49 protein-coding genes, 3 tRNA genes and 1 pseudogene (1 of these 53 running past the window's edge) are annotated in these 57671 nt (G+C 54.7%); 35 read left to right on the top strand and 18 right to left on the bottom strand.

Going from position 1 to position 57671, the window contains the following annotated elements; translation table 11 throughout:
• The 6 genes from GXP52_03670 to galU all read right to left on the bottom strand — a co-directional run.
• Positions 1 to 1460, bottom strand: partial view of an HD domain-containing protein gene (locus GXP52_03670; GenBank protein ID NOY86382.1) — the 5' portion only. 121 nt of this gene lie to the left of the window's left edge; only the first 1460 of its 1581 coding nucleotides appear in the window; its start codon is at positions 1458 to 1460; the stop codon falls past the left edge of the window.
• A gap of 111 nt (positions 1461 to 1571) precedes the next feature.
• Positions 1572 to 3635, bottom strand: coding sequence for a response regulator (locus GXP52_03665; GenBank protein ID NOY86381.1), 2064 nt, complete (start codon positions 3633 to 3635; stop codon positions 1572 to 1574).
• A complete protein-coding gene (locus tag GXP52_03660) occupies positions 3635 to 5149 on the bottom strand; it encodes a response regulator (GenBank protein NOY86380.1) in 1515 nt (504 codons plus the stop codon). Before GXP52_03660 ends, GXP52_03665 begins: the two co-directional genes overlap by 1 nt.
• On the bottom strand, positions 5146 to 7584 hold the full coding sequence (gene lon / locus GXP52_03655) for an endopeptidase La (protein ID NOY86379.1): 2439 nt from the start codon (positions 7582 to 7584) through the stop codon (positions 5146 to 5148). Before lon ends, GXP52_03660 begins: the two co-directional genes overlap by 4 nt.
• A gap of 25 nt (positions 7585 to 7609) precedes the next feature.
• Positions 7610 to 8056, bottom strand: coding sequence for an Hsp20/alpha crystallin family protein (locus GXP52_03650; GenBank protein NOY86378.1), 447 nt, complete (start codon positions 8054 to 8056; stop codon positions 7610 to 7612).
• Positions 8053 to 8979 carry a UTP--glucose-1-phosphate uridylyltransferase GalU gene (galU, locus tag GXP52_03645; GenBank protein ID NOY86377.1) on the bottom strand — a complete coding sequence of 309 codons (927 nt, stop codon included), beginning with the start codon at positions 8977 to 8979 and terminating at the stop codon, positions 8053 to 8055. The genes GXP52_03650 and galU overlap by 4 nt, the downstream gene beginning before the upstream one ends.
• Positions 8980 to 9292: 313 nt before the next feature.
• Here galU and GXP52_03640 point away from each other — a divergent pair.
• The 7 genes from GXP52_03640 to GXP52_03610 all read left to right on the top strand — a co-directional run bounded on the left by GXP52_03640 (position 9293) and on the right by GXP52_03610 (position 14571).
• Positions 9293 to 9379 (top strand) — tRNA-Leu (locus GXP52_03640).
• Positions 9380 to 10111: 732 nt separating this feature from the next.
• Positions 10112 to 10342, top strand: a complete 231-nt coding sequence (locus tag GXP52_03635) for a hypothetical protein (protein ID NOY86376.1) — start codon at positions 10112 to 10114, stop codon at positions 10340 to 10342.
• A 363-nt stretch (positions 10343 to 10705) separates the two neighbouring features.
• Positions 10706 to 11128, top strand: a complete 423-nt coding sequence (locus GXP52_03630; GenBank protein ID NOY86375.1) for a transcriptional repressor — start codon at positions 10706 to 10708, stop codon at positions 11126 to 11128.
• A gap of 241 nt (positions 11129 to 11369) precedes the next feature.
• Positions 11370 to 11477, top strand: a complete 108-nt coding sequence (locus GXP52_03625; GenBank protein NOY86374.1) for a rubredoxin — start codon at positions 11370 to 11372, stop codon at positions 11475 to 11477.
• Between the two features lie 49 nt (positions 11478 to 11526).
• Complete coding sequence (gene bamD, locus GXP52_03620) at positions 11527 to 12210, top strand: outer membrane protein assembly factor BamD (protein NOY86373.1); 684 nt, start codon at positions 11527 to 11529, stop codon at positions 12208 to 12210.
• 137 nt (positions 12211 to 12347) lie between these two features.
• Positions 12348 to 13079 carry a tetratricopeptide repeat protein gene (locus tag GXP52_03615; GenBank protein NOY86372.1) on the top strand — a complete coding sequence of 244 codons (732 nt, stop codon included), beginning with the start codon at positions 12348 to 12350 and terminating at the stop codon, positions 13077 to 13079.
• A gap of 382 nt (positions 13080 to 13461) precedes the next feature.
• Positions 13462 to 14571, top strand: coding sequence for a LysM peptidoglycan-binding domain-containing protein (locus tag GXP52_03610; GenBank protein ID NOY86371.1), 1110 nt, complete (start codon positions 13462 to 13464; stop codon positions 14569 to 14571).
• A gap of 266 nt (positions 14572 to 14837) precedes the next feature.
• Here GXP52_03610 and secG read toward each other — a convergent pair whose 3' ends face one another.
• From secG to gap, 4 genes are all read right to left on the bottom strand, one after another.
• Positions 14838 to 15242 carry a preprotein translocase subunit SecG gene (gene secG / locus GXP52_03605; protein NOY86370.1) on the bottom strand — a complete coding sequence of 135 codons (405 nt, stop codon included), beginning with the start codon at positions 15240 to 15242 and terminating at the stop codon, positions 14838 to 14840.
• 33 nt (positions 15243 to 15275) lie between these two features.
• The gene (locus GXP52_03600; protein ID NOY86369.1) at positions 15276 to 16037 is read right to left on the bottom strand and encodes a triose-phosphate isomerase; all 762 of its coding nucleotides are present in this window, start codon (positions 16035 to 16037) and stop codon (positions 15276 to 15278) included.
• Between the two features lie 82 nt (positions 16038 to 16119).
• The gene (locus GXP52_03595) at positions 16120 to 17307 is read right to left on the bottom strand and encodes a phosphoglycerate kinase (GenBank protein NOY86368.1); all 1188 of its coding nucleotides are present in this window, start codon (positions 17305 to 17307) and stop codon (positions 16120 to 16122) included.
• 5 nt (positions 17308 to 17312) lie between these two features.
• Positions 17313 to 18317, bottom strand: a complete 1005-nt coding sequence (gene gap, locus GXP52_03590) for a type I glyceraldehyde-3-phosphate dehydrogenase (protein ID NOY86367.1) — start codon at positions 18315 to 18317, stop codon at positions 17313 to 17315.
• Positions 18318 to 18733: 416 nt separating this feature from the next.
• Between gap and GXP52_03585 the strand changes: the two genes are divergently transcribed.
• A complete protein-coding gene (locus GXP52_03585; protein NOY86366.1) occupies positions 18734 to 20449 on the top strand; it encodes a response regulator in 1716 nt (571 codons plus the stop codon).
• Between the two features lie 23 nt (positions 20450 to 20472).
• Here GXP52_03585 and clpB read toward each other — a convergent pair whose 3' ends face one another.
• Complete coding sequence (gene clpB / locus GXP52_03580; GenBank protein ID NOY86365.1) at positions 20473 to 23067, bottom strand: ATP-dependent chaperone ClpB; 2595 nt, start codon at positions 23065 to 23067, stop codon at positions 20473 to 20475.
• Between the two features lie 287 nt (positions 23068 to 23354).
• Here clpB and GXP52_03575 point away from each other — a divergent pair, with 287 nt between their 5' ends.
• Positions 23355 to 23756, top strand: a complete 402-nt coding sequence (locus GXP52_03575) for a DUF1178 family protein (protein ID NOY86364.1) — start codon at positions 23355 to 23357, stop codon at positions 23754 to 23756.
• Between the two features lie 101 nt (positions 23757 to 23857).
• Here GXP52_03575 and GXP52_03570 read toward each other — a convergent pair.
• From GXP52_03570 to GXP52_03550, 5 genes and pseudogenes are all read right to left on the bottom strand, one after another.
• A tRNA-Val gene (locus GXP52_03570) sits at positions 23858 to 23932 on the bottom strand.
• 194 nt (positions 23933 to 24126) lie between these two features.
• Positions 24127 to 24546 (bottom strand): nickel-responsive transcriptional regulator NikR, encoded by a 420-nt coding sequence (nikR, locus tag GXP52_03565; protein NOY86363.1) that lies wholly within the window; start codon positions 24544 to 24546, stop codon positions 24127 to 24129.
• 12 nt (positions 24547 to 24558) lie between these two features.
• A pseudogene (locus GXP52_03560) lies at positions 24559 to 24762 on the bottom strand (transcriptional regulator).
• Between the two features lie 1237 nt (positions 24763 to 25999).
• On the bottom strand, positions 26000 to 26635 hold the full coding sequence (locus GXP52_03555; GenBank protein ID NOY86362.1) for a LysE family transporter: 636 nt from the start codon (positions 26633 to 26635) through the stop codon (positions 26000 to 26002).
• Positions 26632 to 27492: a deoxyribonuclease IV gene (locus GXP52_03550; protein NOY86361.1), complete on the bottom strand. Its 861-nt coding sequence runs from the start codon at positions 27490 to 27492 to the stop codon at positions 26632 to 26634. Before GXP52_03550 ends, GXP52_03555 begins: the two co-directional genes overlap by 4 nt.
• Positions 27493 to 27661: 169 nt before the next feature.
• On the opposite strand from GXP52_03550, the gene GXP52_03545 reads away from it, so the two are divergent.
• On the top strand, positions 27662 to 28273 hold the full coding sequence (locus GXP52_03545; GenBank protein NOY86360.1) for an HAD-IA family hydrolase: 612 nt from the start codon (positions 27662 to 27664) through the stop codon (positions 28271 to 28273).
• 78 nt (positions 28274 to 28351) lie between these two features.
• On the opposite strand, the gene GXP52_03540 is transcribed toward GXP52_03545, so the two are convergent.
• Positions 28352 to 28438 (bottom strand) — tRNA-Leu (locus GXP52_03540).
• 112 nt (positions 28439 to 28550) lie between these two features.
• Between GXP52_03540 and rnr the strand changes: the two genes are divergently transcribed.
• From rnr to GXP52_03415, 25 genes are all read left to right on the top strand, one after another.
• Positions 28551 to 30695 carry a ribonuclease R gene (gene rnr / locus GXP52_03535; protein NOY86359.1) on the top strand — a complete coding sequence of 715 codons (2145 nt, stop codon included), beginning with the start codon at positions 28551 to 28553 and terminating at the stop codon, positions 30693 to 30695.
• A 6-nt stretch (positions 30696 to 30701) separates the two neighbouring features.
• The gene (gene dprA, locus GXP52_03530) at positions 30702 to 31571 is read left to right on the top strand and encodes a DNA-protecting protein DprA (GenBank protein ID NOY86358.1); all 870 of its coding nucleotides are present in this window, start codon (positions 30702 to 30704) and stop codon (positions 31569 to 31571) included.
• Positions 31572 to 32039: 468 nt separating this feature from the next.
• A complete protein-coding gene (topA, locus tag GXP52_03525; GenBank protein NOY86357.1) occupies positions 32040 to 34295 on the top strand; it encodes a type I DNA topoisomerase in 2256 nt (751 codons plus the stop codon).
• Positions 34282 to 35598, top strand: coding sequence for a methylenetetrahydrofolate--tRNA-(uracil(54)-C(5))-methyltransferase (FADH(2)-oxidizing) TrmFO (locus GXP52_03520; GenBank protein ID NOY86356.1), 1317 nt, complete (start codon positions 34282 to 34284; stop codon positions 35596 to 35598). Before topA ends, GXP52_03520 begins: the two co-directional genes overlap by 14 nt.
• Positions 35599 to 35759: 161 nt before the next feature.
• Positions 35760 to 36662 carry a tyrosine recombinase XerC gene (locus GXP52_03515; GenBank protein ID NOY86355.1) on the top strand — a complete coding sequence of 301 codons (903 nt, stop codon included), beginning with the start codon at positions 35760 to 35762 and terminating at the stop codon, positions 36660 to 36662.
• On the top strand, positions 36659 to 37186 hold the full coding sequence (gene hslV / locus GXP52_03510; protein NOY86354.1) for an ATP-dependent protease subunit HslV: 528 nt from the start codon (positions 36659 to 36661) through the stop codon (positions 37184 to 37186). Before GXP52_03515 ends, hslV begins: the two co-directional genes overlap by 4 nt.
• Positions 37187 to 37199: 13 nt before the next feature.
• The gene (gene hslU, locus GXP52_03505; GenBank protein NOY86353.1) at positions 37200 to 38543 is read left to right on the top strand and encodes an ATP-dependent protease ATPase subunit HslU; all 1344 of its coding nucleotides are present in this window, start codon (positions 37200 to 37202) and stop codon (positions 38541 to 38543) included.
• Between the two features lie 183 nt (positions 38544 to 38726).
• Entirely contained in the window at positions 38727 to 40268 is a 1542-nt protein-coding gene (locus GXP52_03500; protein NOY86352.1) for a GAF domain-containing protein, read from the top strand.
• 435 nt (positions 40269 to 40703) lie between these two features.
• On the top strand, positions 40704 to 41585 hold the full coding sequence (argB, locus tag GXP52_03495) for an acetylglutamate kinase (GenBank protein NOY86351.1): 882 nt from the start codon (positions 40704 to 40706) through the stop codon (positions 41583 to 41585).
• Between the two features lie 26 nt (positions 41586 to 41611).
• Complete coding sequence (locus GXP52_03490) at positions 41612 to 42814, top strand: acetylornithine/succinylornithine family transaminase (GenBank protein ID NOY86350.1); 1203 nt, start codon at positions 41612 to 41614, stop codon at positions 42812 to 42814.
• Between the two features lie 89 nt (positions 42815 to 42903).
• Positions 42904 to 43833, top strand: a complete 930-nt coding sequence (gene argF, locus GXP52_03485; protein ID NOY86349.1) for an ornithine carbamoyltransferase — start codon at positions 42904 to 42906, stop codon at positions 43831 to 43833.
• The gene (locus GXP52_03480; protein ID NOY86348.1) at positions 43833 to 45047 is read left to right on the top strand and encodes an argininosuccinate synthase; all 1215 of its coding nucleotides are present in this window, start codon (positions 43833 to 43835) and stop codon (positions 45045 to 45047) included. Before argF ends, GXP52_03480 begins: the two co-directional genes overlap by 1 nt.
• A 29-nt stretch (positions 45048 to 45076) precedes the next feature.
• Positions 45077 to 46471, top strand: coding sequence for an argininosuccinate lyase (gene argH / locus GXP52_03475; GenBank protein NOY86347.1), 1395 nt, complete (start codon positions 45077 to 45079; stop codon positions 46469 to 46471).
• Positions 46461 to 46631 (top strand): hypothetical protein, encoded by a 171-nt coding sequence (locus GXP52_03470; GenBank protein NOY86346.1) that lies wholly within the window; start codon positions 46461 to 46463, stop codon positions 46629 to 46631. Before argH ends, GXP52_03470 begins: the two co-directional genes overlap by 11 nt.
• Positions 46632 to 46819: 188 nt before the next feature.
• Positions 46820 to 48070: a diaminopimelate decarboxylase gene (lysA, locus tag GXP52_03465; GenBank protein ID NOY86345.1), complete on the top strand. Its 1251-nt coding sequence runs from the start codon at positions 46820 to 46822 to the stop codon at positions 48068 to 48070.
• Position 48071: 1 nt separating this feature from the next.
• Positions 48072 to 48923: a diaminopimelate epimerase gene (locus GXP52_03460; protein ID NOY86344.1), complete on the top strand. Its 852-nt coding sequence runs from the start codon at positions 48072 to 48074 to the stop codon at positions 48921 to 48923.
• Positions 48916 to 49794, top strand: a complete 879-nt coding sequence (locus GXP52_03455; GenBank protein NOY86343.1) for a 4-hydroxy-tetrahydrodipicolinate synthase — start codon at positions 48916 to 48918, stop codon at positions 49792 to 49794. The genes GXP52_03460 and GXP52_03455 overlap by 8 nt, the downstream gene beginning before the upstream one ends.
• Positions 49795 to 49813: 19 nt before the next feature.
• Positions 49814 to 50617: a 4-hydroxy-tetrahydrodipicolinate reductase gene (gene dapB / locus GXP52_03450; protein NOY86342.1), complete on the top strand. Its 804-nt coding sequence runs from the start codon at positions 49814 to 49816 to the stop codon at positions 50615 to 50617.
• A 17-nt stretch (positions 50618 to 50634) separates the two neighbouring features.
• Positions 50635 to 51801, top strand: coding sequence for an LL-diaminopimelate aminotransferase (locus GXP52_03445; GenBank protein ID NOY86341.1), 1167 nt, complete (start codon positions 50635 to 50637; stop codon positions 51799 to 51801).
• A 36-nt stretch (positions 51802 to 51837) separates the two neighbouring features.
• Complete coding sequence (gene folK, locus GXP52_03440) at positions 51838 to 52359, top strand: 2-amino-4-hydroxy-6-hydroxymethyldihydropteridine diphosphokinase (protein NOY86340.1); 522 nt, start codon at positions 51838 to 51840, stop codon at positions 52357 to 52359.
• Entirely contained in the window at positions 52352 to 52993 is a 642-nt protein-coding gene (locus GXP52_03435; protein ID NOY86339.1) for a deoxynucleoside kinase, read from the top strand. The genes folK and GXP52_03435 overlap by 8 nt, the downstream gene beginning before the upstream one ends.
• Before the next feature lie 128 nt (positions 52994 to 53121).
• Entirely contained in the window at positions 53122 to 53922 is an 801-nt protein-coding gene (panB, locus tag GXP52_03430; protein ID NOY86338.1) for a 3-methyl-2-oxobutanoate hydroxymethyltransferase, read from the top strand.
• A gap of 205 nt (positions 53923 to 54127) precedes the next feature.
• Positions 54128 to 55021: a pantoate--beta-alanine ligase gene (locus tag GXP52_03425; GenBank protein NOY86337.1), complete on the top strand. Its 894-nt coding sequence runs from the start codon at positions 54128 to 54130 to the stop codon at positions 55019 to 55021.
• A 69-nt stretch (positions 55022 to 55090) separates the two neighbouring features.
• On the top strand, positions 55091 to 55453 hold the full coding sequence (locus tag GXP52_03420) for an aspartate 1-decarboxylase (protein ID NOY86336.1): 363 nt from the start codon (positions 55091 to 55093) through the stop codon (positions 55451 to 55453).
• A gap of 122 nt (positions 55454 to 55575) precedes the next feature.
• Complete coding sequence (locus GXP52_03415; protein ID NOY86335.1) at positions 55576 to 56964, top strand: RtcB family protein; 1389 nt, start codon at positions 55576 to 55578, stop codon at positions 56962 to 56964.
• Between the two features lie 332 nt (positions 56965 to 57296).
• Here the strand turns inward: GXP52_03415 and GXP52_03410 are convergent.
• Positions 57297 to 57671, bottom strand: a 375-nt coding sequence (locus GXP52_03410) for a hypothetical protein (protein NOY86334.1), incomplete at its 5' end; no start/stop codon positions are given.

Genomic DNA, 57671 nt, shown 5'->3' with positions numbered 1-57671 from the left:
GTGGTCATGGCATCGTAGGCGTCGGCTATGGAGATAAACCTGCCCACCAGGGGAATCGTCTCCCCTGCCAACCCGTTGGGATATCCACTGCCGTCGAATCTCTCGTGATGATGGCGGATCCCCGGTGCGATATCCGCAAACGATTTGAATTTTCCCAGAATTCGCGCACCTATTACAGGATGTTCCTTCATGGCCTGGAGTTCATCATCATTCAGATTCCCTTCCTTGGTCAGAATCTGTTCCGGTATTCCAATTTTGCCGAAATCGTGAAGCATACCGGCTATCTTGAGCATGGTGAGAAACTTGGAGGAATATCCCAACTCCCGGGCTGTCTTAACGGCGTAATCCGCCACCCTCCGGGAGTGGCCGTGGGTGTAGGAATCCCTGACATCGATGGCGGAACTGAGGGCCTCAAGAGTTGAGAAGAGCAGGTCCGCAAGCTCCCTGTAAAGCTGGACCCCGTGGAGGAGGGATGCCGATTGGTTTGCCAGAGCCATGGCGAACTTAAGCTCGTTATCGTCAATATCTTCTACCTTTTCCCAACCAAAGACGAGGTAGCCGTTTCGGAAACTTTTTATGCGGAAAGGACAAACCAGAAGGGCTGACAGTTCGGGGCTCCATGCCTCGTCCCCATCAGAAGGTCTGACGATCACAGCCGGGCCGCCGCAGGATCGCATGAGCCGGGCCAGCGGAGGGGGGACCTCACCGGGGCCTTTGCCCCAAGGTGTATTGCCGCAGACCTCTACGGTCACCAGCGCCTGGGAGTTTTCCTCTCCCGACAGAATCAGAAATCCGGATTGCGCGGAAAGTTTCTGAATCCCACGGTCCAGGATGGTCGCCAGAGCTTTTCCGTACTCCCTGTCGGGCGAAATACTGTCCGTGATGGAGTACAGAAACATGAGTTCCTCGTACTTCTCCAGGAGGAACTCCGTCGTGTCCTGAATCGCCTCGAGGGAAGCGGTCTTTTCCAGGATCTGATCCCGCACGAATTTACCGAGAATTTCCAGCCTGGATCTGGAATATATGGGATTTTCTTCGGCTGCCCGAATGAGGGCAACCGGATCCTCCAATTCCACTTCCGCGGCCAGGTCTCGAAGGTGGTCCTTGTGCTCCTCCGATATCTCCCCGACCAGGTCCTGACATATTATTACAGTTCCAAGATCGGTGCCGTTGATCTCCAGTGGAACGGTTACCCGTCCCATTAATGCATGGCATAGATCAAACACGGGTTCATCTGTGTCGCGGGTTTTACTCAGTATGGAAAGAAACGAATTCCTGCAGCGCTCGTTCCCCATTTTGGTGGTCTGAAGCAGCATACAGAAGTTATTCTCCCCGGTAATCAACGATTGGCTGCTCTCGCCCGGCGGCCACAGGGAAAAACGAAGCCCTGTTATCCTGGCCAAAGGCCGCAAAAATTCCCGGACATCCTCCTTGCGAAGGTTCAGATATCCCTTGTTCATGGATTCATCCTTGATATGGTCGCAAAAAGTCCATTCGTGGCTTTTTGCTCAACGGAAAGCGAAAAACGTCGTTTTCGTTTTCCTCGCAAATCAATGACATTAGGTTGCGAGTCATTGATTTGGACGCCCCAAGCGGGGCGCATTCTCCTCGGCAAGTGGAAGGGTGAAAATGAAGGTGCTCCCGGATTCCCCGGTCGATTCCAGATGAATCCTCCCACCGTTCATTTCGACCAGCTGCCTGCATATGGGCAGTCCAAGCCCAACACCTTCCCGGCGGCTTTCGGTGAAAAGGTGATCGGCAGGGTATTTCTCAAAGATGGAATCCCGCTTGTCCAGGGGGACGCCGGGCCCAGCATCGCGCACGAAGACCTCCACTATTTTCCCGTTGCCGTCATCCCCGCCCAGCCTGGCGCCAATGATGACATCCCTATCGTCGGGGCTGAACTTTATTGCGTTGGACGCCAGGCGGGTTGTTATGTCCACCACACTGTCACGATCCGCAAAAACCTTGGGCAGATCTTCGGATACTTCGGTCTTGAGGGTTATCCCTCTGCCCCGGGCGATGTCCTGTGTACTTACCATGGCGGTGAGCAGGGCGTCCGAAACAGCGAATTTCTCCGCGCGAAACCTGTAATCGGCCAGTTCAATCCTCGAAAGACTCAGGAGATCCTCGACGATCTCGATGAGCTTGGCCGTCTCGGATTCGATGGAATCCATGTATTCTTTCTGCCGGGACGTCGCCGGTTCGTACATCTCCCCACGCATCAGGTCGGTGAACCCTTTCAGTGCGGCCAGGGGATTTCTCAGGTGGTTTGAGACATTCTGAAGAAACTTGTTCTTCATGCGGTCGAGTTCCCTCTCCACGGTAATGTCGCGCAGCAGAATGATAAGTCCCAGGGTCTGTTCTTCTTCCTCATCGACCACAGCGACACTGGCCATAAGGGGCAGTTCTCCCCTGATGGAGCTGAATTTGATATTCCAGGTGGGGTTCTTCTCCCCAATGTGCTGTTTTTCCAGAATGCTGAAGATGTCCTTCGGGACATGATCGAACAGGACATGGCCGACCAACTCACCGTCATCCATATCGAGCAGATGGTGAGCCAGTGGATTGGCGTGAATGATCCTGTATGACCAGTCCGTCACAAGTACACCCTCCCCCATGTTCTGGAGGATCGCCTCCACGCGGTTCTTCTCAAGCTCCAGGGTAGCGAGCTGCCGGTCACGTTCCTGCAGCAGAAAAAGGTTGTCCAGAAGTATGGACAGCTGAACACCAATCATCTCAACCAGGTTGCGGTCATCCTCAATAAAAAAATCCTTTCGGTTGCTGAAGAGCATGACGCTGCCCAGGACATCCATGGAGGATCTCAGAACAACTTCCAGGCTGGAAAGGGAGGGCCTGCGGAAAGTCTTTTCTTCAATTTCACTATCCTCGATCAGTTCCGTAGTCAGGGCGGCGATCTTCGACCTGTTACATCCCCTATGCAGACCTAAATTTTCGCCGCCTCTTCGTAGAAGCTCTTTTTTGGATACCTTCAGGGGGACGTTTCGCGTCCTTATCGCAACGGTCTTGAAGTCGGCTTCCGGGAATGCGAGAAAAACAACACCAAGATCGTAATCAATGACCTTTGAAACAAGCTGGAGACAGCTCTGCAACAGGGTTTTGGGCTTGTCCAGGAGCGAAAACAGCTTGCCGACCTCGTTGATGATGGTTAATTCGAGCAGCTTTCTCTCGAGGATATCGTCCGCGCGTCCCTTGAGGGTTTCGCTTGTCAATTCATCACGACCAACCGGTTTCGCAGGGGTTCTGGCCTCCTTCAGAAGGGAAGAAATGGTTTTAAGAAGATTCTTCTCCTCAATGGGTTTAGTGACGTAGGCATCAGCCCCAACCTCCATTCCCCAGAACCGGTCCTTCTGGGTGTCCTTCGCTGTCATCATAACCACCGGCAGATCCTTCAGGCGGTCATCACTCCGGATAAGCCGGCATACCTGATAGCCGCTCATCTCAGGCATGATGATGTCGAGAAGAACCAGGTCAGGTGGATTCTGCCCGATGGAAACCATGGCCTCATGCCCGTTCATAGCCCTCTCAACCTCACACCCCTCACGGCGGAGGATATCTTTCACCAATTCATGGATAAAAGGGCTGTCATCCACAACGAGTATTCGATGCCCCATCAATAGGCTCCCTTCACTCCGGCCGGTAGTTTAACGATAAAACGGCTACCCTGTTTATCGTCCCTCCCGTCCATCCTAACGCTGCCTCCGTGCATATTCACAATCTTTTTGACAATGGTCAAGCCCAGCCCGCTTCCCTTGGTTCGCTCGTAAAAAGGCTGTCCGACCTGCTTATATTTTTCGAAGATACTCTTCCTTTCCTCCGGTGCAATACCGGGCCCTTCGTCAAGGATCTCCGTAAAAACATATCCGTCCTCCAGATAGGCCACCGTGTCCACGGAACCTCCCCTCGGGGAGAACCGGATGGCATTGGAGTGGAGATTTATGAGAACCTGAAGAATCCTCCGCCTGTCCCCCATAAAAACGAGGGATTCTTCATCTCCCCTGATGGACATCCTCAAGGTCACGTCCCTTTGACGACTCAGGCCCTCCATACTCTTCAGCCCATAAGCCACCAGTTTGGGCATTGATATGGGCTCAAGTTCCATCCTGATCCTATCTGAATTCAGGCGGTCCAGGTCCAGGAGATCGTTTATCAGGGAGATCATCCTGTCGGCCTCCGAGTCGATGATATCAAGATAGTCACCTACAACCCGATCCGCCCCCTTATTCTCATTCACGAGCAGTTCCACAAAACCTTTCAGGGATGTTAAAGGGGTCCTGAGATCGTGGGTTACGATTGCCAGGAATTCATCCCTTCTTCTTTCCATGTCTTTAATTTCAGTCATGTCTCTCATGGCCAGGAGAAATCTCCGGCCGGCGATATCAAGATCCATTGAAAGACCCACAAGCTCAATGTCCTTACGCCCTACGCCGGAATCCTGTGTGAGGGAAACCATGGTCCTGACGGGTCTGCCCTCCGCCTTGTTCACGGACGACATAAAACCGTCCGACAGAGGAAATCCCGAACCGGATAAAGTTTCACCGGCCGGTTGTCCGGTGATCCATTCGAGAAACTGCCGGGCGGCAGGGTTCAGATCAACGATCCTGCCGTCCTCCTCAATAACCACGAGGCCCTCATCGAGAATCCGGAACACTTCATCCTTTTCCCTGCTTAACGTTTTGACCTCAACCAGGTGGGATTGAAGCTCCTTTACCAGGACCTTGTTCCGGGAGCTGAGCTGATGACGCTCGATGGCCCTCTCCACGGATCTCACCAGGTCCTCACGGACGATGGGCTTGCGGATATAGTCGTAGGCCCCCGCTTTCAGGGCATCAATGGCGCTCTCCAGTGAGGCATAGGCCGTAACCATGATCACCGCTATGTCGTCCTCCATCTCCTTCATGCGGCCAATGACCTCGGTACCCATGAGATCGGGGAGGACCAGATCCAATACAACAACCTTGAAGCGCCCACTTTGAAAAGCGCTTATGGCTTCCCGGCCGGAGGCGGCCACTGAAACATCGTATCCCTCTTCACGAAGTATCTTGGTCAGAACCTCCTGAAAGAACTTCTCATCATCTACGACGAGAACAGGCCCGGGATCGCGGGTCGCAGGGCCTTCTATGTTCACGATTTCTCCTTTTTGCCGGAACTCTTCCCGGCCATGGAAGCCCGGCCTTTTATCTTAACCGGCTTGAGGGAAGCGGCTTCCAGGACCTGACCCACATCCCCGACAGGGATTATCTCCATGCTCCGCAGGATGTAGGAGGGGATCTCCTCCAGATCCGGGGAGTTTCCTTCCGGGATAACAACCCGCTTGACCTGCGCCCTTTTGGCAGCGAGAAGCTTTTCCTTGAGGCCCCCTATCGGCAGAACCCTTCCCGTCAGGGTCACCTCTCCGGTCATGGCAAGGTCAGGTCCCGGCGGCACGCCGGACAGAGCGGAAACGATAGCCGTGGTAATTGCGATACCCGCGGACGGCCCGTCCTTGGGAATGGCCCCGGCCGGAACGTGGACGTGAAAATCGAATTTTGCAGCGTTCTCCGGCTCAATTCCCAACTCCCTGCCGTGGGACCGGATAAAGCTTAGGGCGGCCTGGGCGGACTCCTTCATGACATTGCCGAGGGAACCCGTCAGGGTAAGTATCCCCTTCCCCTTGACGGCGGCAACCTCGATATAAAGGATGTCCCCCCCCACCGGGGTCCAGGCAAGTCCCATAACAACCCCGACCTGAGGTTCACCCCTCTCCTTCGTGCCGAAATGCCTTGGGGGACCAAGATAGGCTGAAATATTGCCGGCGGTTATCCTTGTCCGGGCGGTCTTTCCCATGGCGACCTTCTTGGCCGCCTTCCGGCAGAGATTCCCGATCTCCCGCTCCAGGTTACGGACACCTGCTTCTCTGGTGTATTTCAGGATGAGATGGTCCAGCGCTCCATTGGAGATGGAAAGAAAATCCTCGTTAATGCCGTTTCTCTCCATCTGACGGGAAATAAGATACCGTCTCGCAATATGTCTCTTGTCCACCGCGGTGTATCCCGCAAGCCTGATTACTTCCATCCTGTCCAGCAGGGCCGATGGAACCGGATCGGTCATATTGGCGGTGGCGATAAACATGACCGGGGACAGGTCATAGGGAACTGCCAGGTAGTGGTCCCGGAAGGCATGGTTCTGCTCGGGATCCAGGACCTCCAGAAGCGCCGAGGACGGATCACCTCTGAAATCCGAACCAAGTTTATCTATCTCGTCGAGCATGAATACGGGGTTTCGGGATCCTGCTTGTTTGATACCCTGGATGATCCTCCCGGGCAGGGCCCCGACATAAGTCCGCCTGTGGCCCCTGATTTCAGCCTCGTCCCTCATACCGCCAAGGGACATTCTGACGAAATTTCTTCCCATGGCTCTGGCGATGGACCTGCCGAGTGATGTTTTCCCGACGCCGGGGGGGCCCACGAAACAGAGAATCGGCCCCTTCAGTCCCTTCCTAAGCTTGAGGACTCCCAGATACTCAAGAATCCTTTCCTTGACCTTTTCCAGGTCGTAATGGTCATCATCCAATACCTTCTGGGCCTTTTTCAGATCCAGACGGTCTCTTGTGGACCGTTTCCATGGCAGCTCCACCATCCACTCAAGATAGGTCCGGATAATGGCAGCCTCAGCGGAATCGGGATGCATTTTTGAGAGTCTTTCGAGCTGTTTTTCAACCTCCTTCCTGACCTCGGGGGGCATTTGGGCTTTCTCAATCTTGTCCTGGAATTCCTCGCTTTCGGTCTCTCTGTCGCCCTTTTCTCCCAGTTCCGCCTGAATCGTCTTGAGCTGCTGACGGAGAAAATATTCCCTCTGGGTTTTCGTCATCTCCTCCTTGGTCTGGTCCTGGATGCGCTGCTGCATCTCGAGGACCTTGAGTTCTCTCCTCAAAACCTTGTGGACAAAGACGAGGCGTTCGTTGGGGTCCTCCATTTCCAGAGCCATCTGGGCCTCGTTCAGATCCAGCCCGATACTCGATCCAGCCAGATCGGCAAGTCGCCCCGGATCATTGATATTTTCAGCGACAGCCAGGACGTCCGGAGGAATAAGCTTGCCCAATTGGACCATGCGGGCCATCCCTTCCTTCAGGGCCCGGGCAAGCGCCTCAACCTTGACCGGAACGGCATCGAGGCTTATCTCCTTTATTAGATCGAGTCGAACGGAGAAGAAAGGTTCCGTCTTAAGAAACTCCTCGACCCTGCCCCGCTGCAGCCCCTGAACCAGTATCTTTACCTTTTCATCAGGAGTCTTGATCATCCTGACGATTACCGAAACGGTGCCGGTTATGGAGATCTCATCCGGTGACGGATTTTCGTTCTCCCCCTCACGCTGTGACGACAGGAAGATCAGGCGGTCCCTCTTCAATGCCTCATCAAGGGCGTTGATGGATTTTTCCCTACCCACGATCAACGGAACGATCATGCTCGGAAAGACCACCATATCCCTTATGGGAAGGAGGGGCAGGATCTTGGGGATGGCCGGTTCCAGATGTTTTTCGTCCGGTGCCCCCGGTTCCTCCGTATCTCGCAATTCTTCTTTCATTCAAAACCCTTTCCCTTGAGCCAGGTTATTCTGATACCGGAATGCTTACAGCGCCCTTTCTTCTCTCTCCGACCTTCGGAATTCTTATCATCAGGAGCCCATCTTTCAGACTTGCGCTGATATGGGTGGACTGCACACTGGCCGGAAGATCGATAACCCTTCTGAAATAGCCGAATTGCCTTTCCATTCGAAAGAATTTTTTACAACCGCTGTAATGAGGTTCCTTCTTATATCCCTCGATAATCAGCCTCCCCTGATCAAGGGTCAGGCTGAAATCTTCCCTTACGGCTCCGGGAATCTCACCTTCAACAATAATCTCGCTTCCCTTTTCCCACACATCGATGACCGGTTCGGAAGTCTCGGTCCCTTTATCGGAATGGGTAACGGCACTGGAGAAAAATTGGCGGCCGAGTCCGCTTTTTCGTATTCTCAGCCAGGTTGCATCGGCGGTGGCGTCCCAGAACTTTCTCACAGGTCATCATCCTGTTCCAGGCGTTTTTCAATGTAGCTGCGAAGACGCGGGCCCAGATCCGGGTCTTTCAACGCGTAATGAATATTTGCCGATATAAATCCCAGGAGATTCCCGGTGTCGTGTCTCAGACCGTCAAAAACCAGTCCAAACACCCCCTCATCGGCGGCAAGTCTGTCCAGAGCATCGGTCAGCTGAATCTCCCCTCCGGCGCCTGGATCAAGAGAATCGATAATCCCGAAAACGGCCGGCGGAAGGATATAACGGCCGATAACCGCCAGGTTTGATGGAGCTTCCCCGGGAGACGGCTTTTCAACAAGACGGGATACCCTGTACAAGCCAGGCTCAACCATCTCCCCCTCGATGATCCCGTAGCGATCGACCTCTTCGGGTGGCACCTCCTGCAGGGCTATAACGGTCCTGCCAACCTTCTCGAAGACGTGGATGAGTTGGGAAAGGCAGGGCACATCAGAATCAATAATATCATCACCCAAAAGAACGCCGAACGGCTCATTTCCGACAAAATTCCGGGCGCAGAGGATCGCGTGTCCAAGCCCCATAGGCTCCTTTTGGCGCACAGACGCGATCTCCGCAAATCTTGAAATATCACGGACCCTTTCCAGAAGCTTCTTCCGGTTACTCTTAGCCAGAAACGATTCGAGATGGGGCGAAATGTCAAAATAGTCCTCAATGCTGCTCTTTCCCATCCCGGTAACGAGGACGATATCCCGAATCCCGGAACGCACCGTCTCCTCGACAACCTCCTGGATGACAGGCCGGTCGAGGAGGGGCAGCATCTCCTTTGGGACTGATTTGGTGATGGGCAGAAATCGGGTACCCATACCTGCGACAGGAATGACAGCTTTGCAAATCCTCAACGGCTCTTCTCCCACGGCAGACAATCCCTGCAGTTTGACCCTGTCCATCCGGTCCTTACCCCCCAGACGAAAATATCCCAAAGGCGACCACCTGTCAGTGGTTCGACAGGCTCACCATCCTGAGCTTGCCGAAGGAGCGAAGTGAATCCGCCTGGTACTACCCCCACCGCGGAATGCACGCTTCGCGCACATCCCGCTTGATGGACTTTTTACGAGTCCATCAACCTTAGAAATATAACAGATAACACCGTTTTTCCAAATATCTTAATCGTCTTCCCAAAATGTCAATAATTGAGGGCAGGCAGATATGCATAGGAGCACTTGACAAATCGACACCCTTTGAAAATAATGGCCCCTTACTGCCGAAGTGGTGGAAGTGGTAGACACGCCATCTTGAGGGGGTGGTGGGCGAGAGCCCGTGCGAGTTCGAATCTCGCCTTCGGCACCAACGATCAAAAAGTCCCCTGAAACGGGGATTTTTTATTTGGTTCATCCTGGAAATGAGTACCTGGATGAGGACCGGACTTTGGGAAAAGCTAACTTAACACAGGGTACACAGAGTTACTCAGGGTGACACAGGGTTAAATCAAAATCCTTAACGGGTAGAAGTTCCAAACATTCTTATCTCACGCCCGCTTATCACACACACAAATAACGTGACTCGCTTAAGACGCCCCTCGGCAGGCTTCCTTCGACTTAGCTCAGGATTGCTTCCGTCTTCGTTTCCTGAACTACGACGGGACAGGCGCAATGACAACAATAGTGACAAAGGTACGCATTATTGTGATGAACCATAAATAATATGGGGGGGTGTCTCCAGTGAGTCACGCCATCGGCGTGACGAACGGGTGGTGAAACAATGCGCCTTATCGCGATGCGCCACTCCTTAACCCCAAAAGATTTCTGATTTTATCCGCTTCCGATGTTTGCCTTATCCCTTCCATCCCCTTCATCCCTGTTAAACCAAGCCTTTGCATCCGCTTTTCCACTCTGGACACTGGACTCTGGACCCTTCGACAGGCTCAGGGCAGGCTCTGGACTGACTTACCACGTTGGACATTGATAGGGTCGTAAAAAGTCCATTAATGACTTTTTGCGAAGTCATCAACACTTGACAATGAAATAAAACATGCTTTCATTTAATCAACAGACCCTTTTTTTCACATGTATGGGGGTTGATATGAATCGCAATTGGTCCCGTATATTATACTATTCAATGGCGGGTTGGAAACAGGCGTCCATCCGCCTGTTTTTTCTTCTCTTCCTCATGATTATTGCAATCTCCGCCTGGAGCAGACCGCCCTTCTGGCTGACATTTTCATCCCTGGCTCCGTTTCTTCTGTTCTATTTCCCAATGGTGGGATTCCTCATGGAACTGCTGGACAGGGATTGGGAGGATTGGCACCTCTAGCAGCACGCAGAAAAACCGGATCCCAGAGTCGAAGGTCGCGGATTCAGAGTTCAGATGGGTTCGATACTTCGATACTGCCTTTCCCAACGTGTCTTCTTTTCCCCTCTCTGGATTCTGAACCTATTCTACTACCCTACAGCATACAGCTTATAGCCCGCCTTCCCCGTTGGACGTTGGTCATTCTTTATCCCGCATACACGTCTCGTCAGGGACGTCCCTGACGCCCTCCAGATCTATATTCTCTATTTACATTTTTTTATTTTCTATCTATATGTCAATCGATAAGCCTTACAGATACGCTGGCGGCACCGGTTGTTGAGGCGGCGTTTTTCCCGGTTATCGCGTCAAATGGTGGAGTAGAACATGAACGACATTGGAACAGTGATCCTGAGGTTCCGCAATGCCGGACTTAAGATCACCCCTCAAAGGTTGAGCATCTTCAGACTTATCATGAAAAACCAGAGTCACCCATCCGCCGATGACATCTATCAGAAAGTCCTTGAGACACATCCGTCCATATCGTTTACCACGGTGTACAAGACCCTTCAGATCCTGCGGGATTTTGGGGAAATTATCGAACTAAACATTGATCCTGAAAGGGCGCATTATGACCCCATGGTAGAGGATCATTACCACACATTCTGTTCCAGGTGCCGTGAAATATGGGATTTATTACCCGACCCCGCAATGGAATCCGCCTTTCCTCCCTCCGCGCCCGACAACGGGTTCATGGTTAAGAGCGTTCAGGTTCACATGGTGGGTATTTGCGGCCATTGCAGGGATTAATTTCCAACCTTGATGACTTCTTACGAAGTCATCAAGGCGCCCATTGGGGGCGCACAAATCGAAGATTTGTGAGGAAAGTGAAAATGACACTTTTCGCTTTCCGTGGAGTAAAAAGCCATGAAAGGACTTTTTACGACCCTATCAACATGAACATTGAACGTTCTTTATCACGTTGAACGTTGAACGTTTTTTACCCCGTTGGACTTTTTGCGGGTCCATCAACTTTACAGGAGGACATGCCATGGCCATATTCAAATGCACGGAATGCGGACAGACGAAGGAGGGCCGCTGTAAACCCAGGAAGTGTCCCGCCTGCGGGGCCGCCGACAGCTTCGAAAAACAGGAATAAAACGACCCGGTCCGCAACCGGCACAAGAAGGAGCCCTCAACTGAAAAACATGGTTTCCCGTCTGCCCATTCTGTTCCTTTTATCCATATTCGTCGTATCCTGTGCGTCCAACATAAAACGGGAGACCGGCCCGTCGGAAAAACTTGCCGAGGCAGAATCCCAGGTCAGCAAGGGACATTATACGGAAGCCCTTAACAGCCTTGACGGTCTGGAGACCCTCACTGCCGGAACCGCCCTGGGGGGAGATGTAAAATTTTTGCTGGGCGAGGTAAATTTCCACCTTGGAAAATATACTGAGGCGGATTCGTACTATGCCTCCTATGAATCGAATTACCCGGACGGGCCACACGCATCCGAGGCGCTTTATAAGCGGGCCATGGCCAAGGTCAGGGAGATACGGAAAACCGTTCTTTACTTTTTCGGAATCAGGAAGGTCATCCCGGCGGATCGGGATATTACGCCCATCAGGGAAGCGCGGCTCCTTTTCACTCAATACCTGGACCGATTCCCGGAGGGAGAGCACGCGGCTGAGGCCTCAAACATGGCCGACACCCTCCTTGAAAAGGAAGGCCTGCATGAACTGAATATAGCCTCCTTCTATCTGAAAAAGGGTAAAACGGAGGCGGCCATATCCAGGGCTTCCGCTGTAATGGACGGGGACTTTTCACCGGAGATCAGGGAAAAAGCCGGCCTGATTGTTCAGCAGGCCAAAGCTCGGACGGATTCACAATAAACTTTTAAGCAGTAAGACACCCTGCAGACGCCTGGCTTACAGGCCGGCCGCTGTACCGAATACCAGGGAAAAGACCTGTGATAGGTTTCCAAAGGCGTGCCAAACCTGAGGAGCATTGGGCATGGGGAGCGTTCGTAATGGCTGAGGAAAACAATCTTCGGTTTCAAGGGGTAGGAAACGGCATAGCCGAGGTTGATGTTCTCATTTTGCGCGGGCAACTTGACGATGCGGAGAAATCCCTCCTGGCCATGCATAAGCGGAATCCGGATTTTGCAGACATCTGCAACAAGATGGGCCAATTATACTTTCAGAAAGGTGACTATCTCCGCGCCAAGGAGTTCCTGGCCAGAGCGGTCAGGCTTAACCCGGACTACACCGAAGCGTCCCTGAACCTGGCGGTTACCTACAACGAGATTGGGAAATATGAGGAGGCCAGAAAGGTTGTAGACCGGGCCCGTGAGAGGGTCAGAAGGAAAAAGATCCCCATTGACCCCTTTATTGCGGGAAAGCTGGCCAACAAGCACAAGGAAGTAGGTGATATTTACAGGGAACTGGGGCTAATGCAGGAAAGTGTGGATGAATATCGGAAGGCCCTGACTCTCTCACCTGGTTTTGCCGATATCCAGGTCAAGTTGGGAATTGCGCTCAGGGAGATGGGCCGCATCGATGAGGCCCTGGATATTTTCTCCACTACGGCGATCAAACGGCCGGACTATCTGGATGCCAGAATTCAGCTTGGCATCACCTACTTTTCACGAGGATTTGTTGACAGGGCACAGGATGAATGGGAGGAGGTTCTGCGGCTGGATCCTCAATATTCCAAAGCCCTGATGTATCTGAGTTTCATTAGGGAGCAGGAGGATTTCTAGAAAACGGGCAACATTTTGATAGGATCGTAAAAAGTCCATCCATGACTTTTTTCGAAGTCATCAATTTTGATAACCTCGCAAAAAGTCCGTCAATTTTTCACCTATCGTTCCCTTGACAGTGCGGCGAATGAATCCTATCATCCCATTAACCATTGATAGGGTCGTAAAAATGATAGGGTCGTAAAAAGTCCATTTATGGCTTTTTACTCCACGGAAAGCGAAAAGTGTCATTTTCACTTTCCTCACAAATCAACAACTTGCCCTGCAAATCATTGATTTGGGCGCTCTTCAATGGGCGCAGTGATGATTTCTTGAGAAGTCATCACATTTAAATAGTACCAAAAAAATGTATCGCCCCCCGGCGCAGGAGGATGCCGTGAGAATGACACAGGAGAATTCCATGAGAGCGTTCCGTCTGATTCTCTTTACGGTAGCCGGCGTTATGTTGGCAGGCATGATCGTATTTACGGCCGCCCCTGTCCTGGCCGCGAACGGAGGAAAAGTACACATCGTCCAGAAAGGCGACACTCTCTGGGACATATCCTCTGAATATCTTTACGACCCTTTCCTATGGCCCAGGGTCTGGAACGCCAACAGGGAAATTGAAAACCCGCACCTGATCTATCCAGGACAGAGTATTACCATTCCTGCGGAAATCGAGGCTCCCAAACCGGCGCCCCGGGTAGCAAAACCGGTTCTCCCCCCACCGCCTCAGCCGGTTGCCGAGGAAAAACCCACGGTTATTCCCAAACCCGCGCCGGAGGTCGAGCCGGTCCTCGAAACCCAGCCGGTGGCCATCCAGCACGAGGTCATTGAGGCCCTGAGCACATACGGCTTTATCGCGGATAAAAGTGAAATCGGCCTCGGTACCATCTCCTCCCAGGAAGAGACCCATATGCTCATCGGGCCGGGCCAGACGGTATTTATTACCCCTGCAAAGGGGCGGTCTCTGGAGAAGGGCGAGAAATATTCCATAGTGCGGGTCTTCAAACAGGTCTTCCACCCAGTTACAGGCAGGCCGATGGGATATCTGGCCAGGATACTGGGAGACCTGTCGGTCGTGGATGTGGGCAACAAGGTGGATACTGCAATAGTTGGGGATATCTATATGGAGGCGCAGGTTGGGGATCACATCATGAAGCACGTACAGTATCAGACATGGCACCGCAAGAATGGGTCACACCCCGGAGAGGTGCTCCGGGGGGTTGTCCTGATTAGTCCTGAGGGAAAAACCATTATGGGAAAAGGGGATGTCCTTTTCCTGGATCTTGGCAGGAAGGATGGCCTCGGAACGGGCGAGGTCCTCACGGTATTGGGCCCAAAGTCAAAAAGCTCTGGGGGAGAAATATCCGCGACGCAATCCAACACCCAGAGATCAAAAGGAAAGGTCGAGGTAATAATAGCCAGAGAGCGAACATCTCTGGCCAGGATCATCCAGAGCAACAGGGAGATAACACCGGGAGATCCGGTAATATCTTCCCCTCAGCAGTAGAATCCAGTCTTCCCTTTTTGTTCAGGGAAAAGCCAATTCACCACAGCGTAACCACTTTCAGGTCACACCATCCTTCGACAAGCTCAGAACAGACAGGGTTATTACACAGGGTAAAACCTAAAGATTAGTATTTTTTACCTTAAAACCCTTCTGTGGAGCAGCCTCCGAACGGCTGCACTGTGGTGAAACAATGCGCCTTATCGCATCGAGCTGCTCTTTCCCCAAAGACTGAATTCTTATTTTCAGGGATATTCGCCGGCAAGGCGTTACTGTGTCGTTCCGCCCTCCGCCGGGGCCTGGCTCTCGGAGGCGGGGGTAGTGCTGCTCTGTGAACCGGGGGACGGCTTCTGTTCATCAGCGGGGATGTTGCCGGTCCGGGCAGGGGATTCCTGAGTTGTTTGGGACTGGACCGGAACCGCCGGCGCAATGGTCCTGCCCCTTAGGCCGGCTGAAGAGAGGTAAGCCAGGCTGAGGGACGTAACCATAAAGAGGACCGCCGCAGTCGTTGTCAGCTTGGCCATGAACCCTGCGGGACCACCGCTTCCAAAGACCGTCTGGCTGGCGCCGCCAAACGCTGCTCCCATCTCAGCGCCTTTACCTGTCTGGAGAAGCACTACCAGGATCAGGAACAGCGCGACAGTGATGTGAATAACTGTGAGAAATATGATCAGCATTACTGTTTTCTCCTTCTAAATAAAATCATCCTACTTCGCGTTAAAGCGAATAATGCGTGCAAAACTGTCAGCTTTAAGACCGGCACCCCCTACGAGGGCTCCATTAATGTCCGGCATGTCCATCAGCTTATCGATATTGTCCGGCTTTACGGAACCGCCGTAAAGTATCCTGATGTCCCCGGCCGTGTCATCACCAAAGATGTTGGCCAGAATGCCGCGGATAAAGCTGTGAACCTCCTGGGCGGTTTCCGGAAACGAGGTCTTACCGGTACCGATGGCCCAGATAGGTTCGTAGGCGATGACCAGTTCACTGCCGCTATCCAGGACAGTGCCATGCGTTCCGCCCCTGACCTGTCTCTCGATAACATCCAGCGTCTTTCCGTATTCTCTCTCACCTAGGGTCTCACCCACACAAAGGATGGGAATCAGCCCTTCCCGGACTGCCGTATTGACCTTCCTGCCGACCTCCCCATCGCCGTCTCCGAAATATTGTCTCCTTTCGGAATGACCAAGGATCACAAAGCGGCAGCCGAGATCACGGAGCATTCCAGCGCTGATTTCGCCCGTATAGGCCCCGTCCTCTTCCCAGAACATGTTCTGGGAAGCCAGTGAAATACCCGTTCCTCTGAGGGCGCGGCCCACTGAGTACAGGGCGGTAAAAGGCGGGGCCAAAACTACGTCCACATCATCCGGCGCATTGCCGATCTCCCGGAAGAGTTCCTGAACCATGTCCAACGCTTCAGGAACTGTTTTGTGCATCTTCCAGTTCGCAACAATAAGCGGTTTGGGCATATCCATTACCTCCTAAGGGCAGCAAGCGGGCTTTACCACCGGCGAAACGATCTGTCAACCAATTGTCTGCCTGTTGATGCGGTCAGCGACTGTCAAGAGCGTTGACGCCGGGCAGCTCACCGGTTTCCAGCAGTTTAAGGAAAGCCCCGCCGCCGGTGGAGATGTAATCCATCCTGTCGGAGTTGCCGGTAGCGTGAACGGCCACATCCGTATCCCCCCCTCCCAGGATAGTCAACGCCTGGGACCGGGCCAGGGTTTCAACGATGGCGAAAGTGCCTTTGCAAAACGGGTAGAGCTCAAATACCCCCATGGGACCGTTCCAGACGATAGTTCGGACATCAACAAGGGCCTGGCGAAACAGGGTGACCGTGGCAGGTCCGATATCCAGCCCCATGTAATCATCCGGGATCTCCTGGCACGGAAAGATCCTCGTCTCGGCCCTCTCCTCTATTTCCCTGGCAACCACGGCGTCGACAGGAAGATAGAACGGAATGCCCCGTTTCCCGGCCCCCTCCATGATTTCCCGGGCAAGATCAAGCATGTCCTCCTCAACGAGGGAACGACCGACCCGCATCCCCATGGATTTCAGGAAGGTAAAGGCCATCCCGCCTCCGATGAGAATCTTGTCGACCTTCTCAAGGAGACTCACAATAGCCTTGATCTTTCCGGACACCTTAGCTCCGCCGATAATGGCGACCAGGGGTCGAACCGGTTCCTCGAGCGCCTTTTTAAAGAAGGAAATCTCGTTTTTAACCAGGAATCCAGCGACGGCGGGCCTCAGGAGGACCGGGACTCCCACAACGGAGGCATGCTTCCGATGGGCTGTGGCAAACGCATCATCAACGTATATCTCCCCAAGGGACGCCAGCTCCCGGGAAAAATCGGGGTCATTGGCACTTTCTCCAGGATGGAACCGAAGGTTTTCCAGGAGGAGAATATCTCCAGGATGGAGACCCTTCACCAGGCTCTTCACCTCTTCACCAATGCAGTCGGGAGCCATCATCACATGCTGGTGCAAAAGGCGTCCCAGACGCTTTGCGACCGGGCTGAGGCTCATCTCCGGCCTCACCTTGCCGTTGGGTCTGCCGAGGTGGCTCATGAGGATGACGCTGCCGCCTCCATCGAGAATATGGTTGATGGTGGGAAGTGTGGACCTTATTCTCGTGTCGTTGGCGATGTTCCCATCACTGTCAAGGGGAACATTGTAGTCCACACGGACAAGCGCCCGCTTTCCATGAAAGTCAACGTCTTCCACCGTCAGTTTATCCATTACGATTAAACCCCGTAAAGGTATTTCATGAGATCCCTCAGCCTCGAGGCATAGCCGAATTCGTTGTCATACCAGGCGAGCACCTTGGCCATCCGCCCTCCTATGACCTTGGTCATAGGAGCGTCGAAGATGGATGAGGCATCGTTTCCGTTGAAATCCACGGAGACCAGGGGATCCTCGGAATAGCGAAGAAAACCTACAAGCGGACCCTCCTCCGAGGCCTTTTTCATGGCATCGTTGATAACCTCCGGGTCCACATCCTTCCCCAGATCAACGGTCAGATCCACCAGCGAGACGTTGGGGGTCGGAACCCGGACGGCAATGCCGTCAAGCTTGCCTTTCAACATGGGAAGAACCTCAGCCACAGCGACAGCGGCGCCGGTCGTGGTGGGTATCATGGAGACCCCGGCGGCCCTTGCTCTCCTCAGGTCCTTATGGGGCAGGTCAAGTATGCGCTGATCGTTGGTGTAGGAGTGGATGGTTGTCATGATCCCGTGAACGATCCCGAAATTTTCGTCCAGGACTTTTGCCACCGGAGCGAGGCAATTGGTGGTGCAGGAGGCATTGGATATAATTCTGTGTTTATCCCTGTCGAGATCCCGGTTATTAACACCCATGACCACGGTGATGTCCGGAGCCTTGGCTGGAGCCGAAATTACAACATGAGAAGCCCCGGCCTCGAGGTGTTTCCCGGCCGCTTCCCGCGTCCTGAAAAGCCCCGTGCACTCCAACACGACATCAATACCCAGCTCTTTCCAGGGCAGGTTTCCGGGATCTTTCTCCGACAGAACCTTCACTTCCCTTCCACCTATTTTAATGGTGTCCTCCGTAGTTTCGACCTCGTCGGAAAGGCAGCCGTGGACCGAATCATGGCAGAGGAGAAAACTTAATGTCCCGGCATCCGTAAGATCGTTAATTGCAACAAATTCGATTGAAGCGTCGTGAAGGGCACTTCTCACGACAAGCCTTCCGATGCGGCCGAACCCGTTGATCGCGACTCTGACGGCCATGAACTCATCCCTCCTTCCAGGATCCGGGAGCGACGGGGCGCTCCTAAAAAATTTTGACCATAAATAGGGTCGTAAAAAATCCATCCATGGTTTTTTACTTCACGGAAAGCGAAAAATGTCATTTTCACTTTCCTAACAAATCTTCGATTTGCGCGCTCTTCTGTGGGCACGTTGATGACTTCTAACGAAGTCATCAACCTTAATCCGGTTAACGTTCAAACATTATCAACCACCTGCGCCCCAGTCAAACCATTTTTAAATTTCCTGCATTCACAACTGTCACACCATCATAGGCAGGGAGAAATAATATTCAGGTAACGGATTAACCAGCTTGACAAAAGCTACCGAATTTCCTAGAATTTCTATGACTGAAAAGTGCCACTTTGCGCTTCACGCTATTGCCGACAGGTCCCGACATGAAGAAGATCGCTTCAAAAAAAGGGCATATCCTGATTATTGAGGATGATCCCATCTCGAGGAACATCCTTTCAAACATCTTTGAAAACGAGGGGTACACCGTCTCCGTTGGGTCAGACGGCGTGGAAGGCCTGGAAAAAATCCTCAGTGAGGCACCTGACCTGGTCATTCTGGACGTTGTCCTCCCAAGACTGTCCGGCTTTGAGGTGTGTCGATCCGTCAGGAAAAACCGGTCCGCATCCTCCATCCCGATCCTGATAATAACCTCGCTTGATCGGAAAGAAAACATTATCAAGGGCCTGAAATCGGGGGCTAACGATTACATACCCAAACCGTTCAATCCCGCGGAAGTCCTGGCCAGGGCCAAGGTGAATCTGGAACAGAAGTTTTTCCTCGACAAGCTCAAGGACAGGACCAGCAAGTTCCGGCTGGCCTATGAAGTTCTGGAAACAACCACGTCCCTGCTGGATCTAAAAAGGATCCTTTTCGTTCTTGTGGAGAAAACAGCGGTGGCTTTGAAAGCGGAACGGTGTTCCATCGTGGTGGTTGAGAACGAATGGGATGAGGAAAGCAGCGGTATGAAGGGTAGGGTCCTGGTCTCCCACGAGGATCCCAACCTCCACGAAATCTCCATCGACCTGTCAAGATACCCAGAGATTCTCAAGGCATTCAGCACCGGTGAGGTCGTTCTGGTGGAGGACGTCGCCACCGACCCACTGATGAAAGACGTTCGTGAAATGGTAGCGCCCCTTGGATACCAATCCATCCTCGCCGCGCCCCTTTCCTTTCGCGGAGAGGTGATGGGAGCACTGCTTCTCCGATCGGCAAGGTCCGGAAGAAGCTTCTCGGAAGAAGAGATCGCCATTGCGAGGGTCATAGCCGGAGCGAGCACCAACGCTCTGAAAAACGCTTCCCTGTACGAGGCATTGGAGGACAGAACCCGGAGAGCCGAGAAACTCAACGAGGAACTTCTGAGAACCAACCAGGAACTCGAACGTTTGAGTAAGGTCAAATCGGAGTTCGTCTCCACGGTTTCCCACGAACTGCGAACACCTCTGACATCCATTATCGGATTCTCGGAGCTTATGGCCGAGGAACAGGCAGGAGCCCTCACCAGAGAACAGAAGGAGTATACCCGGCAGATCCTTCGGAAGGGAAAGGATCTGCTGGCACTGATCAACGATATCCTGGACACAGGTCGTTTAGATGCAGGCCGCATTGCCTGCAGGTTCAGAATGGTTAACCTGCGGGATGTAATGAACAATGTCCTGTCATCAACCCGGCATGTAACGGGCGCCAAACCCCTGATCCAGATGGAACTGCCCGACGATCTGCCGGAAATAGAGGCCGATCCCGACAAAGTCGCCCAGATCCTTACCAACCTCACCACCAACGCCCTGAAATTTTCTCCGGGCGGTTCACCGGTGGTCATAAGCGCCAGGCTTCTTGAAGGACGCCGGGAGAACGACAAAAGCGACCTGGTACGTATCAGCGTGACGGATCAGGGAATAGGAATAACGGAAGAGAATCTGGAAAAGGTATTCGAACGGTTTTTCCAGATCGACCAGGGGGCGGCCAGATCTCGAACAGGCGCGGGCCTTGGATTATTCATATCCAAATCCCTCGTTGAACTCCATGGAGGAAAAATCTGGGTTGAAAGCATCCACGGAAAGGGCAGCACATTCCATTTCACCCTCTCCCTGTCTCAGGCCTGAAAACAACCGGCCCCTCTAAATTTTTATTCCTTCCTGCTGAACGTAAGCTCTTTACCGTCTGCGTCCACCACAACTGTTTCGCCATCCTTAAAGACGCCGGACAGAATATCGGTGGCGAGGACGTTCTGTATCCTCTTCTGTATAACTCTTTTCAATGGCCTGGCCCCATATGCGGGATCGTAACCCTCTTTCGCGATGAGCTGCAATGCACTATCCGTCAGTTCCAGGGATATTCCCCTGTCCGCGAGAAGGGATTCCAGCCTGCGGATCTGGGTGCCGACGATAACCTTGATCTCCTCCCTGGTCAGGGAATGGAATATTATGACATCGTCAACTCTGTTGAGAAACTCCGGTCGAAAGTGGGATTTCAAAGCCTCCATGATCCTTTGTCTTATCTTTTCCTCCCCTTCGAATTGGAACTCTGCCAGGTAGTCACTTCCAATATTTGATGTCATGATCACGACGGTATTACGGAAATCCACAGTCCTGCCCTGCCCATCGGTCAGACGTCCGTCATCCAGCAGCTGGAGCAGAACGTTGAAGACATCCCGATGGGCCTTTTCTATCTCATCGAAAAGGATGACGCTGTAGGGACGCCGCCTCACCGCCTCGGTGAGATAACCTCCCTCCTCATAACCGACATACCCGGGAGGGGCCCCGATGAGCCTGGCAACAGCATGTTTTTCCATGAATTCGGACATATCCACCCGAACCATGGCATTTTCGTCATCGAAAAGAAATTCAGCCAGGGCCTTGGCCAGTTCGGTCTTTCCAACACCGGTGGGTCCCATGAATATGAATGAGCCGATGGGACGATCGGGGTCCTGGAGGCCGGCACGCGACCTCCTGACTGCGTTGGACACGGCGATCACGGCCTCTTTCTGCCCTATCACCCTTTCGCTGAGACGCTCTTCCATTTTGATGAGTTTCTCAACTTCCCCTTCCACCAGGCGGCTGACCGGAATTCCTGTCCAGCGGGACACGATTTCCGCAATATCATCAGAGTCAACCTCCTCCTTGAGCATTCTCTGGATCGATTGGAGCTCCTGAAGCTTACGGTTCGCCTCCGCCAGCGCCTCCTGAACCCGGGGAAGACGACCGTACTTGAGCTCCGCCGCCGCCTCGAGGTTGCCCTCCCGTTCAGCCCTTTGTGCCTCGTTCCGCACTTGCTCCAGTTCCTCTTTCAGGGAACGGATGGTCTGGATCGTATCTTTCTCCTGTTGCCAGTGCGCTTTCATAGCCGACCCTTTTTCCGAAAGATCGGCAAGTTCTTTTTCGATCTTTTTCAGCCTGTCCCTGGAACCTGGATCCTTCTCCTTTTTCAGCGCCTCCTTTTCAATCTGAAGCTGAACTATCTTTCTTTCCACCTCATCAATCTCCTGCGGGAGACTGTCTATCTCGATGCGCAGGCGGGAAGCAGCCTCGTCCATAAGATCAATGGCCTTGTCCGGAAGAAAGCGATCGGCAATATAACGGTGGGAAAGTGTCGCCGCCGCAACAATCGCCGAGTCGGTAATACGGACACCGTGGTGCACCTCATATCGCTCCTTGAGGCCGCGAAGGATGGCAATGGTATCCTCCACTGAAGGCTCGGATACGTAGACCTGCTGGAAGCGCCGCTCCAGAGCGGCATCTTTCTCGATATATTTACGATATTCATCCAGGGTAGTCGCTCCGACGCATTTTAACTCCCCTCGCGCCAGCGCTGGTTTGAGCATATTTGACGCGTCCATGGACCCTTCGGCGCGGCCGGCCCCGACAAGGTTGTGAAGCTCATCGATGAACAGGATGATCTCACCAGCGCCTTCTTCCACTTCCTTTAAGACCGCCTTGAGCCGCTCCTCGAATTGTCCCCTGTATTTGGCGCCTGCGACAAGGGCGCCCATGTCCAGGGCCACGATCCGCTTGCTTTTCAGACCCTCCGGAACATCTCCTGCGGCTATTCTCTGGGCAAGGCCCTCTGCAATGGCGGTCTTGCCGACACCGGGCTCTCCTATCAGGACCGGGTTGTTCTTTGTACGTCTTGACAGAACCTGAATAACCCTCCTGACCTCGTCGTCCCGGCCGACAACAGGATCCATCTTGCCTCGCCGTGCCAGGTCTGTGAGATCCCGCCCGTATTTCATGAGCGCCTGATAGCTCTCCTCGGGATTCTGGTCCGTCACACGGTGGCTGCCCCGGACATCCTTCAGCGCGCCCAGTACCTGGTCCCGGTTGATCCGGGCGGAACGGAGAATATCTGCGACCGCCCCTTCCTTCTCCTGGAGCATGGCCAGGAATAGATGTTCGGTGCTGACATATTCATCCTTCAGAGCCTCCGCTTCCGTAAGAGCGAGATTAAAGAGGTTGTTCAGACGCGGGCTGATATACGCCTGGGTCAGCCCCGAAACCCGGGGCATACGATCAAGGGCATCTTCCAGCGCTGTCTTGACGCCGTTGGGATCGGCTCCCACCTTCTCAACGAGGGGCCAAATCACTCCCCCTCCCTCCTGATCCAGAAGAGCGTGGAGCAGGTGCTCTATCTCTATTTGTTGATGCCCACGTTCCTCGGCATCGCGCTGCGCCCCCTGAAGTGCCTCCTGGGCCTTGATTGTTAATCTGTCAAAATTTAATGCCATCTGGTCTTCCTCCCACCATGAAAATCTCTTAAGCGGACCTGTCGCGAGCTAATTGCCGAACGCTAAGCGGAAACCATTCCCCGCATTGTAAAATGGCTCGAAGAGACTTTTTACGAGGTCGTCAATGGTTAAAAACTAACCATTTCCATGGTGGTGTCAAATCAGTCAGACCAGCCCCGGAGCAGGTGAGGCTCTCGGAATAGTAATCTTCTGGAGAATATGTGGTATTGACATGTACGACAATATATTTAATTTTCATATATAATGAAAATAAGGGGGTTTATCGAATGATCGTTTACGACCTGCACTGTTCCCGAGGCCATGTTTTCGAAGGCTGGTTCAGGGGACACCAGGAGATGGAACAGGAAAAGAGCGCCGGGCGCCTTACATGTCCTATGTGCGGCACTCAGGAGATACAACTTCTTCCATCAGGGGGACATTTCTCAAAAAAATCTGAGGATGCATCCTCAGCCAAACCCGAGCCTTCATTTGCCAAGAGGCTAAGTGACTATCTGGAAGAAAAATTCGAAAACGTAGGCCCAAACTTTGCGGAAGTTGCATTCAAGATACATTTCGGAGAGATCGATCAGAAAAACATTCGTGGATCCGTTACCCCGGACGAAGAAAAGGACCTGCAGGAAGAGGGGGTTGAGTATCTCAAGATCCCCATCCCCAAATTCCAGAGCTGAGTCTTTCCAATCCTGGTTGAAAGAGGGTCGAAAATCAGGTTTGTCGATAAGACCGACCGCCGGAACGAAAGCAGCCGCTCAATGGCGGCTGCTTTTATTTCTGGTGGGCGATACTGGGTTTGAACCAGTGACTTCTACCGTGTGAAGGTAGCACTCTCCCGCTGAGTTAATCGCCCCAATGTTGATTGGGTCGTAAACAGGCCATCCATGGTTTTTTACTCCACGGAAAGCGAAAAATGTCATTTTCACTTTCCTTACAAATCTTCGATTTGCGCGCCCCTCAATGGGCGCATTGATGACTTCTTAACGAAGTCATCAATGGCAAAATTATATCAGCACATCAAGGGGTGTCAACCCTGCGGCCTCTATCCTAAAACGACGACCCTATGGTGGCGGCGGTGAGTTTGCCGTGGATAACGCCCCTGGTGCCGATGAGGCGATCGGCCATCTTTCTTATATCCGAACTCTTGCCCCTCACCACGATGATCTCCAGACAATGGGCGTGAGTAAGGTGAACGTGAAGACTGGAGATAATCGAGGCTCCCATCTCATGCTGAATGTGGGTCAGGGCGTCCGCCAGTTCCCTGACGTGGTGGTCATAGACAATCGTTACCGTGCCGACCGTCTCCTCGTCGGCCTCCCACTCCCCTTCAACCAGATAGTCCCTGACAAGGTCCCTCAATGCCTCCGAACGGTTGGCGTAGCCTTTGTCAGCAATTAACTCATCGAAACGTGCCAGGAGCCGGCTTGGCATTGACACGCCGAAGCGGGTCAATCTCTCTATTTGCATTATGGCCTCGGACTACTGTCCCGTGGGAGTTTTTACCTCTGGAGCTGCCTTGGGAGGACGGCCCCGACGCTTGGGGGCGGTCGCTTTGGAAGCCCCTGCCGAAGCTGTTGCCTTGGGGGGACGGCCTCGACGCTTGGGGGCGGCCGCTTTGGAAGTCCCCGTCGAAGCTGCTGCCTTGGGAGGACGGCCCCGACGCTTGGGAATGGCCGCTTTGGAAGTCCCTGCCGAAGCTGCTGCCTTGGCTGCCTTGGGGGGACGGCCCCGCCTCCTTGAGGCCGGTGCCTTGTCCTTGGAACCGGCCTTCAACTGCCGGGTAAGCCCGCTGATCCTTTTATCGATCTCCTTGATATTGGAGACTAATTCGGCAATATTCGTTTCATCCTTTTTTCCCGGCTTTTTGTAGCTTCCGTAAAATGCCTCGCCCAGTTCTTCGAAAAGGTCTTTTTTCTGCCGCTTCAAGGACCCTATTTCGATTCTCATCTGTGCCGCTTTTGTGACCCTGTCGGCTTCACCCTTTCCCTTCATGACGACATCCACCAGCTTTTTGCGAAAATCGTCTAGAGCACCTTTTACTTTTTCCAACTCTTTTTCCATACCTTTCTCCTTTCATAATTTACAATTAATGAATTATTTACTTAATTTATTAATTGTAAATATAACATTATTAAATGGTCATCAATACCCAAAATATTTATTCGCAGATTTTTTCGGAACCTGGAGTAAAACAGGTTCAACGTAAAAAAGAAAGTCCAGAGTCCATCCGCCTTCGCTGAAACTACGGCGCGACAGGGTGTCCAGAGTCCAGAGGAAAAAAGCGGAGACGGAGAGCGCAACGACGGAAGGGCTTGAGGGCGTATCGAGATACAAAAGTATCGAGGTTTTCCAGACCTCAAATCCTAGACCCTGGTTATTTCACCACAGTGCAGCCGCTTGAAGGCTGCACCACAGGGTTTTAAAAAGGGTTCATCACAATAATGCGCACCTCACTGCATCTTAAAGCATGATTTAACAGGGATGAAGGGGATGGAGGGGATAAGGCGCATCCCTCACCAAAGCCGTTGAGGCACTTCGGGTTGCGATGAAAGCTTGCTTTATTCTCAATCCGAAGTGTCTCAATCAGCCGATTTCAGAGAAATCCCTCTCCCCCGGGAGAGGTTTGGTGAGGGGAGTATCTTTTCCATGGACACCGGGGCTCTGAAAGGGGTTGTTCGGGAATTTATCCCCTCCATCCCCTCCATCCCTGTGAGAAAAGGTTCATGATGATTATCCGCCCCAGGCTCCGACGAAGCTGAACAGGGAGCGAGCGTGAGAAAAGAATTTCACAGCCAGGTACTCGTTTTTGCGATGACCCAGAATTTATTACTTTAAAACCCTCCTTTAAAACCCTGGTGAGTTGGCTTTGGACCTTGGACTTTGAACGTTGAACGTGGTTATTCGGACGTTGAGCATGAATTTAAACCACCAGGCGGACGCCGTAATAGATGAACCAGAAACCCAATACCACCAGGGCCATTGAGCACAGGTACATCAGGGTCGAATAGAATTTCATGTCCGAGATGCCTATCCCTCTTGAGACCGTTGTGGAAACCAGCGTGTACCACGCGAGGTCTCCGGAAATATGCCCGGCGAAAAAAACGGCCACTCCGAGAGGACCTCTTTCGGCCGCCACCGTCAGATATGCCAACCCTACCGTCGCCCACCAGAGGGTCCAATAGGGGTTTGAGAGGCTGCCGGCAATACCCAGGAACACCGCCCTGCGACCGCTTTGTTCCGGCCCGGATGGTTTTTCCGTAAATTCTCCCGACCTGACGACAGTGAACATGCCCTTTCCCATCCACACAAGGATGAGCCCTCCGGCAAGACCGATCCAGCCCTGGACCGGCCTGGCCTGGAACAACGGGCCCGCACCGAGGAAGACGAGGGAAACCAGGCCCAGTTCCAGAATGCCGTGACCGAGGACAGCCAGGGGACCGAATTTCCAGCCGTAACTGGGTGAATTTCCCAGCGTAACCGCGAGAAGAGGTCCCGGCATCAGGGCGCCTGAAAGGGCCACGATAAACGACGAGAAGTAAAGCACCAGGAAACTCATTCTCGTCCAGCCTCCATGCGCAGGCTTTTGAGAATATCCACCTGGTCCTTGTATCGGCCCCGCGAAACCGGAAGGGGCCGGGTCTCAAGGATAGCGGGATGATCCCTGAACTCCCCCATCCCAAAGAGGGTTTTAAATCCATCCTTTCCCATAAGACCCTCTCCGATCCGTGCGTGCCTGTCTATTCCGGCCCCAAGAGGCCTTGCCGAATCGTTGATATGAAATGCCCTGATGAACTCGGTACCGGCCTCGTCGTTGATCCTGGCGAGGGCTTTTTTTATCCCGTCGCCGACGCCCAGATCATATCCCCCCGCGAAGGCATGAGCGGTATCAAGACAAAAACCGACCCGGTCCGGAAATGGGATGGACCTTCTGATTCGGCCGAGTTCCGTAAAGTCGCCCCCCAGGGTGTCGCCCGACCCGGCGGTATTCTCCAGTAGGATAACAGGTCCACCACAGGCCCCATCAAGGACCCGGGTGAAAAAATCCGCCGCTCTCCTGATTCCGTCCTCAAGACCTGAGCCTCTGTGGGATCCGGGATGGACCACCAGATAATCGACCGCGATCTGCCGACATCTGGAATACTCCGCCTTCATGGCATCAAGGGATCTTTTCCACAGCCCATGATCAGGTGATGCCGGATTGATCAGATAGGATCCGTGAACCATAACGGAGCGGAGCGGAGATTCCGCCAGCCTTCCTTTGAACTTCCCTGCCACATCGCAGGGAACCGGCGGCACGGACCATTTGCTGGGCGACCCCGAAAAAATCTGCATGGCCTCGCAGCCGTCCTCCTCCGCCCTTTCAATGGACCGTTCCAGTCCACCGGATATGGATTCGTGTGCCCCGATCAACATCGCCTTGCCTTTAGCTTGGGGGACGTAGTTAAGTTGTTAAGTTGTTTATTTGCTGATTTGTAAGCATAATATCCGTGTTTTTCCAGCCGTCGGAAAAACAACTTAACAACTTAACTACGTCCCCTGGACTTTTTACGACCCTATCAACAGAGGATATGGAAACGTCGTAATGAATGTCAAGGCCGTCTTATTCGATCTCGGGGGAGTCTACTATACCGAGGGATTTCGTGATGGGCTCTACGCCATCGCCGGCGAGGTCGGGGCGGACGCGGCCCACCTATACTCGGCCGGGAAAGAACTTGTCTTCACCACCGGATACATCACCGGAAACGCTCCCGAATCCGAGTTCTGGAAGGCCCTTGCAAACACGACGGACACGGAGGAGAATCCTCGGCAATACAGACAGATTATTCTTGAGTCCTTCAAACTCCGGGGCGGGATGGATTTTCTTGTCCAGGAAATACGCCATGAAGTTCCCGTCGGCCTGTTGACGGATCAGACCAACTGGCTGTATGAACTCCAGGAGCGTGACAACCTGTTCCTTAATTTCGACCAGGTCATCTCCTCTTATGAGGAAGGTTTCAGCAAGAGAGATTATGAGATATTCCGAACAGCCTGTCAGCGAATGGACATATTTCCCGAGGAAGGGATTTTCTTCGATGATAATATGGAGAACGTCGAAAAAGCCAGGGAATTCGGGTTTTCGGCCCACCTGTTTCGAAGTCCCGGAGCCTGCCGGGACGTCCTCCTGACGGCCGGGCTTTTCAAGAAACAAGGATGATGACTTTTTACGATCATATAAAAGTTGATGACTTCGTAAAAAGTCATCACCGCGCCCAAGGAGGGCGCCCTTTGAATCTGGTGCGAAAGGGGGGATTCGAACCCCCACGGAGTTGCCCCCACTGGACCCTGAACCCAGCGCGTCTACCAGTTCCGCCACTTTCGCTGATAAATTTCCACCACCGCGGCATGGATAATTTTCCGAGTGTTGTCCCCGCAGGTTGGTCCCGATCTTGCTTGTAAAATTATAGGCGCTAATTAAAACACGGAGGAATAAATTGTCAAGAAGAACCTCATCTGAAAAACCCGGTGTAAAGAGGAGGAGAACGTCGAACCCCTACAGGGAAACTATCCTTCAGTTCCTCGCCGGAAAATCCACCAGGCCTCTCCTGTCCAGGGAGATTTCTGAAGCTCTTCAGGTCCCACCGGATGAGAAGGGAACCTTTACGAGGGCATTAAATGCGCTGGTCCGGTCCGGTTCGGTAATCCGGATAAAGGGGGGACGCTACGCCCTCCCATCGAGGGTCCATCTGGTAACTGGAACCATCCATATCAACAGCGTGGGAAAGGGCATCCTCGTTCCGGAGGACAATACCGGGGAGGTTGCGGTTCCCCCGACCTATCTTAATTCCGCGATGCACGGCGACAGGGTAATCGTGAGGGTGGAGCGGCCTGCCCGCCATGGCAGACCCTTGGGCCGCGTTATCCGTATTGTGGATCGCGCCCACCAACAGATCGTCGCCTATTTTGAAAAAGCCGGCGATGCATCATTCGGCAGACCTTATGACATCCGTTTGGGTAGAGAGGTTATCATCCCGAAAGGCTCCGAAGGTAAAGCCCTCCCCGGGCAGATGGTGGTAGTGGAGATCACCCGCTATCCGGAACGTGGAATGGCGGCCACCGGCGCTGTGATGGAGATCCTGGGATACCCTGATGATCCGGGGTCGGAAACCATGGCGGTTGTTCACACATTCAAGATCCCCCACCGTTTTCCCAACGCAGCGGTCAAATCCGCCGCTGCGATTACCGGACCGATTCCGAGGGGTTCTTTGAGGAAAAGAGAGGACCTGAGGGATCTTGACTTTGTCACCATCGATGGCACCGGCGCGAAGGATTTTGATGATGCACTCTACGCGACACGCGCCACCAGCGGGGTGATCACCCTGTTTGTGGCCATCGCGGATGTCTCCCATTTTGTCAGGACAGGGTCTCCCCCGGACCGTGAGGCGCTCAGAAGGGGTAACTCGGTCTACTTTCCCGACATGGTCATCCCGATGCTTCCCGAGCGGCTCTCCAACGATCTTTGCAGCCTGAAGCCCCATGTTGACCGGCTGACCTTTACCTGTCGGATCGAGGTTGACCGGGCCGGCAACCTGTCGGACCACCGCCTCTTTCCCGGGGTGATCAGGAGCGCTGCCCGACTGACCTACATTGGGGTGGAGAACTACTTTAACGGAAACGATGGCCCCGATTCGCCCCGGGGACCGGTTGCACAGAACCTCGACTGCCTTCACGAACTCTTCGAACGGCTGGTAAAAAGGCGCCGGGACCGCAACAGCCTGGACTTCGACCTGCCCGAACCTGAGGTTGTCCTGGACAGCCTGGGACATGTGGAAAACATCTACCGCTCCAACCGCTATACCTCCCACAAGGTGGTGGAGGAATGCATGTTGCTGGCCAACGAGGTGGTCGCCAGAATTTTGCGCGAGTCTGATTCTCCGGGAATCTACCGCATCCATGAACCGCCGGATGAAGGACGCATCGAGGAACTCAACCATCTTCTGGCAGCCCTGGGATACCACGTTCCCTCTAAACTTAGCCGTTCACCCCAGCCTTTCAAAAGGATACTAGAAGACTCCAGGGGGAGCGTCAGGGAACGTTTTCTCAACACGGTTATCCTGAGATCCATGATGAGGGCACAGTATTCCACCGTACCGAGCGGACATTTCGGTCTGGCGCTTGGCGACTATACCCACTTTACATCACCGATCCGCCGCTACGCCGATCTCATGGTCCACAGAATTCTCAAGGGGATAATGGAATTCGCAGCCCCTGTACGTCACTCCGACCTGGAAAACATCTGTGCTCACGTAACGGAGACCGAACACATCGCCGAATCGGCCGAAAGGGACATACTTTCGCTGTTCAGAGCCCGTTTCATGGAGAATAAAGTAGGGCAGGAATTTTCCGGGGTGATCTCCGGCATCACAACCTTCGGTTTTTTCGTGGAACTGCAGGAATTTTTCGTTGAAGGGCTGGTTCACCTGTCTTCTCTGAACGACGACTACTACCACTTCAATGAAAGGGAGTTGACCCTCATTGGGGAACACACCGGGCGAATATTCCGAATCGGTGATCCAGTTACCGCCCGGGTCATTCATGTGGATGCTTCACGCCGCCACATCGATTTCGAGACCGTCTGAGACACAATGCTTGAGGGACACCGAATGAAGCGCGCGCCCGCCGGGACTGTTGCCCTGGGATCACCTGGATATCCCAGGCCGCTGTACAAAATCTCCTCACCGCCCGACCCCTTGTATATCAGCGGACAGATAGTGAAAGATGACGACCTGGCGGTAGCAATCGTAGGATCGCGCAGGCCAACCCCTTACGGAATTTCAATGGCGCAAAAACTTGCCCGAAACCTGGTCCGGTACGGCTTTACCATTGTAAGCGGCATGGCCCGGGGCATCGACGCCGCCGCCCACCGCGCCGCGCTCGACACGGGTGGAAGAACCCTTGGTGTCCTGGGATGCGGGCTCGATCAGGACTATCCCCGGGGGAGCATGCCCTTGAAGTCCAGGATCTCACGGCAGGGGGCGCTTCTGACCGAATTCCCCCCGGGGACCAAGCCCGTAAGCTGGAATTTCCCGCGACGCAACAGGATCATCAGCGGGCTGTCCCTTGCGGTGGTCGTAGTTGAAGCCGGCGTGAAGAGCGGGTCACTCATTACCGCCCGCTGGGCCCTCGACCAGGGAAGAGAGGTTATGGCCGTCCCGGGCCGCGCGGACAGCGGCATGTCCCAAGGCACCTTGGCGCTGATCAAGGACGGCGCTGTGCCGGTAGCCTGCGCGGCTGATGTAATCCACTCTTTGGGAATCGAGTTCCCACGGTCCGAACAGGCGTCGCGCCGGCCGTCCAACAGGATAGTCATGGAACTGAACACTAGGCCCATGAGACCGGAAGAGATCGCTCGTGCGCTTAATTGGTCTATCCCAAAGGTCCTCACGGAGCTGTCGCATCTCGAGATCGCCGGGCTGATCGTAAAGAATCCCGGGGGAACCTATTCCATACGATAGAACCCGGAGTCCAACGTCCATCCACCTTCGCTGAAGCTACGGCGCGACAGGGTGTCCAGAGTCCAGAGTCCAGTGTCCAGAGTCCAGAGTCCAGAGGGAAAGGCGGACACGGAGACGCGAAGACGAAGAGCGCATCGGCGGAAGGGCAATATGGGAGTACGGGCGTGGGGGCGTGTCGAGATATCAAAGTATCGAGGTATGGAGGTGTGGAAACCCGGAATAAAAAGATGTTGACAATTTGACCGGCATCCTGTTTAGAACCTAACCATTATGATGAGTCGTAAAAAGTCCATTCGCGGCTTTTTACTCAACGGAAAGCGAAAAGTGTCATCTTCACTTTCCTCACAAATCAACGACTTGCCATGCAAGCCATTGATTTGGGCACCCTCGCCGGGCGCGTTGATGGGTCGTAAAAAGGCTCTTCCGTAACCGTGCCGGAATAAACATAAATCATGATCCGAGGAATCCATGTCAAAATCTCTTATAATCGTAGAATCACCCACTAAAGCGAAGACCATCGGTCGGATCCTTCCCGAGGGATACGAGGTGATTTCCTCCAACGGCCACGTCATTGATCTTCCCGCCAAGGAACTTGCCGTCGATCCGGAAAAAGGTTTCGCTCTAAAAAACAGGGTGATACCCAGCAAGAGGAAGATCCTCAGCCAGATCTCCAAGGCGGCAAGCGATGCCGACAGGGTCCTGCTTGCCTCGGACCCGGACCGGGAAGGCGAAGCCATTGCGGTCCTTATCGCCAGGCATCTCAAAATCCCCGAGGACAAAGTATACCGGGTCCTTTTTCACGAGATAACCAAAAAAGGTATTCTAAAAGCCATTGAGAACCCCGGAAGGCCCGATGAACTGAAGTTTGAGGCCCAACAGGCGCGGCGCGCCATCGACCGGCTTGTGGGGTATAAAGTAAGCCCGGTCCTGTGGAAAAAAATCAAAAGGGGCATCTCCGCAGGCAGGGTACAGTCGGTTGCCCTTAGACTTATATGTGAAAGGGAGAAGGATATTATCGCCTTTTCCCCGGAGAACTACTGGCTCATCTTCTCGCACCTGAAAGCCGACCAGCCCCCGGAGATAAAGGCCCGTTTGATATCCGTCGATAACGAACGGATCGGGGGAACGAAAAACCGCTTGTCGGATGAATCCCATGCCCTGGAGGTTCAGGCCCGGCTCAGGAAAGAGCTCCATTCAATCACCGATATCCAGGTAAAAAAAGTCCATCGTAGTCCCGCTCCTCCTTTCATTACAAGTACCCTGCAGCAGGATGCGGCGAGGAAGGTTCGATTCACAGCCAAGAAGACCATGATGATCGCCCAGCAGCTCTACGAAGGCGTGGCCCTCGGAAATGCCGGAACAACCGGACTGATCACCTATATGCGGACCGACTCCCTTCGTGTGTCGAAGGAAGCGATCGATGGGGCCCGTCAGGAGATAGCCCGCGTCTTCGGCCCGGACCACCTTCCGAAAACCCCTAGGACCTACCGCAACAGGAAGGGTGCCCAGGATGCCCATGAGGCCATTCGCCCCACCAATCCCGAACTGGACCCGAAGACCGCCGCACAATACCTGAATAAGGACCAGGCACGGCTTTATGAACTTATCTACAAGAGGTTTATCGCATCCCAAATGGCGGACGCCATTCTGGAAAAAACCCTTGTGTCAATCCAGGCCGGCCCCTTCGGCCTTCAGGTGGCCGGTCAGGTTACCATCTTTAACGGGTTTACGGCCCTGTACGAGGAGGGAAGGGATGATGAAGCCAACGGAGGTCCTACCCTTCCGCCCATGAAAAAAGGGCAGAAACTTACCCTTGTTGATGTTGAGGTGGAAAAAAAGACAACTCAGCCGCCACCAAGATTTACGGAAGCCACACTGGTAAAGATCCTGGAGGAAAAAGGGATCGGGCGGCCCAGCACCTATGCCGCCACCCTCGAAACCATTCAGAAACGCAGTTACGTTATCAAGGAACAAAGACGCTTTCTTCCCACGACCCTTGGAATGGCCGTGAATGATTATCTCGTATCGAGGTTTCCCCGCCTGGTTGACGTTAAGTTTACCGCCGACATGGAGGATCAGCTCGACAGCATCGCGGAGGGCAACAAGACCTATACCGAAATGCTTTCCGGATTTTACAACCCCTTTACCCAGGAACTTCTGGAAGCGGAAACGGCCGGTGATGCCTATGCCTGGGGTATGACCGACATGCAGTGCCCGGACTGCCAGAAACCTCTTCAGATAAAAATGAGCGGAAAAACCGGGGAATTCCTGGCATGCTCCGGATATCCCGAATGTAAGTTCACCTCCAATTTCAAAAAGGCATCCGATGGAAGCATCGAACTGGTCCAGGAACAGGAGGTTGAGGAGCGCTGTCCCCAATGCGGCAGCCCGATGGTCCTCAGGCAGGGACGTGGCGGCCCCTTTATCGGCTGCACCCGCTATCCCGAATGCCGCGGCACCCTGCCGCTTTCCACCGGGGTACACTGTCCGGAGGATGGCTGTGACGGTGAGCTGGTGGTCAAAAGGAGTCGGAAGGGCCGGACCTTTTACGGCTGCTCCAGTTACCCCAAATGCAAATACGCCCTCTGGGACGAGCCTGTATCCCACCCATGCCCGGAATGCGGGAATACCGTCATGACCCGGAAGGTGACCCGCGGCGGGGAGTATCTGGCTTGTCCCAGAAAGGAATGTAAGTATCGGATGCAGGTGGATGCTTCCGGTTAAGGTTATTGGAGGGGGACTTGCCGGATGTGAGGCCGCCTGGCAGATCGCAAGGAGAGGAATTCCGGTTCACCTGTACGAGATGAGGCCCCTCCGCAGATCCCCCGCCCACAGGACCGGGGACCTCGGAGAGCTGGTCTGCAGCAATTCCCTTAAATCCAACCGTGTCGACAGGGCCGGCGGTCTTCTGAAAGCCGAGCTCAGGCTTGCCGATTCCCTGCTCATCCGGTTAGCTGAAGAAGCCTCCATCCCCGGGGGATCATCCCTGTGTGTCGACCGTCTGGAATACGCTCGCCTGGTAACGGAATCCATCGAAAAAAACGACGGCATCACCGTCTTTCGTGATGAGATGACATCCCTTCCCCCTGAAGGTCCCGCCATCATCGCGACGGGCCCTTTGACATCCGACATCCTCGCCGCCGACATCGAAGGGCTCCTGGGCGAGGGCGCTCTGGCCTTTTATGATGCCATTGCCCCAACCATAGAATCGGATTCCATCGACTGGGAAAAGGTATTCATCCAGGACCGTTACGGGGAACAGGGAGTGGGATCCTATGTCAACTGTCCCCTCCGGAAGGGGGATTACCTGAATCTGGTGGAAGCCCTTCGCACGGGTGCGACTGTTCTTCCTCACCACTTTGAGGAGGAGAACCTCTTTGAGGCGTGTCTGCCCGTGGAGGTTCTCGCCTCGAGAGGCGACAGGACTTTGGCGTTCGGACCCATGAGGCCTGTGGGGTTGTCCGATCCGATGACGGGCCGCAGGCCCTATGCCGTCGTTCAGCTCCGGCCCGAAAACCGGGGTAAAACGCTCTTCGGTATGGTCGGATTCCAGACCAAGCTCAGGCAATCCGAGCAGGAGAGGATTTTCAGAATGATCCCGGGGCTGGAAAGGGCTGTCTTTGAACGTTTAGGAAGTATCCACCGCAACACCTTCATCAATGCGCCGGCCCTGCTGGATCAATTTCAGAGGGCCTCTTCGGCTCCATGGCTGTCTTTCGCCGGGCAAATTACCGGTGTCGAGGGGTATGTCGAATCCATCGCCAGTGGGGCGATGTCCGGAATTTATACCGCATGGAAAATTTTTGGTGGAACCCCCTCCCCGCCGCCGGTTACCACCATGATCGGTGCCCTGCTGGGACGGCTTTCCTTTTCTCCCCGGGGTGGTTTTCAGCCGGTCAATGCCCAGTTCGGCCTCCTGCCGCCCATAGATGGCCCTCCACTTGGCAAGGCAGCTAGAAAAGAGGCCTTTGCCGAAAGAGCACTGGAACATATGAGGGCATATCTGTCCGATGTCCCATCCTGCTAGGGTTGTAAAAAGGCCCTTAAATGGGCGAATTGAGGACTTCGCAAGAAGTCCTCAATTCTGGACATTGAAAATCAAGTGAAATATACTGTTGGTTTACTAATGGCTTTTGGACCGGTTTTCCCTTATAGAGCCGTTTTTAAGCGAACGGGGGGGAAAGTTCCATGCAGGATTGGACATTCGTGGAAAAATACCTTCAGTATCTGTCCGACATACAGGGTGCCTCATCCCACACTGTATCCGCCTACCGGAGGGACCTCAGGGAATATCGACGATACCTTTCCGAAAAGCGGATGGGGCCGGATGCTCCTGAATCGGTCCGTTCCTACGTGGGCTATCTTTTCCGAAGGGGCCTTGCCCGCTCCAGTATGGCCAGAAAGATCTCGGCCGTACGTTCCTGCAGCCGGTACATGGTCAGGGAGGGGCTCATCAGCTTTAATCCGTGCGACGGTATTCCGGCTCCGCGCGGCGGCCGAAGAACACCACGGTTTCTGAACATGGATGAGATCAATGCGCTGCTCGACAGCCCGTCCGGCCATCGGTCCATTGATCTCCGGGACCTCGCCCTTTGGGAGCTTCTGTACAGCTCCGGCATAAGGGTCAGCGAACTGGCGGGCCTGAACCTGTCGGATTGGGACCATGAGGGACAGACCGTGAGAGTGATGGGAAAAGGAAGCAAGGAACGTATCGTCCCCCTGGGCAGGCAGGCCGTGGAGAGGATGAAGGCATACCTGACGGCCACCGATCGGTGGCCACCGGCAAGAGGGGATGCCCCCATTTTCCTGAGCACAAGGGGCACGCGTCTGACGGTTCGCAGTATCCAGAAACGCCTGGAAAAAAGGCTCAGGGCCTGCGGTTTGAACAACCGGGTCAGCCCGCATGTGCTGAGACACACATTCGCCACCCACCTTCTTGACAGCGGAGCCGATATCAGGTCCATTCAGGAAATGTTGGGCCATGAAAGTCTGGAAACGACCCAAAGATACACACATGTGACGCTGGAACGCCTGCTGGATGTCTATGACCAGAGCCATCCAAGGGCATCGACAAAAGGGGAAAAAGTATGAAGGGCACCACTGTACTGGCCATCATGCGGGATGGAAAAGTAGCCATGGGCGGCGATGGCCAGGTCACCTTGGGCGATACGACCATCAAGCATACGGCCCGAAAGGTTCGGACACTGTACCAGGGCAAAATTCTGGCGGGGTTCGCTGGAGCCACCGCCGACGCTTTCACCCTCTTCGAACGGTTCGAGAAGAAACTGGATCAATATTCCGGCAACCTGTCCAGGGCTGCCGTTGAACTGGCAAAAGACTGGCGCACCGACAAGGTCCTCAGACGGCTGGAAGCCCTCATGGCTGTCTGTGACCGGGATGATCTCTTCCTCATCTCCGGCACCGGGGATGTCCTGGAGCCCGAGGGGGGGATTCTTGCTATTGGATCCGGGGGGGTTTACGCCCGGGCGGCCGCCGAAGCGCTTATTAAACATACGGATATGACGGCGGTGGAAATTGTCAATGAGGCGCTTCTGATCGCCTCCGGGATCTGTATTTACACCAACGACCAGATCCACGTTGAAGAGTTGGGTTAAGGGTTCCTATCTTATGACACACAAAAATTTTACCCCGAGAGAGATTGTTGACAGCCTGGACCGGTTCATAATCGGGCAGGAACGGGCAAAAAAATCCGTGGCCATCGCCCTGAGAAACCGATGGAGAAGACGTCAGGTTCCGGAGGAACTAAGGGATGAGATAGCTCCAAAAAATATTATCATGATGGGCCCCACCGGAGTCGGCAAGACCGAGATTGCCAGACGCCTCGCAAATCTGGCTGATTCACCATTTCTCAAAGTGGAAGCCACAAAATTCACGGAAGTGGGCTACGTGGGCAGAGATGTCGAATCCATGGTCCGCGACCTAATGGAGCTGACCATCAAGATGGTCCGTGAGGAACACACCACATCCGTCAGGGAGAGGGCCGAAATACTGGCCGAAGAGAGAACCCTCGAACTGCTCCTTCCCCGCAGCGCCGTCAGGCACACCGGCCCCGAGGAGGAGAAAACCCCGAGCGCAGACACGAGGGAGAAGCTCCGGGCAATGCTTCGCAACGGTAACCTGGACGATCGTGAAGTGGAGATCCAGGTGGAGGAGAGGTCCAAACCTCTTGTTGAGATATTCAGCGGCCCCGGCATGGAGGGTATGGATTTCAATATCAGGGACATGATGGGCAGCCTCTTTCCTGGAAGAAAAAAAACGCGCAAGGTCAGGATTCCTGAAGCGGCCGGAATTCTTGCCGAGGAGGAGGCTCAGAAACTCATCGACATGGACAAGGTAGTCTCCGAAGCCATTGTACGGGTTGAGCAGAACGGCATTATCTTCCTGGATGAGATCGACAAAATTTCCGGCGGAACGGGCGGTCAGGGGCCGGACGTTTCCCGAGAGGGTGTACAAAGGGACCTGCTTCCCATAATTGAGGGGACAACCGTCACCACCAAACACGGAATGATCAAGACCGATCACATCCTGTTTATCGCCGCCGGGGCGTTCCACGGGACAAAGCCATCGGACCTGCTGCCGGAACTTCAGGGGCGTTTCCCAATAAGGGTGGAGCTTGACCCGTTGACACGGGAGGATTTTGTCCGCATTCTCACCGAGCCTGAAAACGCATTGATCCTCCAGTACACCGAGCTTCTCCACACCGAGGGGCTGGAGCTCTCATTCTCTTCCGATGCAATCGAGACAATCGCGCGGATGGCCGAGGAGGTTAATACCCGTACCGAGAATATTGGAGCCAGGAGGCTTCACACAATCATGGAAAAGCTTCTGGAGGAGGTATCTTTTACCGCCCCTGATCTCACGGACGAGAAGATCAGTATCGATTCGCAATACGTTCGGGAAAGGCTGGCCGATGTGGTCGGAGATGAGGACCTCAGCCGATACATCCTTTGACCTGTAGCCTGGATTCATGACTTCGCAAAAAGTCATCAAAGCGCCCTGTAATGAGCGCCCAAATCAATGGCTTGCAACGCAGGTTATTGATTTGTGAGGAAAGTGAAAATGACACTTTTGCTTTCCGTTGAGCAAAAAGCCACGAATGGACTTTTTGCGACCAAATAATAGAGTGGAAGAAAAATGAAACGTGCGCTGTTGGTAGAGAGCAAGAATATCCACAGACAGGCCCTTAGGGACCTTCTGTCCAGTGAGGGTTTTTCCATCCAGGAGGCTGCCGACGGCCAACAAGGTATCAGCGCCGTGAGGAGTTCGGACCCCTTCGATCTCGTTTTTCTCGCTGACAGGATGCCGGGCCTGTCCGGAACGGACACCCTCATCGCCATGCGGAAATACAGGCCCGGACAGCCTGTTATCATGCTGATGGGAAGGGAGGACCGGAAGGCCTCCGCTCTGGCCTTGGCCAGGGGAGCCGCGGATATCATTCAGAAGCCGTTCAATTCCGAGGAGGTCCTGCTCGCCGTCAGAAACGTCATGGAAAAGAGCCGTCTGAAAAGGAGTGGGGAAAAACAGTTCGAACGCCTTCGCCTCCTGGAAATGCATGCTGGTCAACTGACCTCCTTTAGAATGGATGAATTCCTCCAGGAGGATATCATCCGCGAGGACAAGTTCCTGAAGAAGACCCTCCATCTGATGGCAGATGTGATGGAGACCAGGAAGGTATCCATGATGCTCCTGGACAAAAACGGTAAGGAACTCATGATGGCCCAGTCAACCTGGATGAGCCCGGAAATCATGCAGTCCATCCATCAGCCTGTTTTAAAAGGGGTCTCCGGATGGGTCGTCCGAAACGGTAAGCCGGTCCTTATCAAGGATGTCAACACGGACAAGAGGATAAAGCTGGCCCGGTTTTCAAAACAGTATGACTCGCCTTCCTTTGTCTGCACGCCGTTGCTTTTCAACAAGAAGGTGGTAGGTGCCATCAGTGCCAATGACAAAATTGATGGAAGTGTCTTTACCGAAAGCGATCTGGCCATTCTCAACACTTTCACGCATCTTTTGTCCATGGAAATCGCCAATCTGTCCGTGAGCCGAAAGATCGAGAGGGAAAACCTGAAGCTGACGTTTATCAACAACGTCGTTTTCGCCATGGCCGCAAGCGACAGCTCGGAGGAGATCTACCAGAGCCTGGTGGACAAGATAAGGACGAACCTCAGGGCGAACCTTTGCGTTCTGCTGACCCTGGAGGACCAGGGTGATCGACTGGCCATCTGCGCGGTAAGTTCAAGATCGGACGTTTCCCTCAGGCCGGAACCCTTCGCTCCCGGAACGGGAATATTTGCAAAGGTCCTGGAAACGGGGAAATCCGTAAAGATAAACAATGCCATGGAAGGTGATGGAGTAGACAGGAAAGCCGACCTGCTTGGCTGCATTCAGGCCGACATGATCGCTGCCATGCCTTTGAAGCTGAAGGGAAGCATCATCGGGATTCTGGCGTTTTACGACAGGGAAGACGGCCGGCCATTCGATGACTGGGATATGGAGATTCTTGCCTCATTGGCACCCCACGCATCCATGGGCCTGAAAAACGCATGGCTTTATCAAAACCTTACCCGAAGCATCGACGAGGTCGTTGCCACGGAAAGGAAGCTTGATGAGGCCACACGGTCGGCAACGGAGAAGACCCGGGCATTGTCCAGGCTTCAACAAAAGATGACTTCGTAAGAAGTCATCAACGCGCCCACTTACGGGCGCGCAAATCGAAGATTTGTGAGGAAAGTGAAAATGACACTTTTCGCTTTCCGTAGAGTAAAAAGCCATTCATGGACTTTTTACAACCATATCAAAATTAGATGACTTCGTGAAAAGTCATCAACGCACCTACTTAAGGGGCGCGCAAATCGAAGATTTGTGAGAAAAGTGAAAATGACACTTTTCGCTTTCCGTGGAGTAAAAAGCCATTAAGGAACTTTTTACGACCCTGTCAATGATGACTTCGTGAAAAGTCATCAACGCACCTACTTAAAGGGTGCGCAAATCAATGACTTGCAACGCAAGTCGTTGATTTGTGAGGAAAGTGAAAATGACACTTTTCGCTTTCCGTGGAGTAAAAAGCCATTGATGGACTTTTTACGACACTACCAAATAGAAAGTCAGGCAATGAAAAAACTCATAGAAAAGGCAAACGTACTCCTTGAGGCACTCCCCTATATCAAGGCGTTCCGGGGTAAAACCGTCATCGTCAAGTATGGCGGTCATGCCATGGTCAACCCAACCCTTCGATCCAGGTTTGCCGAGGACATTATTCTGCTTCGATATATCGGCATCAAACCCGTGATAGTCCACGGAGGGGGCCCCCAGATCGGGCAGACTCTCTCCAGGATGGGGAAAGAAAGCCGTTTCGTCCACGGACACCGCATCACCGACGAGGAAACGATGGATATCGTCGAAATGGTCCTTGGGGGGAAGGTGAACAAGGACATCGTAGCCCTCATTCAGAAACACGGCGGGCGTGCCGTCGGCTTGACCGGCAAGGACGGCGGGCTCTTTACCGTGGAGAAGATTATGTTCGAGGGAACACCGCAGAAGGACGGCCCCCCCGAGATCATCGACCCGGGCAGGGTTGGCAGGGTCCGGAAGGTCGATCCTGAGATCATCAGAAAGATGGATGACAGCAATTTTATCCCGATCATCGCTCCTGTGGGGATGGACGAAGAAGGGTACACCTACAACGTAAACGCGGATTCAGTCGCCGGGTCTCTGGCCGCGGCCCTCCATGCGGAGAAGCTTGTCCTGATGACCGACGTACCCGGGATTCAGGACGAGGCAGGCAAGCTCATCTCATCGCTTTCCATCAAAAACCTCAGAAGCTTCATGGAGAAGGGGACAATCCATGGAGGGATGATCCCCAAGGTTGAAGCTGCGGCATTCGCCCTGGAAGCAGGGGTCCCCAAGGTCCATATCCTTGACGGACGTATCGAGCACGCGATTCTTCTTGAGATTTTCACCCAAACGGGAATCGGGACGGAGATCGTCCAGTAGCGCATTTTCAGGAGCGGGCCAATCCCATGGACACCGACAGCACCATTCAGACGGGCAGAGAAAAGCTGTTTCCCAATTACCGGCAGTACCCCATTGTCATCGAGCGGGGAAAGAACTGCAGGGTGTGGGACACGGATGGCAACGAGTATGTCGACTTCGTCGCGGGAATCGCCACCTGCAACCTGGGACACTGTCATCCCGCGGTAACGGAGGCGATCAGAGAACAGGCGCAAAAGGTTATTCACGTTTCCAACTGGTACTTCAACTCCCCCCAGGTCGAGCTGTCCCGAAGGCTGACGGACCTCACATCCATGGATCGTGTTTTCTTCTGCAACAGCGGCGCCGAGGCGGCTGAAGCCGCCATCAAGGCGGCACGTAAATGGGCACACGAGGAGCACGGTCCGGGACGATGCACGGTGATCAGTCTGCTCGGCGCCTTTCATGGCCGGACAATGAAGGCCCTCACGGCCACCGACCCCAAACATCACCACGCGGCCTTTTCCCCATATCCGGAGGGGTTTGTCCACATCCGTGCAGGTGACCTGGCGGCTCTCAGGGAACACATTCCCCACTCCTGCGCTTTCCTGATGGAACCCATCCAGGGTGAAGGCGGAGTCTACCCCATCGATCCGGACTTTGTAAGGGAAGCGGAAAGGGCATGCCGCGAGGGCGGGGTCCTCATGATAATGGATGAGGTGCAGACCGGAATGGGAAGATGCGGTTCGCTCCTTGCTTCAGAACTGATGGGAATAACGCCTGACATTGTCACCCTTGCCAAAGGGCTTGGGAACGGCTTCCCCATCGGAGCCGTGCTCGCCAAAGAGGAAGTGGCGTTACACCTTGGACCCGGGTCACACGGCAGCACCTTCGGAGGAAATCCCCTGGCCTGTTCGGCGGCCCTGGCCACTCTCAACACCATCGTTTCGGAGGATCTGCCCGGCAGGGCCCGTGTTGTGGGGGAGATCCTTCGCCAAGGCCTCGAGGAACTGCTCGGCCAAACACCCATGGCCCTGGAAGTCCGTGGAGCGGGTCTCCTGTTGGGCCTTGAGCTGAAAATCAAGGCGGGCCCCATAGTTGAGTCGCTGATGAAAAGGGGTTATCTCGTGACCGCCGTCCAGGAGAAAACCCTCAGGTTCACCCCTCCACTAACGGTGGAGGAGAAGGATATCCGCGGTCTTCTCGCCAACCTTAAAGATGTTGTTCTTTCAATGGATGATGACTTTTCATGAAGTCATCATCGCGCCCATTTTCACTTTTCGTGGAGTGAAAAAGCCATGAATGGATTTTTTGCGGCCCTATTAATGAAAGGCTCGTTGGAATGAAAAGGGACTTTCTCACTTTACGCGATCTGACCTCCGGGGAACTGGCTGGACTTGTCCTGCGAGCCTGGGAGATGAAACATCAACCGAAGGGACAGAACAGTTCCTGCCCTCTCATAGGCAAAAGCGTTGCCCTTCTGTTTGAAAAACCGTCAACCAGAACCCGGGTATCCTTTGAAGTTGGAATCTACCAGCTCGGCGGACAGTCCATTTTTCTGAGTCCAAGGGACGTTCAGCTATCCCGGGGTGAACCCCTTAACGATACCGCAAGGGTTCTTTCCCGGTACCTGTCTGCCCTGGTCATCAGAACCTACTCACAGGAAACATTGGAGATTCTGGCAAAAGAAGCCGGCATCCCCATCATCAACGCCTTGACGGACCTGGCCCATCCATGCCAGATCGTCGGTGATCTACTGACGGTTAAGGAATACACCGTGCAGATGGCCGGCACGAGGATTACATATGTCGGAGACGGCAACAACGTGGCCAACAGCCTCATCATCGGTTGCGCGGCCATGGGCCTTAACCTCGCCCTTGCATGTCCCGCCGGATACGATCCCGACCCGGCCTTCCTTGCTGAGGGGCAGAGGCGGGCTACGGAAAATGGAGGGACGGTCCGTGTTCTGAGGGATCCGGTCGAGGCCGCGGCGGGATCGCAGTTCCTGTACACCGATGTATGGACGAGCATGGGCCAGGAGGAAGAATCCGGGAAACGAAGGCGCGACCTGGCCGATTACCAGCTCAACGGAAAGCTCCTTGACGCGGCCCCGGGCGCCAGGATAATGCACTGTCTGCCCGCTCACAGGGGCGAGGAGATCACAGATGAAATGATGGAACATCCGGATTCCATCGTTTTCGATCAGGCGGAAAACCGGCTTCACGCGCAGAAAGCCATTTTGGAGTGGCTGTTAACGATGAGGGAGAAATGATGGCAAAACCGGAGATAAACAAGGCCGTCCTCGCCTACTCAGGTGGCTTGGACACGTCGGTCATCCTTACATGGTTAAAGGAGGAATACGGTTGTGAGGTGGTAGCCTTCGCGGCAGACCTTGGCCAGGGCGATGAGATGGACGGCATCCGGGAAAAGGCTCTGAAGACCGGGGCAAGCGAGGTCTTCATCGAGGATCTCAAGGAAGAATTCGTCAGGGATTTCGTCTTTCCGGCCCTGAAAGGCAACGCCATTTACGAGGGGTTCTACCTGCTTGGCACCTCCATCGCCCGGCCTCTTATCGCGAAGGCACAGATCGATATCGCCAGGCGGGTCGGTGCCGACGCGGTGGCCCATGGCGCTACCGGAAAGGGGAACGATCAGGTCAGGTTCGAGTTGGGCTATCACGCACTGATGCCCGGCGTTACCGTGATCGCCCCCTGGAGGGAATGGGACCTTGGCAGCAGGTCATCCCTCATGGAGTATGCCAGGAAACACGACATTCCCGTCCCGGTCACCAAGGACAAACCCTACAGCAGCGACCGAAACCTCCTCCACATCAGCTATGAGGGGGGCATCCTGGAGGATCCGTGGGAGGAGCCGGACGAGTCCATGTTCACCCTGACTGTAGCCCCTGAAAACGCCCCGGAAACTCCCGAGTACATAACGGTGGATTTCCAGGGCGGAACTCCTGTGAGCGTGAACGGGAAGGCGTTGTCCCCAGCCAATCTCCTCCAGAGTCTCAACGAGGCAGGCGGCAGGCACGGGGTGGGCAGGCTTGACATGGTGGAAAACCGCTATGTCGGGATAAAGTCCAGGGGCGTTTACGAAACCCCGGGGGGGACGATTCTCCATTATGCCCACCGCGCGGTGGAATCCCTGACCATGGACCGGGAGGTGATGCATCTGAGGGACTCCCTGACCCCTCGATTTTCAGAGCTGATCTATAACGGATATTGGTTCTCCCCCGAGATGGAGTGGATGTTGAAGTGTATCGATGAGACCCAACGGGACGTAACCGGAACCGCCAGGATTAAGCTCTACAAGGGCTCTTGCCGCGTTGTGGGGAGGAAGGCGCCCCATTCCCTCTATATGCACGATTTCGCCACCTTCGAGGAAGAATCGGTCTTTGACCAGGCCGACTCCACCGGTTTTATCAAGGTCAACGCGCTGCGCCTGCGAATCAACGCCCAGGCAAAGACCCGGGACAAGTAGTTTTTTGCTGTGAAGGGGTGGTAGGTACCATGAGCAAGAAACCATGGAAGGGCCGTTTTCAAGATGAAACCGCAGATCTTATGGAACGATTCTCCGAATCGGTTTCATTCGATCAAAGGCTGTACCGCCACGATATCGAGGGGAGCATGGCCCATGCCCGGATGCTGGGAGAGAGGGGCATCATCCCGGAGGAGGACGCCCGAAAAATAGTTGAAGGCCTTGTGAAGATCCGAGGCCAGATCGACAGTGGAACATTCCAATGGGATTCGTCCCTCGAGGACGTTCACATGAACATCGAATCCTCCCTGGGCGACCTTGTCGGGGACGCCGGCCTGAAACTCCACACGGCCAGGAGCCGCAACGACCAGGTTGCCCTGGATTTCAGGATGTTCATCCGGGAGGAGTCCGGAAAGATGGGTGACCTTCTTGCCGGCCTTCTTGAGGCCCTCCTTTCCGCGGCCGAGGGGAATTTCGGCACTGTGATGCCTGGTTATACCCACATGCAGCGCGCCCAGCCGGTCCTGCTTTCTCATCATCTTATGGCCTATTTCGAGATGTTCAGACGTGATCACGAACGATTTACCCGGATGGCGGACAGCCTCAACGTTTCCCCCCTGGGCGCCGGCGCTCTCGCGGGGACCACATTCCCCATTGATCGGGAAAAAACAGCACGGGACCTCGGTTTTTCCAGGATATCGCGAAACAGCATGGACGCCGTCTCCGACAGGGATTTTGCTGCGGAATTCCTTTTCACCGCGGCCCTGTGCCAGGTTCATCTCAGCCGCCTGGCCGAAGAGATCGTCCTATGGTCGACGCAGGAGTTCTCTTTCGTTATCCTGCCGGACTCCTACTGCACCGGAAGCAGCATGATGCCCCAGAAGAAAAATCCCGACCCGGCCGAGCTCGTGCGGGGTAAGACCGGAAGGGCCATTGGCAACCTGACGTCCCTGCTGGTTATCCTCAAGGGCCTGCCCATGACATATAACCGCGACCTCCAGGAGGATAAGGAACCGGTATTTGATTCGGCCGACACTCTCTCAGCCTCGCTTGAGGTCATGACGGGGTTGATCTCCAATACCCGATTCGACCAAAAGCGGCTTCAGAACGCCACGGTGGACGGCTTCACTACCGCCACCGATCTGGCCGACTACCTGGTCACCCGGGGCATCCCTTTCCGGAAGGCCCACGAGATTGCAGGACAAATGGTGGGAGCTTGCCTGGATAGGGGTTGTGCCCTCACCGATCTTACGCTCGACGAAATGCGGCATCACTCGGAACATATTGACCGGGATGTCTACGACGCACTGTCCGTTCAGTCTTCGGTAAAACGAAGGGATGTCCCCGGCGGAACCGCGCCCGGACGTGTTAAAAAAGCCATGGAAGAAGCCCGTGTTTTCCTCGATCAGAATACTGTTGATAATTAGCGCTCTGGCCCTTGCTGTGATGTCCGGTTCCTGCGGGGTCAAGGGGCCGCCGGCCAATCCCACAGGGTTTTGGGGCCCTGAGGGAACGCCCGCGGCAATAAACGCCGATTCCCCCTCCGCTACGACCGACATCCCGGCCCCGGTAATTGACAGTCCCTGATTTTCTCTGTTAGATTGAGTGTTCTTTTTATCGGGAAACATGCATCCGGGCCCATCAAGTATGACAACCTGGTTCCACCCCTACCCCAGGATACATGATTCGCGCACATCCTGATCGGTGTACTTATTGCGAGTCCATCAATCAGAAAAATCCAATTTCCTTTGCCGAGGCTCGTCGGAGTGCGTCAGGTGAACTACTTTACTTACAGGGAAAACGAGCTTTACTGCGAAGAGGTGCCGGTGGAGACCATCGCCGAGGAGGTAGGCACACCTTTCTACCTGTATAGCGCCACTACCATCGAACGCCATTACAGGGTATTTGAGGAAGCCTTCGCCGACGCCAGGCATCTCGTCTGTTTCTCGGTCAAATCCAACTCCAACATGGCCGTCCTCAACCTGATGGGATCCATGGGCTCGGGTGCCGACATCGTCTCGTCGGGGGAACTCTTCAGGGCGATGAAAAGCGGTATCGATCCTGGAAAAATTGTCTATTCCGGCGTGGGAAAGAGGGATGACGAGATTCGTTACGCCCTGTCCGCTGGGATACTGATGTTCAACGTTGAATCTGAAGAAGAGTTGAAGGCGATTGGACGTGTCGCCGGAGACATGTCCAAGGTGGCTCCGGTTTCCCTGCGCGTCAACCCTGACGTCGACCCCAAGACACACCCTTACATCTCCACCGGGATGAAAAAAAACAAGTTCGGCATTCCGATAATCGAGGCACGCTCTCTTTATCGGAAGGCCGCGGAGATGGACCATCTGAATGTGGTGGGGATCGGCTGCCACATCGGCTCACAGCTGACCACCTCCACCCCTTTCGGTGATGCGATATCGAAAATGATGGAGCTGGTCTACCATCTGGACAACGAGGGGATAAGGATAGATTACATTGACGTCGGCGGAGGGCTTGGTATTGTCTATGAAAAGGAATCCCCTCCGCTGCCTGCAGACTATGCCGAAACGGTCCTCCGCGCGGTGGGAAACTCCGACCGAACTCTCATTTTCGAGCCCGGCCGTGTTCTGTTGGGCAACGCCGGAGCGCTCGTAACCAGGGTGCTTTTCAACAAGCGGGGCCCAACAAAAAATTTCGTTATCGTGGACGCCGGCATGAACGATCTTATCCGGCCAAGCCTGTATGAGGCGTACCACGAGATCAAAACGGTGGTAAGGACCGACCGTACGGAGATTGTCACGGACGTCGTGGGGCCCATATGCGAATCCACCGATTTTCTGGCCAGGGACCATGTGCTTTCCCAGGTTGTCTCAGGTGAACTCCTGGCCGTAATGAGCGCCGGCGCCTACGGGTTTTCCATGGCATCCCAGTACAACTCCCGCCCACGATGTGCGGAGGTTATGGTAAGGGAGGGACGATTCCAGGTTATCCGGGACCGGGAGACCTTCGAGGACCTCGTTAAAGGGGAGCGGTTCCTTAGGGAATAATATGAAATTTCCCATAAACTTCACCAAAATGAGCGGCACGGGAAACGATTTCATCCTCATTGACAATCGATCCGGCGTTGTCGGGGAAGATGAAATGGTGCCTCTGGCTGTGCAGGTGTGCAGAAGACGCCAATCGGTGGGCGCCGACGGTCTTATACTTATCCATAACGACCCCGAGCTGGATTTTTCCTGGCGTTTTTTCAACTCCGACGGGAGTGAAGCTGAAATGTGCGGGAACGGGGCAAGGTGCGCCGCCCGCTTTGCCTTTACGGAAAATATTTCCGGGCCCTTGATGATTTTCAGGACGACGGCAGGGCCAATCGAAGCCGAGATGAGGGACAGCAGGGTCCGTATTCAACTCACCCCCCCGCAGGGCATGGAGAGGATATTTTCCCTCCGTCTGGGAGGTGAGGATGAGATTGAGGCTGGTTTCATCAACACCGGTGTGCCTCACACTGTGATCCTCGTGGACGAAGCGGACCTTGACGACACCCCGGTGCCGGATCTGGGCAGGGAGATCCGCTACCATCCCAGGTTCGCTCCGGCCGGCACCAATGTAAATTTCGTAGCGATTTCAGACACCCGGACTATTCGTATCAGGACTTACGAGAGGGGCGTTGAGGGAGAAACCCTGGCATGCGGAACCGGCGCCGTCGCTGCGGCGGTCATCTGCACGGCACGGAAATTAGTAACACCTCCGGTAGAGGTCAGGACATGCGGCGGAGAATCCCTTACCATTTACATTGATCCGGTCGATCCTGTCCGCGGCCGGACCTGTCTTGAAGGCGCTGCCCACATTATCTACCGCGGGCAGCTGACTGGGGAGACTGTCCCGGGAGGTAAAAATGTTTAAAGGGTGCATGACAGCTCTTATTACCCCATTTTCGGGAGGGAAAATCGATGCCGACGCTCTTCGCCGGCACATCGACTTCCAGATCGACAATGGGATCGACGGCCTGGTACCCTGCGGTACCACGGGTGAGGCTTCAACCCTGAACCATGAGGAGCACATCGAGGTGGTTCGGATCACAGTGGAGCATGTGAACGGCCGGGTGCCCGTCATTGCCGGGTCCGGCTCCAATTCCACCGAGGAAGCAGTCAGGCTGACCGAACGCGTCAGGGAAGTCGGCGCCGACGCCTGTCTGATGATCACCCCTTACTACAATAAACCTACCCAGGAGGGACTCTATCAGCATTTCAGCTACATCGCCGGACAGGTGGACATACCCATCATCCTCTACAATGTACCCGGAAGAACGGGGGTTAACATGCTGCCCGAGACTGTTGGCCGGCTGGCCGGGATACCCAATATTGTGGGGCTCAAGGACGCCACCGGTGACCTGAAGCAGGCCAGCTACACCATCCAAGCGGTAACGGACGACTTCGTTATCCTCTCCGGTGAGGACGCTCTGGCGTATCCCCTCATGAGTATCGGCGGCCGGGGGGTTATCTCCGTTGTATCCAACATCGCGCCCCGTCAGATGGCGGACCTGACAGGGTCCTTTCTTGGGGGTGATGTAAAGAAGGCCCGCGAGCTTCATCACCTGCTGCTGCCGCTGTGCGACGCCATGTTTCTGGAAACCAACCCAATCCCGGTCAAGGGAGCTCTCTTTATGATGGGCCGCATAAAAAATGAACTCAGACTGCCCATGGTCCCCCTGTCCGACGCTTCCCGATTGAAGCTCCGGAAAGCCCTCGGAGAGTTTGGCATAAATATCTCCTGACGGAATTTGAGGTCTATCCATGATCAAGGCAACCGTTTCAGGCGCCGCGGGCCGAATGGGCCGTGCCATTATCGGAGCAATGCATACCGCTGACGGTATCAGCCTGATCGGCGCTCTCGAGAGGAAAGGACATCCGGCCCTGGGGCAGGACGCGGGGCGGCTGGCGGGTAAAGGTGATTTGGGAATCCCCCTGGTCAGTGAAATTGCCCCTCTCCTCAAAGAGGCCGATGTCCTTATAGATTTTACCGCCCCCGACGCGGCCCTTCAGTCCGTGGAGGCATGTGCAAAGGCCGACACCCCGGCAGTGGTGGGGACCACCGGTCTTTCCTCCGATCAGGTCACCTCGATGACTCTCTTTTCACGGACCATCCCTGTCGTCCTCGCTCCAAACATGAGCGTAGGGGTAAACCTTCTGTTCAAGCTGGCCGAGACGGCGGCCAGGTCCCTTGGCGACGGTTATGATGTGGAGATTATCGAGGCCCATCACCGGCTGAAAAAGGACGCGCCGAGCGGCACCGCCATGCGCCTTGCCGAGGTGGTGGCCGGCGCGCTAGGGAGGGATCTTGACCGGACCGCGTGCTATTCCCGCCGGGGGATTATCGGGGAACGGGGAAAAGATGAGATCGGCATACAGACTATCCGGGCGGGCGACATTGTCGGGGAGCACACCCTTATCCTGGCAGGGCCGGGAGAACGCCTTGAACTGACTCACCGCGCCCACAACCGAGACAACTTCGCCCTTGGCGCCATTCGGGCTGCCCGGTGGGTCGTGAACCAGCCTGCCGGCCTGTACACCATGGCGGACGTACTTGGGTTGGGTTAGTAATCGAAAGGCCGGTTATGAAAATAGAGCAGGCTGACAGGCTGAAAATGCTCCCCCCATACCTCTTTGCCGAGATAGATCGCAAGAAGGCCGCATTGGCGGCCAGGGGAGTAGACATCATCAGCCTCGGCATCGGCGACCCCGATCTTCCCACACCGCCCCATATTATTGACCGCCTGAAGAGCTCTGCGGAAGATCCGGTCAATCACCAGTATCCAAGCTATGATGGATTGTTGAGTTTCCGCCGGTCTATTGCCGACTGGTATGCCGCCCGTTTCGGTGTGGACCTTGACCCCGAAAAAGAGGTCGTCTCTCTCGTCGGATCCAAGGAAGGGATCGCCCACATTCCCCTCGCCTTCGTTAATCCGGGCGACGTGGTGCTTTGTCCCGATCCGGCCTACCCGGTATACAATATCGGCACTCTTTTTGCCGGAGGCGTTCCCTACTTCATGCCGTTAGAGGAGAAAAATCGATTTCTTCCCGAGCTTGAAGCCGTGCCGAAGGATGTGCTCAAACGCGCCAGGCTGCTTTTTTTGAACTACCCCAACAACCCGACATCGGCATGCGCCGATGGGAATTTTTTTCGGCAGGTTGTTGACTTTGCCATGGAGAACGGCATCATGGTATGCCATGATGCCGCCTATACCGAGGTTTTCTTCGATGACGAGCCTCCCGTAAGCTTCCTGCAGACCCCGGGCGCTAAAGAGGTCTGTATCGAGTTTCACTCCCTGTCGAAAACCTACAACATGACAGGGTGGCGAATCGGGTTCGCATCGGGCAATGCCGAAGCGGTGGCCGGTCTCGGGAAGATCAAGAGCAATATCGATTCGGGAATTTTTCAGGCCATCCAGGAGGCAGGGATCACGGCGCTGGAATCCGATCAGGGACCTGTGGCCGAAATGCGGAGGATCTACCAGGGAAGAAGGGACCTGGCCTGCCGCTTTCTGAGCAGGATGGGGTTTTCCCTCACAGTGCCCAGGGCTACCTTCTACCTTTGGGTGGCCACCCCGGCGGGCCTGACCTCGGCGGATTTCGTCTCCCGGGTCCTTCAGGAGACGGGTGTTGTTCTCACCCCCGGAAACGGGTTCGGAAAACACGGCGAGGGGTACTTCCGCATCTCCCTGACGGTGAACGAACAGCGCCTCGAGGAGGCCTTCACGCGCATGGATCGGATGCAATGGTAGAACCGTTTTTTTGCGTGATTGCATTCTCGTCAAAAGATGACCTTTAGGAACGCCGTCTACATCGGGCTCGGGAGCAACATGGGTGACAGGGCCATCAACCTGGAAAAAGCTGTCATGATGCTTGACAGACACCCTGCCATTACGGTCAATGTACTGTCCGCGGTATACGAAACGGATCCGGTCGGCGACGTGCAAGGGGGACCTTTTCTCAACATCGCGGCCTCGATTTCCACGACCCTTGAACCCATTGACCTGCTGAAATCTCTCCTTCACATTGAGAAAACCATGGGAAGGGTCAGGACCCCCGGGGTTGTTGCCCCGAGGGCCATTGATCTGGACATTCTGCTTTTCGAGGATTTATTGATGGACACTCCCGAACTGACCATTCCTCACCCGCGGCTCCGGTCGAGACGATTTGTCCTCGAACCCCTGAAGGAGCTGGCTCCTCTCCTCAAAATACCGGGGACAGATAAGACCATCAGGGAGATTGGCCGAGAGGTTGAAGAAAAACACCCGGAACAGGTAATTCGACCCATGGGGAGATTGGGTGATGATTGATAAAAGATATATCGTGGTCGAAGGACCCATCGGCGTTGGAAAAACGAGCCTCGTGGAGATGATCGGCGAGGAGTTCGGGGCAAGGGTCATCCTTGAAAGGGTTGAGGACAATCCTTTCCTTCCCGGATTCTATCGCGATCCGTCCAGACATGCCTTTCAGACCCAGATATTCTTCCTCCTGAGCCGCTTTCAGCAGCAAAAAGAGCTTGCACAACAGGATCTTTTCAGCCAGAGTATAGTCTGTGATTATCTGTTCGCCAAGGATCGCATCTTCGCGTCGGTAAACCTTGGTGAGGATGAGCTTGCGTTATACCGGCAGATATACAGCCTGTTGGACCAGAGGATACCAAGGCCGGATCTCGTGATTTACCTCCAGTCCCCCACCGAGGTGCTTCAGCAACGTATCAGGAGGAGGGGCAGGAGTTTTGAAAGAGAGATAAACCGCGATTATATCGCGGCTGTCAACGAGGCCTATAACAGGTTCTTTTTTAGTTACGATCGAACCCCTCTCCTGATCATCAACACCGCTGATGTTGATTTCGTCAGGAGACCGGAGGACTTCCAGGACCTGGTCCGGGAGATCCGAAGGATGAGAAAAGGGGTTCAATTCTATGTGCCGCTTGGATCCGCCTGAGGTGGACCGGGACGGGGGTTAATATTGAAGCTGCGTTCCATCGGCAGTCCCCGTCCGCGTACGGGGTTTTTTTTTGCAGCCCCTCCACCGGGTCTACCGAGTTCCAACCGGCATTAAGCGAGGTGGAAATGAAAAAACAGGTCACCAACCAGACCATAATGGGAATGAAAGGGAAGGAAAAGATAGCCATGTTAACGGCTTTTGACTACCCCTCCGCCCTGTTCGGGGAGAGAGCCGGGGCTGAGATTATCCTCGTTGGAGATTCCCTCGGACAGACGGTACTCGGATACGACACTACCCTGCCTGTCACCATGGAAGATATGCTCCATCACACGCGGGCAGCCGCCAGGGGATGTGAAAACGCCTATCTCGTTGCGGATATGCCGTTTGGTTCCTACCAGGCCGGTCCCGACCAGGCTTTCAGGAACGCTGCCCGGTTTCTCAAGGAGGCCGGTGCAAAGAGCGTCAAGCTGGAGGGCGGTGTCCACATGGCCGCGACCATCGAATTCCTGGCCGCCAGGGGAATTCCCGTTATGGGTCATGTCGGTCTTACACCGCAATCCGTCCACCAGATGGGAGGGTACAGGATACAGGGACGCGGAGAGGAGGGTCTCGCGGCTCTCCTGGAGGACGCCAGGGCCGTTCAGGAATCCGGCGCCTACTCCATGGTCCTTGAGGGAATACCATTGGAGGCCGCCAGAAGGATCACCCGGGATCTCGTGATTCCTACCATCGGTATTGGCGCCGGACCCTTCTGCGATGGGCAGGTTCTGGTTTTTAACGATGTGCTGGGCATCTACGACCGGTTTGTCCCGAAGTTCGTCAAACGCTACGCACAGCTGGGGGCTGAAATGGAAAAAGCCCTGGGGGAGTTCGTCAGGGACATCAAAGATGAAAAGTTCCCCGATGAGGAACACAGTTATGAATAGGAACACCCGCTACGAAAATTGATGACTTCGCAAAAAGTCATCAATGCGCCCACTTAAGGGGCGCCCAGATCAATGACTTGTCCCGCAGGTCATCGATTTGCGGGACAAGTTGTTGATCTGTAAGGAAAGTGAAAATGACACTTTTCGCTTTCCGTGGAGTAAAAGGCCACGAATGGACTTTTTACGACACAATCAAAGGTAGAAGATGAAGATTATTTCGACCATACAACAGATGCATGAATACGCGGTCCGGCGGAGGCACGACGGTGACCGGATCGGGTTCGTCCCCACCATGGGATTTCTTCACGAGGGGCATTTGAGCCTGATTAGAAAGGCCCGGGAGGAAAACCACACCCTCGTAACGAGTATCTTCGTAAATCCGACCCAGTTCGGCCCCACCGAGGATCTGGAAAGCTACCCGAGAGACATGGAGCGGGATGCCGCTTTGTGCCGCGATTCCGGTGTGGATGTCCTTTTCGCCCCCTCGGCCGAGCAGATGTATCCGGATGGTTTTTGTACCACCGTCCATGTCGCCGGTCTGACGGATGTGCTGTGCGGCCGGTCCAGGCCGGGCCACTTCGACGGCGTCACAACGGTCGTGGTCAAACTTTTCTCCATCGTCCGCCCCCACAGGACATACTTCGGCCTGAAGGACTACCAGCAGTATCTGGTCATAAGGAGAATGGCCCGGGACCTTGATCTGGACCTGGAAGTAATCGGGCTTCCCATCGTACGGGAGGACGATGGCCTTGCAATGAGCAGCAGGAACACTTACCTCTCCACTGAGGAACGCGTGAGCGCCCTTTCCCTCAACCGATCCCTGGACGCGGCGAAACGTATGGTCGCCTCCGGAATTCGGGACACGAAAACCATTGAGGCCCGGGTTCGATCAATAATCGAAGAGGAGCCGCACACCAGGGTGGATTACGTCCAGGTGGTGAACGCGCAGGACCTTACCCCCATGGATCACATGGAGGAGGACGCGCTGCTTGCGCTGGCCGTCTCTGTCGGCGGCGCCAAGCTTATCGACAACGCTATTTTACAAACAGGCAAATCGGAAAAACCATTGATGGACTCTTTACGACACAATCAAAATTGATGACTTCGTAAAAAGTCATCAACGCGCCCACTCAGGGGCGCGCAAATCGAAACTGGAGGCATAAGAAAAATGAGATACACGTTGCTTGCGGGCAAGATCCATCGTGCGACAGTAACGAATACCGATCTGGAGTACGAAGGATCCATCACCATTGACAAGGACCTCCTTGAAGCGGCCAGGATTCCCCTGTACTCCCAGGTCCAGATCTACAACATCACCAACGGGGAGAGGTTCGAGACCTACGCCATCATGGGCGGACGGGGGTCGGGCACCATTGCGCTTAACGGCGCCGCCGCGCACAAGGCAAATGCCGGGGATATTATCATCATCGCGTGCTATTGCCATGTTTCGGCCAAGGATGTTCTCTCCCATAAACCGTCACTGGTCTACGTGGACCAAAACAACGCCATCACCGAGACAAAACAGGGATAGCCCCACTTGGCGTGTCGATATTTTACGACACGCTGCCGGGGGACCGTACATTGGCTGATATAATAACTCCCGGAAAAATTGCACCGTTCAAGTGGGAGATCCCCATCGGGACTGTTCCCGGAATGAGGGTTCACGGGATCATCTACGCGGACGAAACCCTCATGGAGGACATCCGGCAGGACAAAAGCGCCCTCCAGGTGGCCAACGGAGCCACACTGCCCGGTATCGTCGTGGCATCCATGGCAATGCCTGATATTCACTTCGGTTATGGTCTTCCCATCGGAGGGGTCGTGGCCACCGACATTCAGAACGACGGAATCATATCCCCCGGCGGCACGGGATACGACATCAACTGCGGGGTGAGGTTGGCAGTCACCGGACTCGACCGTAAGGGATTGGAAAAAAGGAACACCCTTGAGCGTCTGGCCGATTCTCTCTTCGCCGGAGTACCCTCGGGCGTCGGCTCCAGGGGCCCAATCCGGTTGAGCAGGCCCGAGCAGGAGAAAGTCCTCGTCAAAGGTTCACGCTGGGCGGTGGAAAAGGGCCTGGGAGATCCTGACGATCTGACCCACACCGAGGAGGGCGGCTGCCTTGAAGGCGCTGACCCGGCGCAGGTCAGCGACCGTTCCCTGCAGAGGGGGTCCTCCCAGCAGGGAACCCTGGGATCCGGAAACCACTTCGTCGAGGTCCAGTACGTAGACAGGATATTTGACCCCGAGGCGGCCTCCGCCTTCGGGATACACAAGGACCAGATAACCGTCATGGTCCACTCCGGGTCCCGGGGATTCGGCCACCAGGTCTGTACGGACCACCTGGAGAGGATGAACAGGGCGGCGGGGAAATATGGCATCGAGCTTCCCGACCGGCAGCTCGTCTGCGCACCGTTCCGTTCCCCGGAGGGCCGGAGCTACTGGGGGGCCATGAAGTGCGCCGCCAACTACGCGTGGGCAAACCGCCAGTGCCTCATGAACCGTGTCCGGGAGATAATGATGGATTTCTTCTCCATGGGGCCCGGGGACCTGGGGTTCCGGCTGGTTTACGACGTGGCCCACAACATCGTCAAACTGGAGTCCCACCGGGTGGGTGGAAAAGAGCGTATTCTGGCCGTCCACCGGAAGGGCGCCACACGCGCCTTCCCGCCGGGGCACCCGGACCTGCCCGCCGATTACAGGCCGTTTGGACAGCCCGTCATTATTCCCGGTGACATGGGCACGGCCTCCTACCTTCTCAGAGGAACGGAAACGGGCATGGCCGAGACCTTCGGGAGCACCTGCCACGGCGCCGGGAGGGTTCTGTCCCGGAAGGCCGCCATCAGGCAAGCCAAGGGCAGGTCAATTACCCGGGAACTGGAGGACAGGGGGGTCTTCGCCCGGGCGTCGGGGAGAACATCGCTGATGGAGGAGATGCCCGAGGCCTACAAGGACGTCTCGCGGGTGGTGGAGGTAGTTCACAGGGCCGGGATCGCCTCGAAGGTGGCCAGGATGCGGCCGCTGTGCGTGGTCAAGGGTTAAGGAACTTACCGAAAAGCTAATTTAACACGGAGTACACAGGGTTAATAGACAGGGTACACGGATAGAATCGTGAAGTTTAATACCAGAACCATGGGTTAGATCTCTCCCGCGAAACCCTCACCTGAAACCCTGTGGAGCAGCCTTCGAGCGGCTGCACTGTGTTGGATTATCTTTTTACGTCATAACGGAATTTCCAGGTCAGGACAACCATGGACATGAGTAAAAGGGCCAGCAGCAGGGCGGCCCAGGCGGGTCCGACCCTCAGGGATACCCACGCGAAGCCGATGAGGGGAAGCAGGAGGACGCGGGCGACCGGTTTTAGCCATGGATGATCATCCAGCCATTGCGCGGCGGGGGGTGAGTAGCGGTAATAACATGGCGACGAACCATTTTCCGGGACCGTTGGTCAAAAGGTCGGCATCCCTGAAATCCCTGAGCACCCTCACGGCGGGGGCCTCGTAGGATCCGAAGGCCGCCGTGGCGATGAAGCATCCTCCGCCTCCTCCGGATGAGGCCGAATTTATGACGGTGATTACCCCGCTGGTATCGGCGGGACTCCCGTCAATGCCCAGGCTGACCCGCGTCCGCCCTTCCGCCAGCGCCGTGAAGACCCCGGTGACAGGATCGATGGACCCTATCGATGTATCGGCCACCGACCATGTGGGGATCCCGGCGAGCAGGCTTGTAAAAGCAACGGTGTCCCCCGC

Source organism: Deltaproteobacteria bacterium (assembly GCA_013151915.1).
GTDB lineage: Bacteria > BMS3Abin14 > BMS3Abin14 > BMS3Abin14 > BMS3Abin14 > BMS3ABIN14.
The sequence above is the reverse complement of the archived record's forward strand: the minus strand, read 5'-3'. Positions and strand labels throughout refer to the sequence as shown.

What these genes read in the sequence shown, in the direction of transcription:
- GXP52_03665 (NOY86381.1), bottom strand. Translation starts at nt 3,635, where the DNA reads ATGGGGCATCGAATACTCGTTGTGGATGACAGCCCTTTTATCCATGAA.
- lon (NOY86379.1), bottom strand. Translation starts at nt 7,584, where the DNA reads ATGAAAGAAGAATTGCGAGATACGGAGGAACCGGGGGCACCGGACGAA.
- galU (NOY86377.1), bottom strand. Translation starts at nt 8,979, where the DNA reads ATGGACAGGGTCAAACTGCAGGGATTGTCTGCCGTGGGAGAAGAGCCG.
- GXP52_03635 (NOY86376.1), top strand. Translation starts at nt 10,112, where the DNA reads ATGAATCGCAATTGGTCCCGTATATTATACTATTCAATGGCGGGTTGG.
- GXP52_03630 (NOY86375.1), top strand. Translation starts at nt 10,706, where the DNA reads ATGAACGACATTGGAACAGTGATCCTGAGGTTCCGCAATGCCGGACTT.
- GXP52_03625 (NOY86374.1), top strand. Translation starts at nt 11,370, where the DNA reads ATGGCCATATTCAAATGCACGGAATGCGGACAGACGAAGGAGGGCCGC.
- bamD (NOY86373.1), top strand. Translation starts at nt 11,527, where the DNA reads ATGGTTTCCCGTCTGCCCATTCTGTTCCTTTTATCCATATTCGTCGTA.
- GXP52_03615 (NOY86372.1), top strand. Translation starts at nt 12,348, where the DNA reads ATGGCTGAGGAAAACAATCTTCGGTTTCAAGGGGTAGGAAACGGCATA.
- GXP52_03610 (NOY86371.1), top strand. Translation starts at nt 13,462, where the DNA reads ATGACACAGGAGAATTCCATGAGAGCGTTCCGTCTGATTCTCTTTACG.
- GXP52_03600 (NOY86369.1), bottom strand. Translation starts at nt 16,037, where the DNA reads ATGCCCAAACCGCTTATTGTTGCGAACTGGAAGATGCACAAAACAGTT.
- GXP52_03595 (NOY86368.1), bottom strand. Translation starts at nt 17,307, where the DNA reads ATGGATAAACTGACGGTGGAAGACGTTGACTTTCATGGAAAGCGGGCG.
- gap (NOY86367.1), bottom strand. Translation starts at nt 18,317, where the DNA reads ATGGCCGTCAGAGTCGCGATCAACGGGTTCGGCCGCATCGGAAGGCTT.
- GXP52_03585 (NOY86366.1), top strand. Translation starts at nt 18,734, where the DNA reads ATGAAGAAGATCGCTTCAAAAAAAGGGCATATCCTGATTATTGAGGAT.
- clpB (NOY86365.1), bottom strand. Translation starts at nt 23,067, where the DNA reads ATGGCATTAAATTTTGACAGATTAACAATCAAGGCCCAGGAGGCACTT.
- GXP52_03575 (NOY86364.1), top strand. Translation starts at nt 23,355, where the DNA reads ATGATCGTTTACGACCTGCACTGTTCCCGAGGCCATGTTTTCGAAGGC.
- nikR (NOY86363.1), bottom strand. Translation starts at nt 24,546, where the DNA reads ATGCAAATAGAGAGATTGACCCGCTTCGGCGTGTCAATGCCAAGCCGG.
- GXP52_03555 (NOY86362.1), bottom strand. Translation starts at nt 26,635, where the DNA reads ATGAGTTTCCTGGTGCTTTACTTCTCGTCGTTTATCGTGGCCCTTTCA.
- GXP52_03550 (NOY86361.1), bottom strand. Translation starts at nt 27,492, where the DNA reads ATGTTGATCGGGGCACACGAATCCATATCCGGTGGACTGGAACGGTCC.
- GXP52_03545 (NOY86360.1), top strand. Translation starts at nt 27,662, where the DNA reads ATGAATGTCAAGGCCGTCTTATTCGATCTCGGGGGAGTCTACTATACC.
- dprA (NOY86358.1), top strand. Translation starts at nt 30,702, where the DNA reads ATGCTTGAGGGACACCGAATGAAGCGCGCGCCCGCCGGGACTGTTGCC.
- topA (NOY86357.1), top strand. Translation starts at nt 32,040, where the DNA reads ATGTCAAAATCTCTTATAATCGTAGAATCACCCACTAAAGCGAAGACC.
- GXP52_03520 (NOY86356.1), top strand. Translation starts at nt 34,282, where the DNA reads ATGCTTCCGGTTAAGGTTATTGGAGGGGGACTTGCCGGATGTGAGGCC.
- GXP52_03515 (NOY86355.1), top strand. Translation starts at nt 35,760, where the DNA reads ATGCAGGATTGGACATTCGTGGAAAAATACCTTCAGTATCTGTCCGAC.
- hslV (NOY86354.1), top strand. Translation starts at nt 36,659, where the DNA reads ATGAAGGGCACCACTGTACTGGCCATCATGCGGGATGGAAAAGTAGCC.
- hslU (NOY86353.1), top strand. Translation starts at nt 37,200, where the DNA reads ATGACACACAAAAATTTTACCCCGAGAGAGATTGTTGACAGCCTGGAC.
- GXP52_03500 (NOY86352.1), top strand. Translation starts at nt 38,727, where the DNA reads ATGAAACGTGCGCTGTTGGTAGAGAGCAAGAATATCCACAGACAGGCC.
- argB (NOY86351.1), top strand. Translation starts at nt 40,704, where the DNA reads ATGAAAAAACTCATAGAAAAGGCAAACGTACTCCTTGAGGCACTCCCC.
- GXP52_03490 (NOY86350.1), top strand. Translation starts at nt 41,612, where the DNA reads ATGGACACCGACAGCACCATTCAGACGGGCAGAGAAAAGCTGTTTCCC.
- argF (NOY86349.1), top strand. Translation starts at nt 42,904, where the DNA reads ATGAAAAGGGACTTTCTCACTTTACGCGATCTGACCTCCGGGGAACTG.
- GXP52_03480 (NOY86348.1), top strand. Translation starts at nt 43,833, where the DNA reads ATGGCAAAACCGGAGATAAACAAGGCCGTCCTCGCCTACTCAGGTGGC.
- argH (NOY86347.1), top strand. Translation starts at nt 45,077, where the DNA reads ATGAGCAAGAAACCATGGAAGGGCCGTTTTCAAGATGAAACCGCAGAT.
- GXP52_03460 (NOY86344.1), top strand. Translation starts at nt 48,072, where the DNA reads ATGAAATTTCCCATAAACTTCACCAAAATGAGCGGCACGGGAAACGAT.
- GXP52_03455 (NOY86343.1), top strand. Translation starts at nt 48,916, where the DNA reads ATGTTTAAAGGGTGCATGACAGCTCTTATTACCCCATTTTCGGGAGGG.
- dapB (NOY86342.1), top strand. Translation starts at nt 49,814, where the DNA reads ATGATCAAGGCAACCGTTTCAGGCGCCGCGGGCCGAATGGGCCGTGCC.
- GXP52_03445 (NOY86341.1), top strand. Translation starts at nt 50,635, where the DNA reads ATGAAAATAGAGCAGGCTGACAGGCTGAAAATGCTCCCCCCATACCTC.
- folK (NOY86340.1), top strand. Translation starts at nt 51,838, where the DNA reads ATGACCTTTAGGAACGCCGTCTACATCGGGCTCGGGAGCAACATGGGT.
- GXP52_03435 (NOY86339.1), top strand. Translation starts at nt 52,352, where the DNA reads ATGATTGATAAAAGATATATCGTGGTCGAAGGACCCATCGGCGTTGGA.
- panB (NOY86338.1), top strand. Translation starts at nt 53,122, where the DNA reads ATGAAAAAACAGGTCACCAACCAGACCATAATGGGAATGAAAGGGAAG.
- GXP52_03425 (NOY86337.1), top strand. Translation starts at nt 54,128, where the DNA reads ATGAAGATTATTTCGACCATACAACAGATGCATGAATACGCGGTCCGG.
- GXP52_03420 (NOY86336.1), top strand. Translation starts at nt 55,091, where the DNA reads ATGAGATACACGTTGCTTGCGGGCAAGATCCATCGTGCGACAGTAACG.
- GXP52_03415 (NOY86335.1), top strand. Translation starts at nt 55,576, where the DNA reads ATGAGGGTTCACGGGATCATCTACGCGGACGAAACCCTCATGGAGGAC.